Source organism: Delftia sp. Lp-1 (assembly GCF_020523835.1).
GTDB classification, from domain to species: Bacteria; Pseudomonadota; Gammaproteobacteria; order Burkholderiales; family Burkholderiaceae_C; genus Comamonas; species Comamonas acidovorans.
Genome location: NZ_JAJALJ010000001.1, coordinates 795,976 through 853,646, shown reverse-complemented (window position 1 = coordinate 853,646; position 57,671 = coordinate 795,976). Strand labels below are relative to the sequence as shown.

Genomic DNA, 57,671 nt, shown 5'->3' with positions numbered 1-57,671 from the left:
TTCCTGGCGGCTCAGGCTTTCGCTGAGCACGCGGCGCGAGACGATGTAGCTGAACACCACCTCGACCATGCCCAGCGTGCGCACGGGTGCCGCGCCCTGCATGGCGTAGGCGGTGAACCAGGCCAGCGAGGCGGCCGCGCCCATGCCGCCGGCCAGCAGCGAGACGCGCCAGGCACGGAAGATGGGGCGCAGGCCCTGCGCGTGGGTGCGCGCGATCCAGGCGCCCAGGCCCAGGGTCTGCATGAGCTGGGCGATCAGCACGCCCCAGGCGCCTGACAGCCAGGGAGATATCTCGCCCAGGCGCGCCAGTTCCACGGCGCCGCCCCGATAGCCCACGGTGGCGATGGCAAAGCAGGCACCGCAGGCCAGGCCGTAGAGTGCCGAGCGGCTGGCCCAAGCCGACAGCGACAGCATCTGGCCGCGCGGCGGCAGCGACAGGATGAGCACGCCAAAGGTGGCCAGCCCCATGGCCAACAGGGCCACGAACGTGGGCATCTCGTGCAGGAAGATGCCGGCGAACAGGGCCACCTGCAGCACCTCGGTCTTGGACAGGGTGACGGCCACGGCGAAGTTGCGCTCCTTCATGGCCAGCAGCAGCGCCGCCGTGGCCGCGACCTGGAAGAAGGCGCCCAGCGCGATCCAGCCCAGGTAGGCCCATGAGAACCGGGGCAGCGTCCAGGCGCCATCGCCTCCCAGGTACAGCGCCAGCAGGTAGATGCCGGCAAACGGCAGGCCGTACAGAAAGCGCACCAGGGTGGCCGGCAGGGTGCCGAGCTCGGCGGTCAGCGAGCGCTGCGCCGTGTTGCGCACGGTCTGGGCGGCTGCGGCGAACAGCACCACGGGCACCCACAGCCAGGTCAGGTCTTGGAGGGAAGAAAGCATGTCGGCAAAAAAGGGAAGGCACCGCCGGCAAGGCGCGGGCGACTGAGTGCCGGCCAGCATAGCCGCCGGTCGGGCACCAGGCGCACGCGCTTGGAGAAGGCTGCCGCGCCCGGCAGCGAAACAGAGGCCGGCCAGCCAGCGCTGCACGCGCGCCCTGCTCTGGCCAGAGCAAGCAGGCTGCGTTGTGCAGCAGCACGGCCGTCGCCAATGGCGAGCGGGCCTGCGCGGCGCGCTACAGGTCGCGCCGGATCAGCGCACCCTTGAACAGCACCGGCCCCGTGGGCCCGGTCTGGCTGGGCACGCCGCCCTTGGGCTCCAGGCTGATGGCCAGGGCAGGCACGCCCTGGACCTCGGCGGCCGCGGCGGTCAGCTTGACCAGCTTGTCGCGTCCCAGCACGCCCAGCGATTGCGGGCCGCCCTGGGGCGGCAGGGCCCACAGCTGCAATGATTTGTCGGAGGCCTCATGGAAGTCGCCCACGCGCTGCAGCACCAGGGTGTTCTTGCCGGGGTCGAAGGTCACGAGCATGGAGGCATCGGCCTTGTCGTCGGCCAGCACGGCCACGTACTGGATCTGGGGCGCGGCCTGCAGCGCGGCCTGGGTGGCCTGCAGCTGGTTGTTCAGCACGGCCAGCTGGCGCTCGCCGCTTTGGCGCAGGTCCTGGTGCGACCACAGCCCCACGGCCACGGCCGCCACGGTGGCGCAGGCGCCCAGCACGGCGGCGCCGCGCCACCAGGCCAGGGCGCGGCCCACGGCGGATTCCGTGCGCCGCGCCATGCCAGGCGCATCGTCGGCGCGCCGCCGATGCGCCTGGGCGGCGCGGGCCTTTTCGGCCTGCAGCAGGTTGTCGATACGGACCCAGACCGCATCGTCAGGGCGCACGGGCGCCTGCATTTCGGACAGGGCCGACCAGCGGCCCTGCCACAGCAGGGCGGCGGCGCGCACCGGGGCCTGGTCACGGGCCAGTTGCTCGAAGCGGCGGCGTGCCGCGCCCCGCAGCGTGCCCAGGGCGTAAGCGGCGGCCAGCCGGTCCAGCAGTTCGGGGTGTCGGGAAATATTCATGGCAAATCCTTTGGCCGCTCAGAGCATGTCATCTGCATCACGCATGGCGCGAGAGGCAGCGGCGCAACTGCTCCAGGCCGCGCCGGATCCAGGTCTTGACCGTGCCCAGCGGCAGTTGCAGCTGGCCGGCCAGTTCGCCGTGGCTGAGGTCACGCAGGTAGGCCAGGCTGACCACCTCGCGCTGGCGGCCTTCCAGCCGCTCCAGGCACTGGTACAGCGCCACGGCCTGTTCGCTGGCCTCGGCCAGTTGCAGCGGGCCCTGGCTTTCATCGTCCCCGCCGCCATGGGCCGCCAGTTGCGCCTCGTCGAACTCTTCGTTCAGGTGCAGGCGTTCGGCGCGGCGCCGGCGCAGAAAGTCCAGGGCCCGGCTGCGCACCACCAGGCCCATCCAGGCCAGCGGCGGGCTCAGCGTGCCCCGGTAGCCCGAGGCGCTGCGCCAGATGTGCAGGTAGCTGTCCTGCAGCACGTCTTCGGCCCAGTCCTTGTGCCGCAGGATGCGCAACGCCAGCCCGTACAGCCGGGACGAGGTGGCCTCGTACAGGCTGCGGAGCGCGGGCTCGTCCTGCGCTGCGATGCGGTCCAGAAGGTCCATCAGCTCTTGGTCGGTTGGTGTGGTGCCCATGCACGCATTGTGGGCGAGCGGGCGGCCCCATGGCCCGCACTGTTGCGTGGCCGCCCGGGGGCTTGTTCTGTCTTTCGATCGGATTCAAGGGGCATATCGGTGCTCAGCCGGGGGGTTGCAGAAGGTCTGGCAGGGGTCTCCCGGCTTGCACCGGCCCTCCGTGAGCAATACGCAGCGCATTGCGAACCGGATGCGGATAAATTTTTTTCCATTCAGGTGAATCCAGCCGCTGCCTTGCTGCGTATTCCCTGTGTCGCGCCCCGGACAGCGGTTCAAGGCGACACACCTCAACCCATCGATCTGGAGACCTTCATGAGCTACATCCTCCCCCTCGGCCTGGCCACCATGGCCGCACTGACCCTTGGCGCCTGCTCCTCCATGGACATGGGCAAGAGCTATTCCCAGTCCGACCTGCCGGCCGCCGTGCAGGTGCCCGCAGGCCACAAGGTTGCCATGGAGACGGTGGGCATAGGCCAGATCACCTATGAATGCCGCGCCAAGAAGGACCAGGCGATGGAGCAGGAATGGGCCTTTGTCGGCCCTGATGCGCGTTTGACGGACCGCCAGGGCCGCGTCATCGGTCGCTACTTCGGCCCGCCCGCCACCTGGGCGCACCAGGACGGCTCCAAGGTCACGGCCACCCAGGTCGCCGTGGCGCCGTCCAGCGCAGGCAACATCCCCATGCAGCTGGTCAAGGCCGAGCCCGCCACCGGCATGGGCGCCATGCAGGGCGTGACCTATATCCAGCGCGTGGCCACGCGCGGCGGCGTGGCCCCTGCCATGACCTGCAACAGCTCCACGCTGGGCCAGAAGCAGGTCGTCCAATACCAGGCCGACTACATCATCTGGAAGGCCGCCTGACGCGGCCCGGCCCTCCTACGGCCTGTCGCCCCTGGCCCCGAAGGCCGAGGGCGGCATGCCGAACTGGCGCCTGAAGGCCAGCGAATAGGCGCTGTGGCTTTCATAGCCGGCCTCCAGCGCCACCTGCACGATGGGCCTTCCGGCCAGCAGCGCCTGCATGGATGACAGCAGCCGTGCGCGCTGACGCCAGCGGCCAAAACTCATTCCCGTGGCCTGCAGAAAGTGGCGATGGAAGGTCTTCTCACCCATGGCCAGCCGTGCGGCCCAATCACCGGCTGTGGCAGCTGCGGCGCCTGTGGTGGCTGCGGCGGCAAAGCCATCCGTCCCGTCTCCTTCGGCCAGCGCATGGCAGACAGCGGCCATGCGCGCATCCTGCGGCCAGGGCAGGTGAAACGGCACCACGGGCGGCTGGCGCAGCTCCTGCAGCAATAGCTCGACCACCATGGATTCACGCCGCCCCGGCGGTGCCGATGCAGGCCAGCGCGCCACCTCGCTGATGAGCTCGCGCAGCAGGGGAGAGACCTCGATCACGCAGTCCGTACCCGGCAGGTCTGCAGCGGCCTGCGCATCGACGAACAGGCTGCGCACCTGTACCGCGCCGCGCATGCGCAGGCCGTGGGGCACGCCCGAGCGCAGCCAGACGCCGCGCGTGGGCGGCACCACCCAGCGCCCGCTGCCTGCGCGCACCTCCAGCACCCCCTGCACGGCGTAGAGCAACTGGCAGCATTCGTGGGAGTGTTCCTCCACCTCCAGCCCCGCCGGATAGTCGGCGGCCACGCCCGTGACCGGCAGCGGTGCGGCGGCCTGCAGCTCGGGCAGCCCGGTATGGCTGCAGGGAACGGCGGCTGCCGAAGCCGGGGCATGGGTCGTGCGCATATTGTCCAGATCCATATAGAAAATGAGAAATTCTATAAAGACAGACAAGCACCCTGCCCGCAAACTGGCATCCGTTCCCTGTGATTCACCGCCATCGCACCATGCACTGCCTGCCCTCGCCCTCCCTACTATCCCTGGCCCATGGCCGGGGTCCGGGCGCCTGCGCAGGCGCCGCATTTCGCACCGACTCTCCCTGATCCCGGCCTGGCGCAGCTTCCCCCCCACCGGGAAGCCAGGAGAGCGGGGCCGCCGGCCGATCCGGTGGCTGCAAACCCCAGCGTTTCCTGCGAGGCCCGCATGCTGAAGAATCCCGCGTCCAGATACCTTCCCTTCCCCGCCGTCGACCTGCCCGAGCGCCAATGGCCCTCACGCCAGCTGAGCCAGGCGCCCGTGTGGCTGTCCACCGACCTGCGTGATGGCAACCAGGCCCTGTTCGAGCCCATGAACCGCGAGCGCAAGCTGCGCCTGTTCCACGAACTGGTGCGCATAGGCTTCAAGGAGATCGAGGTGGGCTTTCCCTCGGCCTCGCAGACCGACTACGGCATCGTGCGCCACCTGATCGACAACGGGCTGATCCCCGACGACGTGACGCCCATGGTCATCACCCAGCTGCGCGAGGACCTGATCCGCGCCACGGTGGACAGCGTGGCCGGAGCGCGGCGCGCCATCGTGCACTTCTACAACGCCATTGCCCCGGCCTGGCGCGAGATCGTCTTCGGCATGCAGGTGCCCGAGATCATCGCCATGGTGGAGCACCACATCGCCCTGCTGCGCGAACTGACCGATGCCCACCCCGAGACCGAATGGGTGCTGCAGTACTCGCCCGAGACCTTCTGCATGGCCGAGCTCGACGTGTCGCTGGCCGTGTGCAACGCAGCCATCCGCGCCTGGGATGCAGGCCCCGCGCGGCCCATGATCATCAACCTGCCGACCACGGTGGAGGTGAGCACGGCCAATGTCTTCGCCGACCAGATCGAGTGGATGCACCGCCGCCTGGAACGGCGCGAGCACATCGTGCTGTCCGTGCACCCGCACAACGACCGGGGCACGGGCGTGGCCTGCGCCGAGCAGGCGCTGCTGGCGGGAGCCCAGCGCGTGGAAGGCTGCCTGTTCGGCAATGGCGAGCGCAGTGGCAACCTCGATGTGGTCACGCTGGCGCTCAACCTCTACACGCAGGGCATCGCGCCGGGCCTGGATTTCTCGGACATCGCCGCCGTGGCGCGCATTGCGGAGGAATGCACGGCCCTGCCCATCCACCCGCGCCACCCCTATGTGGGCGACCTGGTGTTCACGGCGTTCTCGGGCTCGCACCAGGACGCCATCGCCAAGGGCTTTGCGGCGCAGCGGCCCGATGCGCCCTGGCGCGTTCCCTACCTGCCCATCGACCCGCAGGACCTGGGCCGCACCTACGACAGCATCGTTCGCGTCAACAGCCAGTCGGGCAAGGGCGGCATTGCCTTCCTGCTGCAGCGCGACCATGGCGTGACCATGCCGCGCCGCATGCAGGTGGAGTTCAGCGCCGTGGTGCAAAAACAGGCGGACGCCTGCGAGGCCGAGCTGGCCAGCGACGACCTGTGGAAGCTGTTCGAGGCGACCTACCTCGCACCCCGGCAGCTTCCCTGGTGCTACCGCAGCCACCACCTGTTCGACAGCGCCCAGGGCCAGGGCATTGCGCTGGAAGTGGTCCGGCCAGACGGCCTTCGGCTGCAGCTGTATGGCGAAGGCAGCGGCCCCATCGATGCCGTGGCCGCCGCCATCGGCCAGCACCTGGGCGTGGCGCTGCGCATTGACCACTACGAGGAGCGCAGCCTGGGCCAGGGCGCCGGGGCCATGGCGCTGGCCATCGTCGAGGCCGCCCTGCCCGGCGTGGCGGGCACGCGCTTCGGTGCGGGGCGCCATGCCAACATCGTGACCGCGTCCATCCTGGCCGTGCTGCATGCGGCGGGCCGGCTGGTGGCGGCGCAGCCGGAAAGCCGGCGCGTACCTGCCCAAGCCTGAGGCGCAGCCTGAAAGGAAAAAAGGACCGCCGAGGCGGTCCTTTTCTCGTGCAGCTTTTGCCGGTTCAGCGCACGGTGCCCGGATAGGTTCCGGGCAGCAGGATGCTGCGGTCCACGGTATCGATCTGCGTATGGCCGCAGAAGGCCATCGTGGTCTCCAGCTCCTTCTGGATGATCTGCAGTGCACGCGTCACGCCGTCCTGGCCGTAGGCGCCCAGGCCATAGAGGAAGCTGCGGCCGATCATCGTGCCCTGGGCGCCCAGGGCACGCGCCTTGAGCACGTCCTGGCCGCTGCGGATGCCGCCGTCCATCCAGACCTCGATGTCCTTGCCCGCCGCCTCGGCAATGCCGGGCAGCGCCTCGATGGACGAGGGTGCGCCGTCGAGCTGGCGGCCGCCGTGGTTGCTGACGATGAGCGCATCGGCGCCGCTGTCGGCCGCCAGTCGCGCGTCCTCGGCGTCCATGACGCCCTTGAGGATGAGCTTGCCGCCCCAGAGCTTCTTGATGCGCTCCACATCGCCCCAGTTCAGGCTGGGGTCGAATTGGCTGGCGGTCCACGACGACAGCGAACTCATGTCGGCCACGCCATCCACATGGCCGACGATGTTGCCGAAGGTACGGCGCTTGGTGCCCAGCATGCCCAGGCACCAGTGCGGCTTGGTTGCCAGGTTGGCCAGGTTGCGCAGCGTGGGCTTCGGCGGCGTGGACAGGCCGTTCTTGATGTCCTTGTGGCGCTGTCCCAGGATCTGCAGGTCCAGCGTCAGCACCAGGGCCGAGCAGTTGGCGGCGCGGGCACGCTCGATCAGGCGCTCCATGAACCGGCGGTCGCGCATCACATAGAGCTGGAACCAGAACGGATGGCGGGCCGTGTGTTCGGCAATGTCCTCGATGGAGCAGATGCTCATGGTGGACAGCGTGAACGGAATGCCGAAGGCCTGGGCCGCGCGCGCGCCCAGGATCTCGCCATCGGCGTGCTGCATGCCGGTCAGGCCCGTGGGCGCAATGGCCACGGGCATGGCCACCTGCTGGCCGATCATGGTGCTGCGCGTGCTGCGCCCCTCCATGTTCACGGCCACGCGCTGGCGCAGCTTGATCTTCTGGAAGTCGTCCTCGTTGGCGCGGTAGGTGCCCTGGGTGTAGGAGCCCGAGTCGGCGTAGTCATAGAACATGCGCGGCACGCGGCGCTGGGCCACGACGCGCAGGTCTTCGATGCAGGTGATTTTGGAAAGGTCGGTGGACACGTTTTCTGGCTTTCTGGAACCCGCATGCCGCGGGACTGCCGAGCATGGTAGTGCGCAGTGCGCGTTCCAGTCACCCGTTCGGGTTTGAAGTGATTTGTGCGCCGATTGAAATTTTCTCTCTCGCAGCCCAACCGAGGGCTAACGCTAGTGTGCCAACCAGCCATGAGAGCGACGATCCGCCCCGCACAACATCCTAAAAACTCTTCAGGAGACGCTCCTATGGTTTGGCAGCAGGTCTACGACCCTCTTTCCAACATGTGGCTGTCCACACTGCTCGCGGCCATCCCGGTCGTGGTCATGCTGGTGGGATTGGGCTTTTTGCACATGAAGGCCCACCTGGCGGCCGGCGCCGGGCTGATTGCGGCGCTGGTGATCGCGGTCTTCGTCTACAACATGCCGGCAGGCATGGCCGGGCGCGCGGCGCTGTTCGGCGGCTTCACGGGGCTGCTGCCCATCGGCTGGATCGTCCTGAACATCATCTTCCTGCACCAGCTGACCGAGAAGAACGGCAGCTTCAAGATCCTGCAGGACTCCATTGCCGGCATCACCGAGGACAGGCGCATCCAGCTGCTGCTGATCGCCTTCGCCTTCGGCGCCTTCTTCGAGGGTGCGGCCGGCTTCGGCACGCCCGTGGCCGTGACGGCGGCCATCCTCATCGGCCTGGGCTTTTCGCCGCTGGCCGCCTCGGGCCTGTCGCTGATCGCCAATACCGCGCCCGTGGCCTTCGGCGCGCTGGGCACGCCGGTGATCACGCTGGCCAAGGTGCACGGCTACGACCTGATGGAGGTCACCGCCATGGTCGGCCGCCAGCTGCCGTTCTTCTCGGTGCTGGTGCCGTTCTGGCTGATCTGGGCCTTTGCCGGGCGCAAGGCCATGATGGAGATCTGGCCCATCATTTTGGTGACCGGCGTGTCCTTCGCCATTCCGCAGTACCTGGTGTCCAACTTCATCGGCCCCGAACTGGTGGACATCATCGCGGCCATCGTCTCCATGGTCTGCACGGTCGGCTTCCTGCGCATGTGGCAGCCCAGGACCATCTGGCGCTCGACCTCGCTCAAGGGCCATGAGAACAGCGGCGGCGAAGCCCAGGCGCCCCGCGCCGTGACCCAGCATCCGCGCGCCGACGTGATCCGCGCCTGGACGCCCTGGGCCATCCTCACGGTCTTCGTCTTCATCTGGGGCCTGCCTTCGGTCAAGGCCGCGCTCAACGGCCTGTTCGCCCCGGCCTTCCCCATGGAAGGCCTGCACAACCTGATCGAGAAGGTACCGCCCGTCGTGCGCCAGCCCACCAAGGAAGGCGCCATCTACACGCTGAACCTGCTGTCGGCCACGGGCACGGGCATCCTGCTGTCGGCCATCGTGGGCGGCCTGGTCATGAAGTACAACCCCGTGCAGCTGGTCAGCCAGTTCGTGCGCACCATCTGGCTGGTGCGCTATTCGCTCATCACCATCGTGCTGATGCTGGCCCTGGGCACGCTGACGCGCTACTCGGGCACGGACACCACGCTGGGCCTGGCCTTCGCCAACACGGGCGTGTTCTACCCCTTCTTCGGCACCCTGATGGGCTGGCTGGGCGTGGCGCTGACGGGTTCGGACACGGCATCGAACGTGCTGTTCGGCGGCATGCAGAAGGTGGCGGCCGAGCAGCTGGGCCTGTCGCCCAACCTCATGGGCGCGGCCAACAGCTCGGGGGGCGTGATGGGCAAGATGATCGATGCGCAGTCCATCGTCGTCGCCTCAACGGCCACGCGCTGGTTCAACCATGAGGGCGACATCCTGCGCTACGTGTTCTTCCACTCCGTCGCCCTGGCCTGCCTGATGGGCATCTTCGTGACGCTGCAGGCCTATGTCTGGCCGTTCCGCCTGATGGTCAATTGAGCCTTGCGCATCTGCGCCAGGCCCCAGCCGCCCGCATGCGCCGGGCGGCTTTTTTACGCCTGGGGAACGCATCGCTGCATCAACAGATGCGCAGTGGCATTTATGGTTGTACCATGCAACCATATTCAAACCCTGCACGACCCCAAGGAGCACCCATGCCGCAGCACGATCTTTCCCTGGTGGATGGCATCCGCGCCGCCTCGCGCCAGATGGTGCGCGAGCTGGGCTTCATGCAGGCCACGCTGGCGGCCACGGACTATCCGCCCTCGGCCGTGCATGCCATCCTGGAGATCGGCGCACAGGGGCGCATGGCAGCCTCGCAGCTGGCCCTGGTCCTGGGGCTGGAGAAATCCAGCGTCAGCCGCATGGTGCGCAAGCTGGTGGAGGCGGGCGAGCTGAAGGAAGCCGCCGATGGCGAGGATGGCCGCGTCAAGCAGCTGGCCCTGACCGCCAAGGGCCGGCGCACGCTGGCCGCCATTGAGGCCTTCGGGCGCCAGCAGGTGACGGCGGCGCTGGACCGCATGCAGGCGCCGCAGCAGCAGGCCGTCGCCCAAGGGCTGGCACTGTACGCCCGGGCGCTGCAGGCGCACCGGCAGGAGGAGCCCCAGCCCGAGCCCCAGCCCGTACCCGCGCAGATACAGGTCCTGCCCGGATACCGGCCCGGCTGCCTGGGCCGCATCGTGGACATGCATGCGCGCTTTTATGCGCGCCACGCAGGCTTTGGCGTCTTCTTCGAAAGCCGCGTGGCCAGCGGCCTGGCCGAGTTCGCAGGCCGGCTGGACAAGCCCTGCAACCAGCTGTGGACGGCGCTGGACGGCGACCGCATCGTGGGCTCCGTGGCCATCGATGGAGAGGACCTGGGCCAGCACCCCGAGGACCGCCAGGCGCATCTGCGCTGGTTCATCCTGGAAGACGGCCTGCGCGGCGCCGGCACGGGGCGCCAGCTGCTGCAGCAAGCCCTGGCGTTCTGCGACCAGCAGGCCTTCGAGGCCACCCAGCTGTGGACCTTCCGGGGCCTGGATGCAGCACGCCGGCTCTACGAATCGTCAGGCTTCACCCTGGCCGAGGAATGGCCGGGCCAGCAATGGGGCGAGCCAGTGATCGAGCAGCGCTTCGTGCGGCCACGCCCTGCCGTGGCGGCATGGGCAGGCCAGGCCCCCTGAGTCAGGAGCCCTGCTCGCCCGCCACCAGCACGAAGGCAATGCGCGCAGGCCGGCCCGAGCGGTTGGCCCAGGCATGGTTGGTGCCGCGCTGGATGAGCACGTCACCGGCGCGCAGCACGGTTTCCTTGCGGTCCAGGATGGCGACCAGCTCGCCCTCCAGCATCAGTGCGTAGTCCACGGTATCCGTGCGGTGCATGCCCGGATGCTCGCCGGGCTGCACGTCGCGGTGGGCGTCGCCGTACATGCGTGTAAAGGTGGCATGCAGGGCGCGCGCCAGCTCCTGCGGATCGGCAGGTTCGGGCGGAATGTCCAGGACGCGCAGCACCGTGCCATAGGGCGGCGGTGCCACGCCCTGGTGGATGGCAATGGTGTCGGGCGCATTGATCTGCGCGGGTGAGGCCTCGGTGCGCCACAGGTTGGTGATGCGGTAGCCGGGGCGTTCCTCGACCAGGCGCACGGCGGGCGAGGCGCCGTCCTCGGCAATGAAGGAGCGGCCCTGTGCGTCGTTGGCCGTGATCACGCGGCGGATGGGGGGCAGGCTGGAATCGGTCATGGATGAAGAGATGGCGGAAAGGAGGTCACTGCGCATGGCGTTCGGCCGCTGCGCCCTGTTTGCGGAATTCGTCGTGGATGCGCCGGTCCCACTGGCGGCGGTCCTGGTGGAAGACCACCTGGTCGCCGCGCTGGGCCACCTGCCTGACGGCATCGGACCGCGCGGCGGCGGCGCAGGCGGCGTCCAGCCGGCCCAGCACCGCCTCGGGCACGCCACGCGGCACGAACAGGCCCGCAAACGATTCCTCCTGCACCGCCATGCCCAGTTCCTTGAAGGTGGGCACCTCGGGGAAGGCCGGGTGGCGGCGCTCCGAGGCCACGGCCAGCAGGCGCAGCTTGCCCGCGCGTATCTGGGGCGCAGCCGAGGCCGCGATGCTGCTGACGAAGTCCAGCCGCCCGGCCAGCAATTCCTGTATCGAGCCGGCATCGCCCTTGTAGGGCACATGCACGAGCTTGAGGCCCTGGTCGCGCTCCAGCTGGTCCATGGCCAGGAAGGGCGCCGAGTTCGGTCCCGGCGATCCGTAGCTCAGCGAGCCCTTCTTCGCCGCCGCCACCAGCTCGCCTATCGTCTTGAAAGGGCTGTCTGCGCGCACGCTGACGCCCAGGATGTTCTCCGTCACGCCGCACAGCGGCTGCACGCTGTCGGGCCCCAGCTTCAGGCCCTTGACGTAGTGGGGCTGCACGGTGATGGGGGTCATGGGCGTGAAGGCCAGCGTCAGCCCGTCGGCCGGCGCCTGGGCCAGCACATTCATGCCGATCACGCCCGAGCCCCCGTCGCGCGAGACCACGACCACGCTCTGGCCCAGCTGCTTGCGGAATTCCTCGGCCAGCGTACGCGCCATCACATCGGTGGAGCTGCCCGCCGCCCAGGGGTTGATGAGGGTCAGCGGCCGCGACGGGAACGGCTCCTGCGCGGTGGCCAGGGTGCAGCCCAGCGCCATCAGGGCGCCGAGCCACTTGCGGGTGGTCATGCTGTGTCTCCTTGTCGTTGTGTGATGGCTGCGCATGTTAATTCAGTCAGTCGACTGAATCAATTCATGTCACCACCATGCCATGGTTTGGTGCGGCAAGGGCCTGGCGCTGTCTATGATCCGCAGCCATGACGTCCAGCACCGATGACACCGCGGCCGAGGAACCCCGCGCCCAGGCCCGCGAACGCCTTCTGCAAGCCGCCGAGCAGCTGTTTGCGCGGCATGGCTACGCGGGCACGTCGCTGCGCGCCGTCATGGCGCTGGCCGAGGTGGACACGGGCGCCATCCACTACCACTTCCGCAACAAGCTGGGCCTGCTCAAGGCCTTGTTCGAGCAGCGCGTGATGGCCGTCAACGGACAGCGCCATGCGCTGCTGCAAAGGCTGGAGCAGCAGTCGCCGCAGCCCGCCGTGGAGGACATTCTTCGGGCCTTCATCGCCCCTGCGCTGCGCGCCGCCCACAGCGAGGGCGAGGCCGACTTCAACCGCGTCACGGCCCTGTGCTCGGTCGATCCCGACCAGGCAGTCAGGGAGGTGGTGTTTGCCGCCTACGACGAGGCTGCCAAACGCTTTGCGGCCCTGCTGCGCCAGGCTCTGCCGCAGCTGTCGCAGCACGATTTCCAGTGGCGCCTGGAATGCATGTACGGCGCCATGATGTACATCCGTTCCGACAACGGCCGAGTCAGCCGCATGCTGGGCGGCGGCCACCGCGCCGACCCCGTGGAGCATGTGATCGACGAGCTGGTGGCCTTCACTGCGGCGGGCTTCCGTGCGGCGGGCCCCTGCGCTGCGCAGTGATCACGACCGGCGCCTGATCAGCGCCCGCCCGCGCGCGAAGCCACCACGCCGGCGCCGCGCACCTCCACCTGCACGCTGTCCAGCACCTGCCCCTTGGCATCGACCAGTTCCAGCCGGTGGCGGCCGGGCCAGGGCATCCAGGCGGCGGCAGCACCCCGGCCGATCTCCTTGGGCGGCGGCTCGGCCGCGCCGGGCGGGGCGGCGCTGACCATGCGCCAGCGCAGGCTGGCATCCTGCCATTCCTGCGTGGCGGCCGTGCCCGAGGGCCGGGCCGACAGCTGCACGCGCTGGCGGTCCGGCGGAATGTCGGGGTCCAGCGCGAGGATGGTGCCGTTGGCCGGGCGCGCAATGCGCACGGGCGAGGCCGCCGAAGTCCCGCGTGTCGATGCGGATGCGGCAGGCAGGCCGCTGCCCGCCATGGCGAACAGGCTCTGCTGCGTGCCCGCCACGAACCACTCGCTGCGTGCGCTCTCCAGCGGCAGGCCCGAGGCATCGGGGCCGAAGCGCACCGCCTGTTGCAGCACACCCTCCGGTGCCTTGGGCGCGCGGCTGGGTGTGCGGGCATGCAGGAAACCCATCACGGCGGCCCAGACAGGTGCCGCGCCGCTGGTGCCGCTGACCGAGTGCATGGCCTCGCCGCGCGCATTGCCCACCCACACGCCCACGGTGTAGCGCTGCGACCAGCCCACGGCCCAGTTGTCGCGCATGTCCTTGCTGGTGCCGGTCTTGACGGCCGACCAGAAGCGCGTGGCCAGCACGCTGTCCGTGCCGAAGGTGGGCGCGCGCGCCATGGGATCGGACAGGATGTCGCCCACGATGAAGGCCGCGCGTGCGTCGATGGCCTGCACGGGCGCAGCCGACTTTTTCGCTGCGGACCCCGCGCCCGTGGGCTGCGCCGCCCAGCGCACGGGCGTCAGTTGCCCGCCGTTGGCCAGGGCGCGGTAGGCATTGGTGAGCTGCAGCAGCGGCACCTCGGCGCTGCCCAGCGCCAGGCTGAAGCCGTGGTAGCCGCCGCTTTCGCGCAGCGGCAGGCCCAGGCGCTGCAGTTGCGAGAAGAAGGCATCGGGCGTGACCATGACCAGGGTGCGCACGGCAGGCACGTTGAGCGACGACGCCAGCGCCGTGCGCGCCGAGACCCAGCCCTTGAAGCGCCGGTCGTAGTTCTGCGGAATGTAGAGCCCGTTCTGCGTGGGAATGTGGGCCGATGAATCCTCGATCAGCGAGGCCGCCGTCAGCCGCCGCTCGGCAATGGCCTGGGCATAGAGAAAGGGCTTGAGCGTGGAGCCGGGCTGGCGCATGGCCGTGACGCCGTCCACCTCGGCCGCCTGGCTCAATTCGCCCGACGAGCCCACCCAGGCCAGCACCTCGCCCGTGGCGTTGTCCAGCACGACGATGGCGCCGTCCTCCACGTTGCGGCCCTGCAGCTCACGCAGTTGCTGCTGCAGGCTTTGCACGGCAAAGCGCTGCACGGGCGCGCTCAGCGTGGAACGCACGCGGGCCTGGCCTTTGGACTGCGGCTCGGCCAGCAGGCGGCGCGCCAGATGCGGGGCCTGGCCTTCGCTGGCCGCCCATTGCCGGCGCAGCAGCACGCTGGCGGTGAGCAGTTCCATGGCCGTGCAATCCCGCGCCGCCGCATCCTCGGGCGCCAGCGACTGCAGCACGCCGCAGGCGCGCCGGCCCACGCGATCGGGCGAGGCGTTGGGGGCACGCACCAGGGCGGCGGCAATGGCGGCCTCGCGCGCGTCCAGCCCGTGCGCGGCCTTGCCGAACAGGGTGCGCGACAGTGCATCGATGCCCACGATCTCGCCCCGGAAGGGCACCAGGTTCAGGTAGGCCTCCAGGATCTGGTCCTTGCGCCAGCGCCGGTCCAGCACCTGGGCCGACACGGTCTGGCCCAGTTTCTGCACCACGCTGCGCCCGCCCGGGCCCTGGCGCCAGTCGCCGTCCAGCAGGCCCGCCAACTGCATGGTGATGGTGCTGGCGCCGCGCGTGCGCTGGTTCCAGAGGTTGCCCCAGGCGGCGGAGGACACGGCCGCCCAGTCCACGCCGCTGTGCTCGTAGAAGCGCTTGTCCTCGCTGAGCACCAGGGCCGTGCGCAGCGCGGGCGAGATGTCGGCCAGGGCCACCCAGTCGCCACGGCGCACGCTGGCGTCGGTGCGCTGGCGCTGCAGCACCTCGCCCTCGCGCGAGAGCAGTTCGGTCTCGGAGGAACGATGGCCTTCGCGGACTTCGGAAAAGCTGGGCAGCGCCTGGGCGGCACCTGCCGCCGCGAACAGCAGCGCGGCCGCCAGGGCCGCGCGGGGAAGACGCATGAAGGGAGAAGGTCGCCGGGATTCGATCATGGAGCCGGCATTGTCCGCCTTTGCACCCGCGGCTCAGGAAGAATGGCGTATGCCCTTCTTGAGCTTGAAGGACAGCAGCACCATGAGCACGCCGAAGACCACCGCATACGTGGCCAGCACCCAGAGCATGGCCATCATGCCCGCGCCCGGCTGGGCCAGCACGAAGGCGCCGAACAGCACGGACAGCACGCCGCCCAGGATCAGCAGCCACTCGCCCGTGATCTCCTTGCGCAGCCGCACGGCCGCCACGATCTGCAGCAGGCCCGTGACCAGGGCCCAGGCGCCGATGTACAGCGTCATCACCAGCGCCGTGACGCCGGGCGCGACCACGGTGAGCACGCCCACCACCACGCCGGCCAGGCCCCACAGCAGCAGCACCCACCAATGGCGCATCTGGTCGCGCCCCTGGATGGCCGAATACACGCCCAGCAGGCCATCGACAAAGGTGAAGGCGCCGAAGGTCAGCACCAGCGCCGCCAGCGATACCGCCGGCTGCGCCCAGGTCAGTACGCCGAAGGCGATGGCGACCAGGCCGCGCAGCAGCAGCACCCACCAGGTGCGGTGAAGAATCGTGGACAGTGGATTGGGGCTCATGGATGCTCCTTCAAAACAGTCCCCATGACCTTGGAGCAGGCCCGCCACACTGTCTGTAGGCGAAGGCCGGCTTGGCGGCGGACCCTGACCTGGATCAATCCAGTTGCAGCAGCACGGGCTGGTGGTCCGAGAGCCTTGTGTCGCTGTCCACGGCCCAGCCACGCACTTGGCCGCGCAGGCTGTCGCTGACCCAGGCGAAATCGCAGGCGCCGGGCTCGGGGCCCCACTGGCGGTCGAACAACCGGAAGGTGGGCGGCTGGGGCTGGTCCGGGTGCAGCACGCTCCAGCTGTTGTGCCACTGGCCGGCGCTCAGGGCTCCCTGCTCGCCGGCCGCCCAGGGGGCGGACAGGCCGGCGTATTCGTCCTCATGCGGCTCGAAGTTGAAGTCGCCGCAGAGCACGGCATGCGGCGTATGCGGCTTGGTCTGCTGGGGCGAGCCGTCGCTGGCGGGCTGGGGCGGCGCCTCGGCCTGGCCCAGGGCCTCGATCTGCAGGGAACGCAGCGCCAGCGCCTGGGCCATGCGCTGGCGGCGCGAGAAATACTCGAGGTGGGTGCTCATCACCCGCACGGGGCCCAGCGCGGCATCCATCACCGTGGCCGCCGTGCAGCAGCGCGGCATGCTGCGCACGCCGCCATCGTGCGGATACGGCAGGCGGTGGTGGGCCAGTTGCAGCACCGGCAGGCGCGTGGCCACCAGGTTGCCAAAGCGCTGCCGGCCCACGGCCGTGAACTCGTCCACGGCGGCGCCGAAGAAGACCTTCCAGCCGTCGGGCAGGGCCTGGCGGATCTGCGCCACCTGGTCGCCGGGCGCGCCCTGCAGGCCGGGATAGTGGATGGCGATTTCCTGCAGGCACAGCACGTCGATATCGGCCATGGACAGCGCATGCGCCACGATGCGCTCCGGGTCCATGCGGCCGTCCAGGCCCAGGCACCATTGGGTGTTCCAGGTGAGGATCTGCATCATGCGGGCAGCGGCTCGCGCAGCTGGAACAGGTTGCCTTCGGGGTCCATGGCGTTGCAGACGCGAAAGCCCGGCCCCTGCCAGGACTGCTCCCACAGCTGGCCGCCATGGGCGATGACCAGGGGACGGACGGCCGCGAAGCTGGTCACGGTGGCAAAGAATTTGAGGGCCACGTTCTCGCGCGGCTGGGGTGGCTCGGTGATGGTGATGTGCCGCGCAATCGCCTCGGGAATGGCGTGCAGCACCAGTTGCAGGCCCGGCGACTGCAGCACCATGAGCTCGCTCGTGTGATGCAGCATGCGCATGGCCAGCACCTCCATGTAGAACAGCGCCAGCCGGTCAGGCTGCTTGGCGTAGATGAACAGACCTGCGGATGCGGGACCGGACATGGTGGACCTCGGGGTGAAAGGCTGGGACAAGGAACTTTAGCACCGCCCTCACTTGATCCCCGCACGCATGAAGCTCTGCACGAACTGGCGCTGGAACAGCACGAAGGCCACCAGCAGCGGGCCCGAGCTCATCAACGTGGCGGCCGTGATGGTGGCCCATTCCACGCCAGACTCCACGCTGGAGAACACCTGCAGCCCCACGGTGAGCGGCCGCGCCTGCACGCTGTTGGTGATGATCAGCGGCCACAGGAAGTTGTTCCAGTGAAAGCTCACCGACACCAGCGCAAACGCCAGGTACACGGGCCGCGCCAGCGGCACGTAGACGCGCCACAGGATCTGCAGGGTGCTGGCGCCCTCCACCCGCGCGGCCTCGTCCAGTTCCCGGGGAATGCCCAGGAAGGTCTGGCGCAGCAAAAAGATGGCAAAGGCCGAGGCGAAGTACGGCAGGCCGATGCCCAGCAGCGTATCGACGGCGCCCAGGCGCGACAGGGTCTGGTAGTTCGCCACCAGCAGGATGTCCGGCATGATCATCAGCTGAACCAGCACCAGGGCAAAGGCCAGGCCCTGGCCGCGAAAGCGGTAGCGTGCAAAGGCATAGGCCGCCAGCGTGCCCAGCACCAGCTGGGCCGCAAGGATCATGACCACCAGCACGGCCGTGTTCAGGAAATAGCGCGCAAACGGCGCGGCCTGCCAGGCACGGCGGAAGTTCTCCAGCGTCCAGGGCGCTGCCAGGTCGAAGCGTGCCGAGTATTCGGGCGGATGAAAGGCCGTCCAGAACGCATAGGCCAGCGGCAGTATCCACAGCAGGGCCAGCAGCCAGGCGGCCAGCGTGTCCAGCCAGGTGGCGCCATACAGCGCGGGCGGCGCATGGCGCGGGGCAATGGGTGCGGCGCTCATTGGTAGTGCACCTTCTTGTCGAGCACGAAGAACTGCAGCAGCGCCACGGCCGCCAGCACGGCGACCAGCACCACGGTGATGGCGGCCGCATAGCCCGTGTCCCAGAACTTGAAGCCCACTTCGTAGAGGTGATAGAGCAGCAGCGTGGAGGCGTTGTCCGGCCCGCCGCGCGTGAGGATGAAGAGATGGTCCACCAGGCGGAAGGCATTGATCACCGCATTGACCAGCACGAACAGCGTGGTCGGCATCAGCAGCGGCCACTGCACGCGGCGCAGGAAGTACCAGCGCGAGGCCCCCTCGATGGCCGCCGCCTCCTTGAGGCTGGGGTTGAGGGTCTGTAGCGCGGCCAGGTAGAAGATCATGAAAAAGCCCGCCTCCTTCCACACCGCCACCACGGTCACGCAGGCCAGCGCCGTGGAGGGATCGCCCAGCCAGTTGTGCGCGGGAAGGCCCAGTGCGCCGCGCAGCTGCTCCAGCAGCCCGTACTGCGGCGTGTAGAAGAACAGCCAGATATTGGCCACGGCAATCATGGGCAGCACCGTGGGCGTGAAATACGCCATACGCACGAAGGCGCGGCCGGCCAGCCTCTCGTTGACCCACAGCGCCATGGCCAGCGCCAGCGCCATGGACAGCGGAATCGTGGCCGCCGCAAACCACAGGTTGTTGCGCACGGCCTGCCAGAACACCGGGTCGTCCACCATGACGGCGTAGTTCTCCAGCCCCACCCACGGCCCCGGCTGGCCGCCGCGCGGCGTGGCATGCAGGCTGTCGATCAGCGTGGCCACGGCCGGCCAGTGCGTGAAGGCCACCAGCAGCACCAGCGCCGGCAGCAGCATCAGCCAGGCATGGACGGCCTGGCGGCCGCGGACAAGGGAGGCGGGAGCGGAGCTCATGCGGTCAGCGGCACTGCGCCATCACTTGTAGCGGCGCAGGATGCGGTCGGCCTCCCTTTGCGCATCCTGCAGGGCCTGGGCCGAGGTCTTGCTGCCGTTGAGGGCGGCCTGCACGGCGTCGTTGAGCACCTTGGTCACGCGCTGGTTCTCATGCGTGGAGAACTCGGCCACCGATACCGGCAGCTGGTCGCGCGCCACCAGGGCCTGCGGGAAGTCCTGGCCGTACTTCTTGAGCGCGGGCGTGTCATAGGCGGCGGGCGAGACGGCCACGTAGCCGCTGTCCATGCTCCACTGCGCGGCCAGCGGGGGCTGGGTGACCCACTTCATGAACTGGAAGGCCGCCTCCTGCTGCTCCCGGGGCGCCTTCTTGAACAGGTAGAAGTTGCCGCCGCCCGTGGGCGAGCCCTTACGCACGTTGCCTGCGATCTGGCCCACGCCGAAGTCGAATTTGGCATTGGCGCGGATATTGGTCAGGTTGCCCGTGGTGGTGACGATGATGGCGGCCTTCTTTTCCATGAAGTCCTTGGGCGTCGTGCCCCACTCCACCACGCCGGCCGGGTGCACGCCTTCCTTGACCAGGCCCACCCAGAAGTCCAGCGCCTCCACTACCCGGGGGCTGTCCAGCGTGACCTGGGTGCCGGCCTCGTTGGCCAGCAGCACGTCATTGGGCGTGGTCAGGGTCTGCAGCATCCAGTAGGCAAAGCCCGTGGACGGGATCTGTATGCCGTACTGCACGACCTTGCCGCTGGCGTCCTTCTTCGTCAGCCTGTGGGCGGCTTCCTTGAGTTCCTTCCAGTTCTGCGGCGCCTTGTTCGGGTCCAGGCCGGCTTCCTTGAAGGCTTCCTTGTTGTAGTACATGACCACGGTGGAACGCTGGAAGGGCACGCCCCAGGTCTTGCCGCCCGTCTGGCTGTTGGCCATGAAGGCCGGGTAGAAGCCCTTGAGCCAGGCCCGGTCGGCATCGGTCTTCACGAAGTCGTCGATGGGGGCGATGGCGTCCTCGTCGATCAGCGTGAACATGTCGGTGGACAGCAGCACCGAGCTGGCCGGCGGCTTGCCCGACTTGTGGGCCGTCAGCGCCTTGACGATGGTCTCCTGGTAGGTGCCCGCATAGACGGGCGTGATCCGGTACTGCGGATGGGCCTTGTTGAACTCGGCCGCATAGCCGTCGATCACCTTGGTGATGGGGCCGCCCACGGCCACGGGGTAGTAGAACGGCACCTCCAGCGGCGTCTGCGCGCTGGCGGTGTTCAGCAGGCCCGTGGCGGCCAGGGCGGCTGCGGCTGCGAGGGTTTTGAGGAAGGCATGGCGTTGCATGGCGGACTCTCCTGGAAGGTGCTTCGGGTGCGAAAGCCGGAACGGCTGAAACGGCTGAAACGGTGAATCGGCGAAGGGATTGGGGGCCGGTGCCTCGGCCTCAGGCCGTGCAGCGCCGCCCCTTTTCGTCAAAGAAATGCGTGGCCTCGCGCGCCCAGCGCAGGCCCACGAGCTGGCCCGGCTGCAGGCCGCCGAGCTGGCTGCCTGCGGTGCGCACCATCAGTTGTTCGCTGCCCACGCGGCAGCGCAGCACCAGGTCGGCGCCCAGGTATTCGAGGCTTTCGATGTCGGCAGCGACCACGGGGCCGCTGCCGACATCGCCATGGAGCGACAGGCGCATGTCCTCGGGCCTGACGCCCAGCCAGCGCGCCTGGGCCGGCTGCTGCAGGCCGGCGGGTGCGGCGCTGGCATGGCTGCCCGCGATGAGCAGGCCGTCGAGGCGCGCGATGTTCATGGCCGGCGTGCCGATGAAGCGCGCGGCAAAGGTGGTGGCGGGCTGGCTGTAGATCTCCTGGGGCGCGGCGCACTGCTCCACGCGCCCCTGGCTGAGCAGCACCACCTGGTCGGCCATGCCCATGGCCTCGGCCTGGTCGTGCGTGACATAGACCACGGTCAGGCCCAGGCGCCGCTGCAGCTCGCGCAGCTCGGTGCGCATTTCCTGGCGCAGCTGGGCGTCGAGGTTGGACAGGGGCTCATCCATCAGGCAGACCCGGGCGCGGGCCACCAGGGCACGGCCCAGCGCCACGCGCTGCTGCTGGCCGCCCGACAGCTGGCCGGGCCGGCGTGCCAGCAGCGCGTCCAGGCCCAGCAGCGCGGCGGCCTCGTCGATGCGCCGGCGCGCCTCGGCCGCCGGGACCTTGCGCACGGACAGGCCGAAGCCGATGTTCTGCGCCACCGTCAGGTGCGGGAACAGCGCGTAGTTCTGGAACACCATGGCAATGCCGCGCCGTGCAGGCGGCAGGTGGGTGACGTCCTGCCCATCGATGCGCACACGGCCCGCCGTGGCGCTTTCCAGGCCCGCGATGATGCGCAGCGTGGTGGACTTGCCGCAGCCCGAGGGACCGAGCAGCACGCAAAAGGATCCGGGTTCAATGCGCAGATCCAGCGCCTGCAGTGCCGTGGTGCCGCCCCAGGACTTGGCGACACCTTCCATCTCGATCAAGGACATCACGCCAGTCTAGGAAGGCTGTGTGACAGGCCCGTGTCGCGCCACCGGACTGGCGGCTCAGGCAGCTCGGGCGCTCAGGCAGCAGGGTGCTGTCTGTGCCAGTCCGTGGCCTGCTGGAACGCCCAGCCCGCGCGCACCAGCAGGTCTTCGCGGAAGTCGGGAGCCACGAACTGGAAGGCCACGGGCGCGCCCTCAGGAGTGCGTCCTCCGGGCAGCGTGATCGTGGGGCTGCCCGTCAGGTCGAAGGGGCAGGTGTAGCGCAGCATGCCCGAGAACAGCTCGGCATCGGAGCCGAAATGCGCCATGCGTTGCAGCGTGGGGGCCGCAAAGGCCGTGGCGGGGACCAGCAGCAGGTCCACCTGAGCGAAGAGTGCGCGCACCCGGCCCGTGAAGTCCGCGCGGCGCAGCAGCAGCCGCTGGTAGTCGGTGGCAGACAGGCCCAGCCCCAGGTCGATCAGCCCCGCGAGCCCGGGGCCATAGGCATCGCGCCGTGCAGGGAAAGTGGCGCCGTGCGCCACGGCGGTCTCCACCGCGCACAGCGCCGGCCAGTCCTCCACCGCCTGGGCGGCATCGGGAAACCGGACCTCCTGCACGCTGGCCCCCAGGCGCTGCGCCACCGCCAGGGCCTGCTCCACCGCCTGGCGGGAGGGGGCATCCACGCCGTCCAGTGCCCATTGCCGGTCCATGCCCAGGCGCAGGCCGGAGAATCCGCGCGTCATCATGGCCAGATAGTCGGGCACGCTGCACTGGCTGGCCGTAGGGTCCAGCGGGTCCGCCCCGGCGATGGCCGCGAGCATGGCTGCGGCATCGGCGGCACTGCGCGCCATCGGGCCTATGTGGTCCAGGGACGCGGCCAATTCGAAGGCGCCGTGGCGGCTCACCCTGCCCCAGGTGGGCTTGAGCCCCGTGATGCCGTTGGCGGCCGATGGAAAGCGGATGGAGCCCCCGGTGTCCGTGCCCAGCGATCCGAAGCACAGCCCCGCCGCCGTGGCCACGCCCGAGCCGCTGGACGAGGCCCCGGGCCATAGCTGGGCGCCCCAGGGGTTGACGGGGGCAGTGATCTCGGGATGGTGGTCGGCGAAGGCGCCTTCGGTCTGCTGCAGCTTGCCCAGGATGACGGCGCCGGCCTCGCGCAGCCTGCGCACCACGGTGGCATCTTCCGTGGGGCGATGGTCGCGGTGCAGCGTCATTCCATGCGTGGTGGGGACGCCCCGGGTCCACAGCAGGTCCTTGAGCGCCAGCGGCACGCCGTGCAGCGCACCGCGGCGGCGGCCCTGCGCGATCTCGGCGTCGGCACGGTGGGCGTCCTCCAGCGCCTGCTGCGCCATCACCGTCACGTAGCTGTGCAGCCGCGCGTCCACGGCCTCGATGCGCGCCAGCATGTGGCGGGTCACCTCTTCCGAGGAAATGCGGCGGGACTGGATCTCGCGCCCCACCTCCAGCAGTTCGAGATGGTGCAGTTCGCTGTCGTTCATGGCATGTCTCCCGGCGCCCGGCTCCGGGGCGCCACCGTTGTTGCACTGGAAAAGCCGCACGGGACGCACGGCAGGCCCATGCTAGGGAGCCGGCGGCACCCACGCTTGTTCGTGAGGGACAGCGACCTTGCTCAGGCGGCCAGCAGGCTGCGGGGCGTGCAGCCGAACGCCTTGCGAAAGGCTCGGCTGAAGTGCGCCGCATCGGAGAACCCATGCGCGAAGGCCGCCTCGGTCACGCTGGAGCAGCGCCCCTGCATCAGGGCCTGGCGGCTGGCCTGCAACCGCAGCTGCCATACCAGGCCCATGGGCGTCTGGTTGTGCCGCGCAAAGGCCCGCGTCACGGTACGCGGCGAGACGTTGTGCTGCTGCGCCAGCCATTGCAGCGACAGCTCGGGCGAGCCCAGGTTGTCCTGGATGAACGCCTGGATGCGGCCGTGCAGGTCCCTTTCCGAGCGGGGCTGCACGGCCATTTCCTGCATCTCCAGCGCCAGGGCCAGCACGTCGAGCAGCGCCATGCCGAAGCGCTGCGCCAAGGCATCACCGTGCGGTGCAGGCGGCATGGCGATGGCCTCGCCGAGCATGGCCCGCAGCGGCGCCACGGCCGGGGCATGGCCATGCAGCGCCCGGCCCGCGTGCGAGGGTGCACGGGCAAAGCGATTCAACAATTCGCTGCGCGGAATGCGCATCAGCAGGATATCGCGGGGCGCCACCGAGAATTCGAAAGGCTGCGCGGCGTCATAAAGCACCAGATTGCCCGCACTCAGCCGGGCCACTTGCCCGCCCTGGCGCACCTCAGCCTGGCCCTGGAGCAGATAGCCCAGCCACAGCTCGTCGCGGGCATGCAGGCGCAGGTGGGCTGCGTTGCGCACCCAGCGGTGGCTGGGCGCCGACATGGCACTGATCTCCAGCAGTCCCAGGGACCGCACGGACAGCGTGGCCCCGAAGCCGCCGGGACCGGCACCATCCCCCTGCGCGCGGTGGCTGTCGGCCGGGATGCAGTGGCGGCAGACCACCTCGTGCCAGTAGTCGAAACGATGGCGTGGCTCCTGCGAATGGGTAGAGTATTCGAGCTGCATGGCAGCGCCCAGTATCCGCAGGCGGCCGCCGGCTGGCACCCCGGTGTTTACCCAAAGGCCCGGGGTGCCGCGACGGCGGCACTGCGCAGCACGGCTCAGCTGTGGCCCGGAGCCCGGTTCAGCAGATGCGTGCGCTGGTCGGCGCTCAGCGACAGGTAGCGCTCGTAGTGGCGCAGGATGTCGGCAATGACTTCCTCGCTGCGCAGGTACTGGATGTCGTGGCCCAGGCGGCCGTCCTCGAAGAACGTGATGGGCTCGTAGACATGGCGGCGCTCCTGCTCGCTGGCCGCCTCGCTCACCAGGAAGGTAGGCACCGTGCGGCGCGTGGCGCGCACGCCGTAGACGAAGTCGCGCAGCGAGGGATCGGGCACGGTCAGGCGCACGGCGCCCTCGCCATCCAGGTCCTCGGTGACCACGGCCTGCACGCCGCGCCTTTGCATCTCGGCGGCCACCTCGTTCATGGCCGGCAGCACCACGCCGGCCAGGAACCTGCGCACATCGGCGCGCGAGGGCTGGTGCACGATCTGCTCCAGGCGCTTGCGCCAGTGCTGGCCGCTCCAGAAGCTGGTGGCCGGAGCCAGGTCAGGCGAGAAGTGCGCGCGGTCGGCCTGCAGCCCGCGCCACAGCCCGTAGCACAGGGCCAGCATGATGACCGCCACCGGCAGGGCCGCCACCAGGGTCATGGCCTGCAGCGCCTTGAGGCCGCCGGCCAGCATCAGCACCATGGCCGTCACGCCCAGCACGGCAGCCCAGAACAGCCGCTGCCAGACCGGCGAACGCGCATGGCCGCGCGAGGCGATGTTGTCCACCACGAAGGCCCCGGAGTCCGCCGAGGTGACGAAGAACACCGCGATCAGCACGATGGTGAGCCAGGCCACGGGCTTGAACCAGGGCAGGTACTCGAAGAAGCGGAACAGCAGCGCATCCACGTTCGAGGCCGTCTGCCCCAACGCGCCCATGGCCACGTGGGTGTCTATCCAGATGGCGCTGTTGCCGAAGGCCGTCATCCACAGCAGGTTGAAGGCCGTGGGCACCAGCAGCACGCCGGTCACGAACTGGCGGATGGTGCGCCCGCGCGAGATGCGCGCGATGAACATGCCCACGAAGGGCGACCAGGAGATCCACCAGGCCCAGTAGAGGATGGTCCAGCCGCCGAACCAGCCTTCCTGGCTGGGCGGCTCGTAGGCGAAGGTGCGGAACGACAGCTGGACCAGGCCAGACAGGTAGTTGCCGATGTTCTCGCTCAGCGCCTCGAAGAGGAAGACCGTGGGCCCGGCCACGATGACGAAGGCCAGCAGGATGAAGGCCAGCACGAGGTTGAACTCGCTCAGGCGGCGCACGCCCTTGTCCAGGCCCGAGACGGCCGACAGCCCGGCCAGGCCGACCACGATGACGATGACCGAGATGCGGAACAGCGCCGTGGAGGTGTCCCATCCCGTGAGGGTGTGCAGGCCGGCGGCCAGCTGCAGCGCGCCATAGCCCAGCGTGGTGGCGATACCTGCGATGGTGCCCACCAGCGCGAAGGCATCCACGCTGTGGCCGATGGGGCCGTTGATGCGCTTGCCCAGCAGCGGGTACAGGCCCGAGCGCATGGTCAGCGGCAGGTTGTAGCGAAAGCCGAAATAGGCCAGCACCAGGCCCATGGTCCCGTAGACGGCCCAGGCATGGAAGCCCCAGTGGAAGAAGGTGGACTGCAGCGCCTCGCGCGCGGCGGCCGGCGTGGAAGGCACGGCCGTGGGCGGCTTGAGGAAATGCTGCAGCGGCTCGCCCACGCCGAAGTACATCAGGCCGATGCCCATGCCGGCGGCGAACAGCATGGCGGTCCAGGAGATGAAGCTGAACTCGGGCTCCGCATCATCGGGACCCAGGCGGATATCACCGAAACGGCTGGACGCGACGAAGATCAGAAAGACCAGGAACAGCGTGACCGAGACGGCATAGAACCAGTCCATGTGCCCCACCACCCAGTCCTGGGCGCTGGAGAACAGCCGGTCGGCGCTGTCGGGCATGAGGCCGCAGTACAGCAGCAGCAGGCCCAGCACCAGCAGGGAAGGAATGACGACGGGGCCCGAGAACGTGATGCGCGGTGCAGGCTCTGCAGGCGATGGCGTGGCCGCTTGCGGCGTATCCGGTGGCGCAGCCACTGGTGGCGCGGGTGGCGCCGGTCGGGGATCGGTGGTCGTGTCTGGCATATACCCTCTCTCTTGTGATCAATGGTGTGCCCGGGAACCGATTCGCAATGGTGGCGGCCCTGCCCTTGTGGGGCGGGCCGCGTTCCCTGCTCGGGGGATGTCCGCCGGGCAAAGGCCGCAAGTATCGTGATTCGCCGCGTCTGCGCGCGTCGGACGCAGGCCCTGAAGGCTTCCGTTTTGCTGACGTGCTGCCTTCAGGCCAGGTCAGCCGGCCAGCTTGGCCACCACGGCCGGGGCGATGACGCGGTGGGCCGGTGCCACGCCCAGCATGTAGATACGGCCCAGCGCGTTGTGCACATGGACCACGGTGGACATGGCAACGGTGAAGGTGGCCGACGACAGGCCCTCGGGCCGGGGCAGCTTCATGAGGGAGACCTGCACGTCCAGGTGCCGGTCGCTGTCGCCCAGCACCACTTCGCTGTCGCTCAGGGCATGGACACGGAAGATGCCGGCGCGGTCGCCCACGCGGTAGCTCGATGGCTGGCGCTGCGCATCGACGCCGCTGAGCGTGCCCAGGTCCTTGATGCCGAAGGGCGCCACCACGCGGTTGCGCAGGCGCATGAGAAAGTCGATCCAGCCCGGCGTGCGGCCCATGCAGCGCAGGTACAGCGCCATGGGGCTGCTGCCGTCGTCCGGCAATTGCAACTGGTAGCTGTCGTGGAAGTAGGCGGTCTTGAGGCGGTCCTGCAGGGCGCTGCCTGCGGGAACCGGAGAGAGAATGACTTGTGCCATGGAGCGGAGGGTGATGAAAAAAAGGGGCGGTCCCGCGGCCATCATAGGTCGCAGGACCGCCCCCTTGTCAGGGCGCCATCAACGCTGCATCAGCGCTTGTCGCTCACCTTGATGCGGGCGTTGGGAACCTCGCCGAACATCTCGGGCGCATACAGCGCCTCCACCCGCGTGGGCGGCAGCGCGAAGTCGCCGGCATTGTTCAGCCGCACGGTGTACTCCACGCGCGTATTGCCCTTGGGCAGGTACTGGTAGTAGGCGCGGTAGGCCTCGAAGCTGCGCTCTTCATAAGCCAGCCAGCCCGCGCCTTCCGCGCGCTCGCCACCCGAGGCGATCTCCGAGTCGCGCCCCAGACCGCCGCCCAGGATGGTGGCGCCCGTGGGCACGGGGTCGGTGATGGCCACCCAGGTCATGTCGGTGCGGGCCTGCACCTCCAGCGTGACGCGCAGCACGTCGCCGCGCGAGTACTGGCCTGCGGGCAGGCTCTTGTCGGCCTGCTCCACGGGCTTGACCGTGCGCGTGACGTTGTAGCCGGCGCTGAACGGCGCCTTGAGCTGCACGGCCGCCACAGACTGCAGCGTGAGCCAGGGCTTGCCGGTACCCTGCTGGGTCACCGTCAGCTGGCCCTTGCGGGCATCGCCCACCGCGCTCCAGGGCAGGAACATGGTGTTGTTGCGCAGGCCGCCGACCACCGTGGTCGCGCCGAAGCTGGACGCCTGGTGGGCCGCGCCCTCGGTGTCGCTGGCGCGCATGCGCGTGACCTGACTCCACTCCACGCGGGCCTGGGACGCGCCCAAAGCCGCCTGGGTGGCGCCCGTCACGGGCGTGGCCTCGAACTGCTGCGAGAAGCGCTGCAGTGCCAGCGCGCCCCACAGGTTGGCCGTGGTCGTGCCCCAGGCACCGTTGCTCTGGCGCGAGATGAAGCCGTTGGCCAGGCGCGGCAGCTCTTCCTTCCACGTCGGGTCGTCCATGTTGACCAGCATCAGGCGGGCCAGGTTGACCTCGGGGCCCTGCATCAGCCACCACCACTGGTCGTCCTGCTCGTTGCTGAAGGCCACGCGCGTGCCCTGGTAGCTCAGGCGGGCGCGCAGGATCTGCTGGGCCTGGGCCAGCTGCTGTTCGCGCTGGGGCAGCTCGCGCATGTGCTTGAGCAGGGCCACCCAGTCGATGACGGCATGCGTGGGCCAGTCGTTGGGCGCGATGGTGATGCTGTCGAGCATGCGCGGATTGGCGCGGCCCGTCAGCGCCAGCGCCTGGATGGCGGCCAGCTTGCGCATGTCCAGATCCTTGCGCGGGCTCCAGAAGCTGCGCTGGATGCGGCCTTCGACGAAGGCGATCAGGCCGTTTTCCATGCGCTCGCGCTCGGCCGCCGGCAGCACGAAGCGCTTGTCCACGCCCTGTGCCAGTGCCGAGAGGTTGAGCAGGTGGGCCGTCAGCGTATCGCTGCCGCGGGCCGCACGGCCCGACCCGTCGCCAGCCAGCGGGAAGTAGCTGGCCAGGCCGTCGCCGTCCAGGTAGCTGGGCAGCTGGCCCATCGTGGACTGCCACAGCGTGGCGTCGCTCATGCCCACGGCCTTGCTGGTGACCTGCTCCAGGCAGCTGTAGGGATAGCGCGCCCACCAGTCGCGCACGCCCGGCAGGCCTTCGGCCAGCTTGGGCGCCAGCGACATGCGCAGGCCGCCCCGGCCGGACAGTGCATCGGCCGGCAGTTGCACGGGCAGGTTGATGCTGCCATCGACCTGCATCAGCGTGCCCTGCTGCACCGTCAGCGGCACGGCCGGGATGATGCGCTGGCTGACCTTCAGCCTGTCGCTGGCCGGCTTGTCACCGCCTGCGGTGTCGCGGGCCTCGATCTCCCAGATCAGCGCCTCGGCGCGGGTCTGGCCCAGCTGGGCCGGCGCCGTGACGTTCCAGGCCACCTCGCGCGCCTCGCCCGCGGGAATCTCCACGGTCTGCGCTGCCAGCTCCAGCAGCGTGGCACGCGGCGTGACCTGCACCTTCATGGCCTTGGCCGAGGTGTTGCGCAGCGTGACCATGGCACGGAACTGGTCCTCCTCGCGCACCAGCGGCGGCAGGCCGCTGATGATCTGCAGGTCCTGGGCCGTGCGGATGGGCGCCTGGCCCGTGCCGAACATCGACACGCCATGGTCGGCCACCGCCACCACCTGGAAGGTGGTCAGCGAGTCGTTGAGCGGCACGCTGACCTGGGCCTTGCCCTGGGCATCGAGCACCACGCTCGGATTCCACAGCAGCAGCGTCTCGAACAGCTCGCGCGTCTGGCTGCGGCCACCGCCGCCGCCAGCGGCCACGGCCTTGCGGCCGTAGTGGCGCCTGCCGATCACCTCCATCTGCGCGGTCGAGGTCTGCACGCCCCACTCGCGGCGGCGCAGCATGGCGTCGGCCAGCTGCCAGCTGGTATTGGGCATGAGCTCCAGCAGGGCCTGGTCCACGACCGCCAGCGCCACCTCGGCGCCAGCGGCGGGCTTGCCGTCGGGCAGCGTGGCGCTGATGGTGACCTTGGCGGTGCCGCGCACCTGGTAGCTGGCCTGGTCGGCCGTGACCTTGACGTCGATGCGGTGGGCCTTGGTGCCCACGCGGATCTCGGCCATGCCCAGGCGGTAGGCGGGCTTGGACAGGTCGACCAGGGCCGTGGGCGCGATGTATTCCTTGCCCTCGTGCCAGAAGGCGTTCCACCACTCGCGCGGCGCCTTGAAGCCCCAGGTGAAGAAGCTGTACCAGGGCACCTCGCGCAGTCGCCCGCGCAGGGCCAGCACGCTCACGTAGACGTTGGGGCCCCAGTCGGGCTGGACCTTCAGCTCCACGGTGGGGTTCTGGCCATTGAGCTGCATGACCTGGGTGCTGACGATGCCTTCGCGCTCCACGGCGACCAGGGCCGTCGCATAGCGGAAGGGCATGCGCACCTGGAAGCGCGCTGTCTCGCCGGGCTCGTAGCTGCGCTTTTCGGGCAGCACGTCCATGCGGTCATGGTCCTCGCCGCCGAACCACAGTTCGCCCTGGCGCGTGACCCAGACGCTGGAGGCGGCCTGGGCGGGCCGGCCATCCTTGTCGGAGGCGGTGACGATCAGCTCGACCTCGCCGGGCTGCGACAGCTGGGCCTCGCACTGCACCATGCCCTGGGCATCGCTGTTGCCCGTGCACACCGTGCCCATGGACTTGAGCGTGGTCTGGTTGTCGTAGCTGTAAAAGCCCCCCACCAGGCGCTTGCGGCTGCTGGTGGTGACGCGGGAGATGGCCTCCACCTTGACCGGCACGCCGGCCTGGGGCTTGCCGTCCACGCCCAGGGCCAGCGCCTGGAACTGGAGCTTGCGGCCCGTGGTGATCCAGCTTTCGGCGCGCACGCCGGCCACGATGGCCGCGGGCCACAGCATCTGCGTGCTGCGCAGGGTCTGCACCTCGCCATTGGGGTCGGCATAGGTGGCCTCGATCAGCAGCTCGCGCGGCTCGCGCAGCTTGGGCAGGTTCTCGATCTTGAGCTTGCCCAGTCCTTCACGGTCCAGCGTCACGGGCAGCTTGTCGGCCACCACCTTGCTGTCCTGGGAGGCCGTGGCCTCCTCGTCATCGCTCTGGCCCGTGTCCTGGGCGCTGCGCGGTGCCGAGAAGCTGAAGCCCTGCCAGTCGCTGCGGTCCATCCAGGTGGAGCGCACCAGGGCGGACACGCGCACCGGCAGGTTGGCGGCCGGGCCGCCGGAGACGTAGTTCACCTGCACCTGCACCGGCAGGCTGGAGACGCCGACCAGGGCCTGCTTGCCTTCGGGGCCCACACGGCCTTCGAGCACGGGCAGGCGGAATTCCTCGACACGGAAGCTGCCCGTGCCGAAGCGGTTGTTGCGCCCGCGCGAGCCGTTGCCATCGCCGCGCAGCTCCACGGAATACGAGCCGAGCTTGGCGCCCTTGGGCACGGAGAAGCTGTTTTCCGCACTCAGGCCGCCGGTGCCCGTGGAACGCCACTGCAGCGGCTGCGTGTACTGCTGGCCGCTGCCTTCATGGGTGATGACCAGTTGCGTGGGCCGCTGCTCGGGCAGCGCAAAGCCGCCCTGCCCCTGGCCGATGCCGGTCTGGGTGCGCATCAGGTGCTTCATGGACACGGTCTCGCCGGCGCGCAGCAGCGTGCGGTCGAAGATGGTGTGGGCCACCTCGTCGCGCTGGGCGCTGCGGCTGGTGGGCACGTTGAAGCGCCAGGACTCGATGCCGCGCTGCCAGTCGCTCCAGGTGAAGGCCAGCTCCTGCTGGCCGTCCTTGCCCTGGGCGCGTGCGCTGACGAAGTAGGCAGGCGAGCGGTAGCCGACACCGCCCGTGCACTGGGGCGGCTCAGGCGACAGGCCTTCCAGGCGGGCCACGCCGCTGGCGTCGGTGGTGGCCGAGGTCAGCACCTTGCCATTGCAGTCGGAGACCTGGATCTTGGCATTGGCCACGGCCTGGCCCTTGTCCAGCGTGGTCACCCAGGCGGCCGCGTTCTCGCGGCCGAGCTTGAAGTGCACGGACAGATTGGTCACCAGGGCGGAGGTGCGCACATACATGCTGCGCGCCGAGCCGTAGCGCTCATCGAGCAGCGACTGGCCCAGCAGCGGCGAGGCGATCTCGACCACGTGAAAGCCCGGCGTGAGCGGAATGCCCACCACCTCGAAGGGGCGCGGATCGCCCTTGACGGGCTTGGGCAGCTCCAGCGTCTTGACGTCGCCCTGGCCGGCCAGCAGCGACAGCATGCGCGTCTGCACATAGTCGCGGTTTTCGTTGTCGATCACGGGCGGCAGCGGGCCCTTGATGTCGCGCGAGGCGCGCTTGCGGTCCATGTCGGAAGACTCGTAGTCCGCCACGCGGCGCATCCAGGCAATGATCTCGGCATCGCTGCCGGGCTGCTTGGTGCTCACGCGGCTGGCATCCAGGGACTTGGTGGCCAGCTCGGACTCCACATTGCGCAGCGTCACGGGCAGCAGGGCCGGGCCGTCCGGTCCCTCTGCATAGCGCTCGACGATGCCGAAGGGCGAGGCCGCGAACTTGGCCAGCGGCGGTAGCGCGCCCGTGGCCACCTGCAGCGGGAACATGTCGGCATTGCTCAGGCTGCGGCCTGCCGCGTCCTTGAACTGCGGAGGCAGCTCCACCGTGTAGCGCGCCTGGGCCTGCATGGTGGCCGGGAAGCTCAGGTTCTGCACCAGCGAATCCTCGCTGAGCTTTTCGCCGTATTCGCCGTCGATCACGGGCGCCACCTTGGAGGCGCCGCTGCTCAGGCGAATGCCCTCGGCCAGCTTGCGCGGCACGGGGGCATTGAAGTTCAGGCGCATGGGGCGGATCGGCAGGCAGGCGGCCTGGGCGTTCTCGCGCTCGCAACTGAACTCGGCCGCGAAGGGCTCGCGCACGCGGTACTCGAAGCGCTTGTCCTGGCGGCTGGCCACGCCATTGGGCGTGGCGATGCCGGCGCCAAAAACCAGCTTCATGGTCGTGCCCGCCGTCAGGCGGCGGTTGCAGGCCAGCGTGGCGTACTGCAGCGGGTTCTTGGCAGCGGCCTTGTCCCAGCCGCGGTGCTTGAGCAGCTCGTCGCGCTCCTTGCCGTCGATCAGGCGCACGGGAATGCGCTCGCCCACGCCTTCGGCCGTGCACCACATGTGCTGCTGCAGGCTTTGCACGGTGGCCGGGCCCGACAGGCGCAGCGCGAAGTACTGCTCCTCGTCGATCTGTTCATAGGTGTCGGGCGCCATGTCCAGCACGGCCGGGCCGCCGGTCTGGAACTGGTAGCTGGCAGCGCCCGTCACGGCCGTGCCCGCAGGCGACTTGTAGCCGGCCACCAGCTGGGCCGTGCAGCGCACGCCGGGCGGCAGGGCTTGCTTGAAGTCGAACACCCATTCCCGGTCGCTGTTCCAGCGGCCCGTGCCCTGGGTGGCCGCCGCATCGCTGCAGCTGAGCGTGACCGGCGCGGCCGCCTTGGGGTCGCCAAAGCGCACGGCCGTGCCATCGAACTGCACCACCACCTGCTCGACCTTGGCCACCTCTCCCTGCGGGCTGAACTGGCGCACGCCCACGGCCTGCGCCGTCAGCGCCACCGATCCCAGCAGCAGGCCCAAACCCCACCGGCCCCAGGGCCGGCTGTGCGCCGGAGCCCCCTGCAACCCACTGATCGCTTTCGTGCGAAGCACCCCCATGGCAATCCCTTCTGTCGGGCTCAGATGGCCCGCTGTTTTCTTGGAATGAGCAGGCTTTCAGCACTGCGATGCGAGCTGTCCGCATGACACGCTGCAAATGAAAAACCCTGCGCTGCAGGCAGGGCTCGGCGGCAAAGGCTGGAACAAGGCGCAGGCCTGTCGCCCACATGCACCGAATGCAGGGCCGCATCCGCTACGGCTGAAAACCACTGCGCGGGATGATACCGGCCCGCATCCGCTGCAGGCCCTGCTGCGGGTGCCCGGAACCGGGTCTGCGGTGTATCCATCTGTAAGACATCGGCGTATGAAGGCGTCATATATGTCCGATCACAAGGATTCGCGCCACCCACTGCGCTGGCAGCTCCGGCGATGGCCGTACCAAAACACAGCGCTTGGCGGCCGCGGAGGCTGTCGCCCCGCAGTCCGCATGTCTTACTGCGGCTGGAAGCCGTTGGTCTGGATGATGCGTTTCCAGACCTGGGTATAGGCCTGCTCGCGCTCGGCCAACTGGGCGGGCGGCATGTGGCCCACGGTCAGGCCCAGGGCGGTGAGCTGCTCGTGCACATCGGGCTGTTTGAGCACGGTGGCCACGGCGGCGGAGAAGCGGTCGATGAAGGCCTGGGGCGTACCGCGCGGCGCGTAGATGCCGTAGTAGGGCGTGTCCTCGAAGCCCTTGACGCCCTGCTCGGCCAGCGTGGGCACTTCGGGCATGGTGGCCTGGCGGCGCGTGCCCAGCACGCCGATCACGCGCAGCTTGCCGGCCTTGTGGTTTTCCATGAAATCCTGCACCGAGGCGATGCCGGCCGGAATCTGGTTGCCCAGCATGTCGGCCAGCATGGGCGCGCTGCCCCGGTAGGGCGCGGCCACCAGGTCCAGCTTGTAGTGCTCGCCCAGCAGCCTGACCAGGAATTCCGGCGTGGACGCGGGCGCGGGAATGCCGATGCTGCCGCGCTTTGCGCCCTGGCGCACCCACTCCACATACTCGGCAAGGTTGCGCGCCGGCGTGTTGGCGGAGACCGCCAGCGCGTTCACGAAGGTGGCAAAGCCGGCCACGGGAACGAAGTCATGGCCAGGGTCGAAACCCGGCTTCTTCACCACCTGGGGCAGGATGGAGATGGTGTGGTCGTGCGTGAGGAACAGCGTGTGACCATCGGCCGCAGCCGCCTTGAGCTGCTGCGCCGCGATCTGCCCGCCCGCGCCGGGGCGGTTGTCCACCAGCACCGTGGTGCCCAGCACGTCCTTGAGCCGGTCGGCCAGCAGGCGTGCGATGGCATCCGTGCCGCCGCCCGGCGGAAAGCCCACCAGGATGCGGATGGCCTGCCCGGGCTGTGCCCAGGCCAGCGGAGCCAGGGCTGACGAGGCGGCAACGGCAGTCACTGCGCCAGCGGCGCGCAGCGCCCCGGTCAGCAGTTGGCGACGGGAGGATGTCATGGCGTGGCTCCGGCGAACGGGGGGATCAGCCCAGGCGTGCGTTCAGGCGTGCATTCAAGCGCGCCTGGTGGCCTGCCAGCTGCTTGCGCACCTGGGCCGGCGCCGTGCCGCCCAGGGTGTTGCGCGCATTGAGCGAGCCTTCCAGGCTGAGCGCCTCGAAGACATCGGCCTCGATGCCGGGGTTGAAGGCCTGCAGTTCGGCCAGCGGCAGCTCGGTCAGGTCCACGCCCTTTTGCGAGGCCAGCTTGACGGCATGGGCCACGGTCTCGTGCGCGTCGCGGAAGGGCAGGCCCTTCTTGACCAGGTAGTCGGCCAGGTCGGTGGCGGTGGCGTAGCCCTTGAGCGCGGCGGCGCGCATGGCTTCGGCGTTGACGGTGATGCCGCCCTTCTTGCCGCCCGTGGCCGGGTCGGCTTGGCCGCCGATCATCTCGGCGAAGATGCGCAGCGTGTCCTTCAGGGTGTCCACCGTGTCGAACAGCGGCTCCTTGTCTTCCTGGTTGTCCTTGTTGTAAGCCAGGGGCTGGCCCTTCATCAGGGTGATCAGGCCCATCAGGTGGCCGACCACGCGGCCGGTCTTGCCGCGTGCCAGCTCGGGCACGTCGGGGTTCTTCTTCTGCGGCATGATCGACGAGCCCGTGGTGAAGCGGTCGGCGATGCGGATGAAGCCGAAGTTCTGGCTCATCCAGATGATCAGCTCTTCGGACAGGCGGCTCACGTGCACCATGCACAGGCTGGCGGCCGAGGTGAATTCGATGGCGAAGTCGCGGTCGCTGACGCCGTCCAGCGAGTTCTGGCAGACGCCTTCCATGCCCAGGGTGCGGGCCACGCGCTCGCGGTCCAGCGGGTAGGTGGTGCCGGCCAGGGCGGCGCTGCCCAGCGGCAGCACGTTGACGCGGCGGCGCAGGTCCAGCATGCGCTCGGCGTCGCGCTTGAACATTTCCACATAGGCCAGCAGGTGGTGGGCAAAGCTCACGGGCTGGGCCACCTGCAGGTGGGTGAAGCCGGGCAGGATCACGTCGACGTTCTTCTCGGCCACTTCGACCAGGGACAGCTGCAGCTCGCCCAGCAGGCCTTCGATCAGGTCGATCTCGCCGCGCAGCCACAGGCGCACGTCGGTGGCCACCTGGTCATTGCGGCTGCGGCCCGTGTGCAGGCGCTTGCCGGCGTCGCCGACCAGCTGGGTCAGGCGGGCCTCGATGTTCAGGTGCACGTCTTCCAGGTCGAGCTTCCACTCGAACTGGCCGGACTCGATTTCCTGCGTGATCTGCGCCATGCCCTTGCGGATGGACTCGTGGTCGGCGGCGGCGATGATGCCCTGGGCCGCCAGCATCTCGGCATGCGCCAGGCTGCCCGTGATGTCGGCCTGCCACAGGCGCTTGTCGAAGAACACGCTGGAGGTATAGCGCTTGACCAGATCGCTCATCGGCTCTTCAAAGAGAGCGGACCAGGCCTGGGCCTTGGTGTCGAGCTGGTTGTGCGAGGCGGACGTTGGTTGATTGGCAGACATGTGAGGACGCGATCTTCGATTAGGCGGTGCAGGCGGCGGGCGGCACGCCCCCGCGCGGGCAGGAAGCGAAGATTCTATCGACCTGGGCGGCGCCACGCCCGTGCAGGGGCCTGCATGGGCGGTGTGACCGCTGTGCAGGCCCGCCCGGCATGACCATAATCCGGGCATGCGGCGCGAACCCCACCCGCCGAAACACTACCTGCCGCCCCTTGCCGACCCAGCCGACCCCCACCACCGCCCCGCCGCCACTGCCTGCGGCGCTGGTCTTCGACGCCTGCAACGTCGGCGTGGTACTGCGCGCCGTGCTCTTCGTGCAGGCCGTGGCGGCCACGGCTGCGATGTTCGGTGCCGACTCGCTGCTGCAGTGGCTGGAGAACATGGCCCTGCTGACCGGCGCCAGCCTGCCCGGCACCCTGGTCTGGCTGGTGGCGGCCTGCCTGCTCAAGCATCCGCTGCAGCGCCTGCCGTCCACCGGGCAGTACGCAGCCGGCGTGCTGCTGGGCATGGCGGCCGGGCTGTATGCCTGCGCCATGCTGCAACTGGCCGGCAGCACCAGCGCCCCCTGGCTGGCCAGCGCCATGTCCGGCGGACTGCTGGCGGCCCTGCTGGTGGCCGCCCTGGTGCTGCGCGCACGCGGCCACACCCCCGCCGACACGCAGGCGCGGCTGGCCGAGCTGCAGTCGCGCATACGACCGCATTTCCTGTTCAACACGCTCAACAGCGCCATCGCCCTGGTGCGTGCCGAGCCCGCCAAGGCCGAGGCCCTGCTGGAAGACCTCAGCGACCTGTTCCGCTACGCACTGGCCGAGCCGCACAGCACGACCACGCTGGCCGAGGAGATCGAGCTGGCCCAGCGCTACCTGGCCATCGAGCAGGTGCGCTTCGGCGAACGGCTGCAGGTGCGCTGGCAACTGGACCCTGCCGCCCACGGCGCCCTGCTGCCGCCGCTGCTGCTGCAGCCGCTGGTGGAAAACGCCATACGCCATGGCGTGGAGCCCAGCGCACGCGGCGGCAAGCTGCAGGTGCGCACCGAGCGCCGTGGCGATCTGGTGGAGGTGCGCATCACCAACACCCTGCCCACCGAGATCGATTCCGCCAGCGCAGCTGGCACGCGCGGCAACGGCATTGCGCTGGCCAATGTGCGCGCCCGGCTGTCGCTGCTGCACGACCTGCAGGCCCACCTCACGGCGCGCACGCTCAAGGGCCATTTCGTGGTGCGCATCAGCCTGCCGCTGGCAACGCCTGCCAGCCACCCCACGAAGGCCGTATCGAAGAAGAAGCACCATGCACATCCTGATCGTTGACGACGAAGCCCTGGCCCGCGCGCGACTGCGCACCCTGCTGGCCGATGTGGAAGCCTGCACGGGCACCGGCCCGCACCAGGTCAGTGAAGCGGCAGACGCGCGCCAGGCCATGGCCGTGCTGCAGGCGCCGGGCCCGCGCGCCGTGGAACTGGCGCTGCTGGACATCCACATGCCGGGCCAGGACGGCCTGGCCCTGGCGCACGCACTGCGCCGCCTCCCGCTGCCGCCTGCCGTGGTCTTCGTCACCGCCCATGCCGGCCATGCGGTCGAGGCCTTCGACCTGGACGCCGCCGACTACCTGACCAAGCCCGTGCGCCGCGAGCGCCTGCAGCAGGCCCTGGCCAAGGCCGCACGCACGGCGGTGCACCAGACGGCCGAGCGCGACAGCGGCCCCGTGCTGCTGATACAGGACCGTGGCACCACCGTGCGTCTGCCCCTGTCCGAAGTGCTCTACCTCAAGGCCGAACAGAAATACGTGACCGTGCGCACCGTGGGCCGCAGCTACATCCTCGACGGCGCCCTGGCCGACCTGGAAACCCGCCACGCCGACCACCTGCTGCGCGTGCACCGCAACGCGCTGGTGGCCCGCAGCGCCCTGCGCGCCCTGGAACGCCACGACGACCCCACCGAAGGCGAAGGCTGGGCCCTGCGCCTGCACGGCATCCCCGAACTGCTCATGGTCTCCCGCCGCCAGCTCCCCCAGGTCCGCGCCGCCATCCGCGACGAAGGACAGCCCGGCTGACGATCAAAGGCTGAGGACAGCGCTCTGCGCCAGAAAGCGCGCCCTCAAAACAAGCACGGCCCACCTCAGAGACACCGAGGAAGGGCTTATGCCGGCCGCGCCGCCCCGCACCGAGGGTGTCGTCCCCCTCCCCCGCGAAGCGGGTAGAGAGGCGCCGTGCAACGGGGGGAAGGCGCGTAAGCGCCTCAGGGGGTCAAGCCATCTTTCTAGACAGATCCCACATCGCATCCACCAGCAGATCGACGTCCCGCGCGTCATGCCACAGGTGCGTGGAGACGCGCACGCCGTAGTGGTCTGCCGCCGCTCCGATCACGGGGAAGTTGGAGTTGCGGATCACGAAGCCCTGCGGATAGTCGCTGAGCATGCGCGCCACGAAGGTCGATGACTTGGTCCCGTTCATCACGTCGTCCTTGTTCTGGAACGGGTTGAAGCAGGTCAGCGCCGACAGCAGCTTGGGATCGTCCTTGGGCGAGTACAGCGAGTCCACGCCCCAGCGCTCGACGATCTTTTCCTTGAGGTAGGACGACAGCGTCAGGTCATAGGTCTCGATCTTCTTGCGGCCGATGCTGTCCCACTGCGCGCAGGCCTGGGCCAGCGCCATGAACATGGGCGTGTGCACGCTGCCGCAGGAGGTGACCGAGGCGGCGATGTCGTAGGTCTCCTTGGCCGTGGTCGTGCGCTCCAGCGCCGGGTAGGCGCTGGTGTGCACCGGGTACCACTTGGGCAGGGGCAGCGGGTTGGAGGCGCGCATCTTGTTGCGGATGATGAGGATGCCCGTCGAGCCCGGGCCGCACTGCCACTTGTGGCCCGCGCCCGACATGAAGTCCATACCCAGCTCCGCATAGTTGTAGGCCATCATGCCCGGCAGGTGGGCGCCGTCCACGATGCTGATCAGGCCATGCGCCTTGACCACGCCCATCAGGTCGGCAATGGGCAGCATGGTGCCGGTCTTGTAGGTGGGCGAGGACCACATCATGGCGCGCACGCGCTTGCCCTGGGCCTTGAGCGCGCGGATGCGCTCGTCGAACAGGTTCACGTAGGTGGCCGCCGTCTGGTTGTTGCCCACGGGCAGCGCAATGCGCGAGACCTCGATGCCGTAGCGGTCCTGGGCGATCTTCAGCGGCGTGTCGCCGCCGCCGTGCTCGTGGTTGGTGGTGACCACCACGTCGCCGCGCTGCCAGTCGATGCCCAGGATGGCATGGCACATGCCCGAGGATGTGTTGGCCGAGAAGGCCAGTTCGTCGGCATCCACGCCAAAGCCCGGCGCCACCTGCTTGCGCAGTTCCAGCAGGTTGCTGTAGCCGTTGCCAGAGTCGGCGGCCTTCTTGCGGTTTTCGGTATCGAACACATCGAGCACCAGCTTGGGCATGGAGCCGGCCGTGCCGATGTTCATGTAGGTCTTCTCGGGCTTGAGGATGAACATGCTCTGCACGTCGGTCCAGAAGGCCTCGTCGCGCATGAGCTGCTCGCGCAGCGCGGCGGCCGAGGTCTGGGCGTTGCCGCTGCCGCAGGCGGCAAGCAGCGGGCCCAGCGTGGCGGCGCCGGTGCCGTAGCCCAGCATGCGCAGGAAGTCGCGGCGCTTGGAAGTCCAGCGCGCGGGATAGCCGGATTCGCCGGCGGCCGCAGTGGCGGTCAGGGATGTGGCCTGCTCGGCCGCGATCTGGGGGTGTCGTGCGTTCATGCGGTCCTCCTGTCGTTGCGCAAGCGGTCAGCGGCGGCCGACGATGGCCGAGATTTCGATCTTCACATCGCGCGGCAGGCGCGCCACCTCCACCGTGGCCCGAGCGGGGGCGCCGGTCTTGAAGTACTCGCCATAGACCTTGTTCATGGCGGCGAACTCGTTGAGGTCCTTCATGAAGACCGAGGTGGACAGCACATCCTCATAGCCCAGTCCCTGGGACTTGAGCTTGGCGCCGATGTGGTCGAGCACGGCGCGCGTCTGCTCTTCGATGGTGGCGCCCTGGATGGCCGTGCCCTGTGCGTTCAGCGGCAGCACGCCCGAGAAGTAGATGGTGTTGCCATGCGCCACCATCTGCGAGTACGGGCCGATGGCCGGGTAGATCTGCGTGGTGGACAGCACCTCGCGCTTGTTGGGCGCAGCGCAACCCACCAGCGCCGCCGCCGTCACCGCCACCCCGCATGCCAGCGCCATGCGCCCCAGGTTCGTTCGAATATCCATGGTATTGCCCTTCTCAAACAAAAATACAAGCTGCCACTGCCGTGCCACGCATTACTGCATTGGCGTTATGGAAACACTTTGTCACCATTAACCCAGTCCTCAGAGGTGACCTGAATCATCGATACAAAATGATTCGAATTCGTGATTTCACGGAGAAATTCTAGGCAGGGATCTGGGGCATTCGATAATGAATTTTCCCCTACGCACCACTACGCACACGGACCCACGCAGTGCTACGCAGCCCTTCAACATTCTTTCAAAACAATGGTTTGGCACGGAATCTGCTCAACAACAAGCAGCACATCAGGCATCAGAGGGACGGCGCACCACAATACGGCAAAACGATTATCCAAAACCCCAAAAAGGGGAGTACGCACCAAGAAAATGCATCTCGGATTTCCAGTATTCATGGGATATTGTTTCGCGCCCAAAAACTATTTTCCATGGTGTTTCCCTTGGGATATTCAAACGCCTTTTCACGCGCGCGTGAATCTGCGTGGATATACGGGGCGCGCAGGCCATTGGAAAATACAGCGCCTGCCATTCAAAGGCCGCCGCCCTGGCGCTGGCGGCATGCGCGCAAGCCCTGTTGACAAGGCCCGGCCACTGGGCGGAAAAGATCGTCGGTGCACCCCACACAGGCTTCCATGCAACTTCCGCTGAAACTTGCACTTCTGTCGATTGCCGCCATCGCGCTCGCCCTGGGCCTGGTCGCGGCGACCGTGCAGCACCAGACCCTGGAGCTGGCCCACCAGGAACGGGAACTGGTCGAGACCGCCTACCTGCACAGCAAGGAGACGGAGCTGCGCCACTACGTCCAGCTGGCGACCACGGCGCTGACGCGCATCAAGTCCAGCGGCGAGGAGCAATCCGTGCAGCGGCGCCAGGCGCTGGAGATGCTGTCGCGCATGCAGTTCGGCGAGGACGGCTACTTCTTTGTCTACGACGAACACGGCAACGTGCTGCTGGATGCGCGCCAGATGGGCCTGTCGGGCGTGGACCTGTGCGATCCCAACAGCCCCGGCGGCGCAGGGCCCGCCAGGATCATCCTGGACGCCGCGCGCAGCGGCGGCGGCCTGGTGCGCTACCAGTGGCAAAAACCGTCATCGCTGCGTACCGAGGCCAAGCTCGCCTACGTGGCCACGGTGCCCGAATGGGGCTGGTCGCTGGGCACGGGCCTGTACCTGGACGATGTGGAGCAGGCGCTGCGCCAGATCGACGAAAGCGCCCAGGCCAACATCGCGGCCACGCGCTGGCGCATCTTCGGCATTGCGGCGCTGTGCATCGTGCTCATCGGCGTGGCGGGGCTGGTGTTCAATCTCAGCGATCACCGCGTGTCCAGCAACAAGCTGCAGCGGCTGGCCCAGCGCGTGGTGCATTCGCAGGAAGAGGAACGCACGCGCGTGGCGCGCGACCTGCATGACGGCGTGGTGCAGGTGCTGGTCTCCTCCAAGTTCCTGCTGGAGACGGCCCAGGCACAGCTCAGGCGGCTGGCCGCGCAGGACCCGGCCACGGCCCAGCGCATGGTGGACCAGGGCCTGGAGCAGCTCAACCACGCGCTGGTGGAGATACGGCGTGTCTCCCACGGCCTGCGCCCCGCCTTGCTGGACGACCTGGGCCTGGCCCCGGCCCTGGCGCTGATGAGCCAGCAAATGCAGGCCGAGGACGGCCTGCGCATGCAGTTCGGCTGCCGCGGCGAGACCCGCTTTCTGCCGCCCAGCCACGCCACGGCCCTGTTCCGCGTGGCCCAGGAGGCCGTGACGAATGCGCAAAACCATGCCCAGGCCACGCGCATCGATGTCAGCCTGCACTTTCAGCGCCGCCGCGTGGTGCTGCAGGTCAGCGACGACGGCCAGGGCTTCGACATGCGCCGCGTGCAGCGCGACCGCCAGGGCGGCATCGGCCTGCGCAACATGCGCGAGCGCATCGAAGGCCTGGGCGGCCACCTGTCCATCAGTTCGGGGCGCCGCGGCACCCGGCTGGTCGCCGTGCTCTACCGCGATGGCGGCATGCCGCTGTCTCCCTCACCGGAATTCGAACTCCCACGGGCCGCTGCATGAACCCCATGATCCGCATCCTCCTGGTGGACGACCACCCTCTCGTGCGCGACGGCGTGTCCATGCGCCTGCAGGCCACGGACCATATCCGTGTGGTGGGCGAGGCCGCCAGCGTGGACCAGGCCCTGCCGCTGGCCCGCGAGCTGTCGCCCGACCTGGTGGTCACCGACATCCGCATGCCGGGCGCCAGCGGCATCGACCTGGCCGCGCTGTTCCGCGATCAGTTCCCGCTGGTGCGCGTGCTGGTGCTGTCCATGCATGAGGATCCCGAATACGTGCGCCGCGCCGTGGCGCTGGGCGCACGCGGCTATGTGCTCAAGGACGCGCCTGCGCAGCAGCTCATCGAGGCCATAGACCGGGTCTACGCCGGCGGCCTGTATTTCAGCCCCGGCCTGCAGCCCGTGGCCGAGGAAGACGGCAGCGCCTCCGGGCCCCGGCGCGCCCTCACGCCGCGCGAGGCCAGCGTGCTGCAGTGGATCTCGGAGGGCCGCTCCAACAAGGAAATCGCCGCGCTGATGGGCACCTCGGTGCGCACCGTGGAAACCCACCGCCTGCACCTGCGCCGCAAACTGCGCATCGACGGCCATGCGGCCTTCATCAAGTACGCGGTGGATTACGCCGACCTGCTGGGGCCGGCACCCCAGGAGGCCCGCGCAGGCTAGGACCCGCGCCTCAGCCTCAACATCAGCCTCAGTGCGCGTGCGCCGCGCGGCTGACCACGGTGACCAGCACGATGCCCAGCATCAGCCAGCCCACCTGGGCCACGGTCTCGCGGGCGCTCAGGCGCTTTTGCAGCTGGGGAATCAGGTCGGCCAGCGCCACGTAGATGAAGCTGCTGGAGGCCACGGCCAGGAAGTACGGCAGCAGTTCCTGCAGCTGTCCCACCAGGAAATAGCCGCCAATGCCACCCAGCGTGGTCACGGCCCCGGCCATGGACACCTTGATCAGCGCCACGCGCCGGTTGGAGCTGGACTGGCGCAGCACCACGATGTCGCCCATGTGGTGCGGCACCTCGTGGGCCAGCACCGACACCGCCGCGATCAGCCCCAGGCGCATGTCGGCCATGAAGGCGGAGGCGATCAGCACGCCATCGCCAAAGCAGTGCACGCTGTCGCCGGTCAGCACGGCCCAGCCGCCGTGGCGGTGGCCATGATGGTGGTCATGGGAATGGTCATGGGCGTGGCCCTGGTGATCGTGGTGATCGTGCTCATGGGCCGGCGGCGCGCCGTGCTCATGCCCGTGGTGCCACAGCTCGGCCTTGGACAGCAGGAAAAAGAACACCAGGCCCACCAGCAGCGTCACGAACAGGTCATGCGCCCCGGCCTCGCTCTCGAAGGCTTCGGGCAAGAGGTGCATGAAGGCCGTGGCCAGCAGCGCGCCCGCCGCCAGGCTCAACAGCCGCTGCGGCATCATGCCCGGCGAGCGATTACCTCCCAGCCCCATCAACAACGCGGCCACCCAGACGCTGCCAATACCGGCGGCCAGGGTGGCCAGAATGATTGCTACCAATGTCATAGCGATTTGTGCTTCAACCGTATGCCCTTGCAGGCGAAACCCGCGAATTCTCGCAGAAAGACGGACCCCATCGCAGCCGTGGCCTGCGATCCCATGAAGGAAGCAGGCCACGGTGTCGGGTGCCCTCGGTTTCAGCCTACAGAAGCTGTCAAGCCCCCCTGCGCAAAAAAGCTCAGGGCGCGACGCCGTTCTTGTTGAACCAGGCCAGCATTTTTTGCCAACCGTCGCGCGCAGCCTGCTCGCGGTAGCTGGGCCGGTAGTCGGCATGGAAGGCGTGTGGCGCCTCCGGGTAGATCACGAACTCCGAGGCCTTGGCCGCTGCCGAGCCCTGCTTGAGCGCCTCGCGCATGCGCTCCACGGATTCCAGCGGAATGCCCGTGTCCTGCCCGCCATATAGGCCCAGCACCGGCGCCTTGAGGCTGGAGACCAGCTCCAGCGGATGGCGTGGCTGCAGCGCGGTCTTGGCGCCTTCCAGCCTGCCGTACCAGGCCACGCCGGCCTTGACCGGGCCATGGGCCGCATACAGCCAGGTGATGCGCCCGCCCCAGCAAAAGCCCGTGATGGCCACGCGCGCCGTGTCGCCGCCCTGGGTGCCGGCCCATTGCACGGCGCCGTCCAGGTCGGCCATGACCTGCTCGTCGGGCACCTTGGAGACCAGCTCGCTCATGAGCTTGGCGATGTCGGTATAGGTCTTGGGGTCGCCCTGGCGTGCATACAGATCGGGGGCAATGGCCAAGTAGCCGGCACGCGCCAGGCGGCGGCAGGTGTCGGCAATGTATTCATGCACGCCGAAGATCTCGGAGATCACCAGCACCACGGGCACATTCTTCTTGCCGGCGGGCGCGGCGCGGTAGGCCGGCACCTTGAAGCCGTTCACGGTGAAATGCACCTCGCCGGCCGTCAGGCCGTCGGCCGGCGTGGAGATGGCGGTCTGCGCCATGAGCGGCGTGGCCGCTGCGGCATAGCCCAGGCCCAGGGCGGTCTGCAATGCCAGGCGCCGCGTGGGCCCCTCTTCGCTGCTGCGCCCCGGAACCAGGGCCTTCAGGTCTTGCTGCTGATCATCACGCATGCATCTCTCCTTGGTGGTGGTTGAGAACCGGCCAAGTCTACGATGCCTGCGTGAAGCTCAATGTGCCTTGTCCCAGTTGGGTCCCAGGCCCACCTCGGCGAGCAGCGGCACCTTCAGGTCGGCCACGCCGGCCATCAGGCGCGGGATCTCGGTGCGTACCCAGTCCGACTCGCCTTCCGGCAGCTCGAACACCAGTTCGTCGTGCACCTGCATGATGACGCGGACCTCGGACTGTCTGGCATCGAGCTCGGCCTGCACCGCCACCATGGCCTTCTTGATCAGGTCGGCCGCCGTGCCCTGCATGGGCGCGTTGATGGCCTGCCGTTCGGCCGCCTTCTTGCGCGGGCCGCTGCCGCCGTTGATGTCCACCAGGTACAGGCGGCGGCCGAAGACGGTTTCCACGTAGCCATGGTCGCGCGCGAATTCCACCGTCTCGTCCATGTAGCGCTTGACGCCCGGATAGCGCTGGAAATAGCGGTCGATGTAGGCGGCGGCGGCCTTGGTCTCTATGCCCAGGTTCTTGGCCAGGCCAAAGCTGCTCATCCCGTAGATCAGCCCGAAGTTGATGACCTTGGCATAGCGGCGCTGCTCGCTGCTGACCTGCTCCAGCTCCACGTTGAAGACTTCCGATGCCGTGGCACGGTGCACGTCGCGGCCTTCGTGGAAGGCGCGCAGCAGGGACTCGTCGCCCGACAGGTGGGCCATGATGCGCAGCTCGATCTGCGAGTAGTCGGCGCTGGCGATCACATGGCCGGGCGCGGCAATGAAGGCCTCGCGCACGCGCCGGCCTTCGGGCGTGCGGATGGGGATGTTCTGCAGGTTGGGGTCGTTGCTGGACAGGCGCCCCGTCACGGCCACGGCCTGGGCGTAGTGCGTGTGCACGCGACCCGTGCGCGGCAGCGCCAGCTGGGCCAGCTTGTCGGTATAGGTGCCCTTGAGCTTGGACAGGCTGCGGTGCTCCAGCAGCTTGGCGGGCAGCGGATAGTCCTCGGCCAGCTTCTCCAGCACCTCTTCGTCGGTGCTGCGTGCGCCGGTGGCCGTCTTCTTGACCACGGGCATGCCCAGCTTGTCGAAGAAGATTTCGCCCAGCTGCTTGGGGCTGGCCAGGTTGAAGGGCTGGCCCGCGATGTCGTAGGCCTCCTGCTCCAGCTGCACGATGCGCTGGCCCAGGTCGTTGCTCTGCCTGGCCAGCGTGGCGGCATCGATGAGCACGCCGTTGCGCTCTATGCGGAACAGGGCCTCGCTGGTGGCGATCTCCAGCTCGTAGACGCCGCGCAGGCCGTCGTTGGCCTGCAGCTGCGGCCACAGCACGCGGTGCACGTCCAGGGTCTGGTCGGCATCCTCGCAGGCATAGGCGGCAGCCTTGTCCACGGGCACCTGGGCGAACGGGATCTGGTGGGCGCCCTTGCCGCACAGGTCTTCATAGCTGATGCCCGTGCGGTTGGTGTGGCGCAGCGCCAGGCTGGCCAGGCCGTGCGGGCGGTGCACTTCCAGCACATAGCTTTGCAGCATGGTGTCGTGCACATAGCCGTGCACCTCGATGCCGGCATTGGCGAAGACATGGCGGTCGTACTTGACGTGCTGGCCCAACTTGGGCCGGGCCGCATCCTCCAGCCAGGGCTTGAGGCGCTGCAGCACTTCGTCGGCCGGCAGTTGCTCGGGCGCGTCGGGGCCGGCATGGCGCAGGGGGATGTAGGCAGCGGCGCCGGGCTCCACGCTCAGCGAGATGCCCACGATCTCGGCACGCATCTCGTCCAGCGAGGTGGTTTCGGTATCCAGGGCCGTGAGTTCGGCGGCGTTGATCTTGGCCAGCCACTGGTCGAACGCTTCCCAGGTCAGCACCACGTCATAGTCCAGCGGGCGCTGCTGGACGGCCTCGGCCTCGGTGGTGGCTTCGTCGGATTCGGCCTGCTCCTGGGCAAACATGTCGCCCGTGGACTGGTCGGCACGCGGCTTGGCCGCTGGCTTGCGGCCGGCCTTGACGGCTTCCAGCGCATCGGGCTCGGGCGCGGCACCGCCGAGCATGCGCGCCAGGCCCTTGAAGCCGTAGCGCTCATAGAAGTCGCGCAGCGGCGCGGTATCGGGCTCGCGCGGCGCCAGCGCGTCGAGCACCGGCAGGGTGGGCACTTCGGCGCTCAGGTCGCAGTCGGTCTTCATGGTGACCAACTGGCGGCTCAGCGCCAGCTGGCCCGAGGCGATGGCATCGCGCAGGTTCTGGCCGGCCACGCCCTTGATGCCGTCGGCCGCAGCAATCAGGCCGTCGAGCGAGCCGTGCTCGGCCAGCCACTTGACGGCCGTCTTGGGGCCCACCTTGGACACGCCGGGCACGTTGTCCACGGCATCGCCGACCAGGGCCTGGTAGTCGATCATCTGCGTGGGCGGCACGCCGAACTCGGCCGTCACGCCGGCCACGTCGCGGCGCTTGCCGCTCATGGTGTCCATCACCATGATGTGGGAGTCCACCAGCTGGGACAGGTCCTTGTCGCCACTGGAGATCACCACGTTCACGCCCTGGGCGGCGGCCGTCTTGGCCAGGGTGCCGATCACGTCGTCGGCCTCCACGCCCTGGATGGCCAGCACCGGCCAGCCCAGCAGGCGCACCACTTCATGGATGGGCTCGATCTGCGAGCGCAGATCGTCGGGCATGGGCGAGCGGTGCGCCTTGTATTCGGGGTAGAGCGTGTCGCGGAAGGTGGGTCCGCTGGTATCGAACACGCAGACGGCGTAGTCGGCCGCCACTTCCTTCCTGATCGCCTGGAGCATGTTGATCATGCCGCGGATGGCGCCCGTGGCAGGGCTTTCCGGGTTGCCGGGCTCGGCGCGCAGGTCCGGCATGGCGTGGTAGGCGCGGTAGAGGTAGCTGGAGCCGTCGATCAGCACCAGGGTCTTGGAATTGCTCATGCGCCGATTGTGCACGCGCCGGCAGGGTGACAGGGCGGGACAGCGCCCGCTGCAAGTTCTACAATGGAGCCTATGCGCGCCGCTCCACTTTTCATCTTCCTGACCCTGGCCGCCAGCTCCGTGCTGGCCCAGAACCCCACGCCTGCCCCGGCTGCCTCCACCGCTCCTGCGGCGGCGACCGAGCAGAACGCGCCGGACACGGCCAAGCCCGAGGGGCGCGATCGAACCAACCAGCGCGTGGAACACATCCATGTGGAAGATGGCGGCAGCCGCGTTGACGAGCTGCGCGTGGGCGGCCAGACCCGCAGCATCACCGTGCAGCCCAAGGTCGGCGACATGCCCTCCTATGAGGTGCAGTCCAACGACGGCGCCCGTTCCTCGCGCAACCGCGGCGATGGCGACGGCACCAACGGCACGCGCGTCTGGAACCTCAAGAAGTTCTGATCCTCACCGGACTGTCCGGGCCCCCGGCCCGGCGGCATCCCAGGGGGCAGCACCTGACGGCGCTGCCCTCTTTCCATATCTGACGACAACGATTTCCGCCGAGCCGCGCTGGCCGGCAATGCAAACATGGCCGTTTTCACCGAAGTCTCCGACAAAGATGCGCGCGAGCTCCTGCGCCGCATGTCCCTGGGTTCCTTCAAGGAGCTGCGCGGCATCCAGGGCGGCATAGAGAACACCAACTACTTTCTCACCACTGAACAGGGCGAGTGGGTGCTGACGCTGTTCGAGCGCCTGACGGCCGAGCAACTGCCCTTCTACCTGTACCTGATGAAGCACCTGGCGCAGGCCGGCATTCCCGTGCCCGACCCGCAGGCCGAGACGCGCAGCGGCGACATCCTGCTGAGCGTGTGCGGCAAGCCGGCCTCCATCGTCAACCGCCTGCCCGGCAAGAGCGAGCTGGCGCCCCAGCCCGCGCACTGCGCCGCCGTGGGCGAGATGCTGGCGCGCATGCACCTGGCCGGACGCGACTACGATCGCCAGCAGCCCAATCTGCGCAGCCTGCCCTGGTGGAACGAGACCGTGCCCACGGTCATCCCGCACATCGACGCACCCACCGCCGACCTGCTGCGCTCCGAACTGGCCTTCCAGAACCATGTGGCCGCCTCGCCCGCCTATGCGGCGCTGCCGCGCGGCCCCGTGCATGCCGACCTGTTCCGCGACAACGTGATGTTCGATGGCGAGCGCCTGACCGGCTTCTTCGACTTCTACTTCGCAGGCGTGGACAGCTGGCTGTTCGACCTGGCCGTGTGCCTCAACGACTGGTGCATCGAACACGCCACCGGCGCACATGACGCCACCAAGGCCAGGGCCATGATTGATGCCTACCAGTCGGTGCGCCCCCTGACCGCCGCCGAGCGCGAGCTGTTCAACCCCATGCTGCGCGCGGGTGCGCTGCGCTTTTGGATTTCCCGCCTGTGGGATTTCCACCTGCCGCGCGAGGCCTCCATGCTCGTTCCCCACGACCCCACCCATTTCGAGCGCGTGCTGCGCCAGCGCCTGGCCCACCCGGTGGCGCTGGACTGACGTCCGAAGGCCGCCACAGCGCGGCCGACAGAGGGCTTTGCGGTCCACGGGCCGCGCGTCCTCGGGTACAGTCCCCGTTCGGGCGCCAGCGGCGCGGCCCATGCCAGAGGCCATGCACCATCCAGGCGCCCCGACTTCCTCACCCCATGAAACTTCTCATCGTTCCCGCCCGTACCGGCCTGCAATGGGTGCAGCAGGGCATCCGCACCTTCCGCCAGCAGCCGCTGGCACTGGCGGCGCTGTTCTTTCTGTCGATGGCGGCCATGTCGCTGGTCACGGTGCTGCCGCTGATCGGCCCCGTGATCGCGCTGGGCCTGCTGCCGGCCACCTCGCTGGCCATGATGGTGGCGGCGGCCGAGGCATCGCACGGGCGTGCGCCCACGCCGGCCCTGCTGCTGGTGGCCTTTCGCACCGGGCGCCAGCGCCTGAACTCCATGCTCACGCTGGGCGCCATGTATGCGGCAGGCTTCCTGCTGATCATGGGCCTGTCCATGCTGGTGGACGACGGCCAGTTTGCCAACGTCTACCTGGGCGGCGAGCCGCTGACGCGCGAGATCGCCGAGTCGCCCGACTTCCAGGCCGCCATGTGGCTGAGCATGGGCCTGTACCTGCCGCTGTCACTGCTGTTCTGGCACGCGCCGGGGCTGGTGCACTGGCACAACGTGCCCCCGGTCAAGGCCGTGTTCTTCAGCCTGGTGGCCTGTGTGCGCAACATCGGCGCGCTGGTGGTCTTCGGCCTGAGCTGGATGGGCGTGTTCATCGTGGCCGGCATCGTGATGGCCCTGATCTCGGCCGTGCTGGCCCAGGTGCTGGGCAGCATTGCCAACGGCCTGATGATCGGCACGGCCATGCTGCTGGCCGCCATGTTCTTCACCTCCATCGTCTTCACCTTCCGCGACTGCTTTGCAGCGCCCGATGAAAGCGATGGCAGCGACGCCATCGGCACCGAGCCGCCTGCGCCGCCCGGACTGTCCGGCTGAGCGCTTCGCCACTGCACCCCACAAAGCCCCTTTCAAGGGGCTTTTTCTTTGGACCTTTCTTCAGCCCTTCTTCGCGCCTCTTCTTTGGTTTTTTGACTGGCCGTATCGCCTGGCACCCCTCGCCTGGCGGCTGTCATATGACGCTGTCACGGTTCCGTCATGCGGATGCCATCGCTCTGTCACACCGGCTGCCTAGCATGCCGTGCGGATGTCAAGCCAGCGAGTGCGCGGCGGCATCCCGGCCCATCCCGCCCCCGATGGGTTGACGCTGACAAACCCATAACGGAAGCCCCATGTCCCAATCCACGATGCTCTCCCGCCGCAAGGCGCTGCAATTCCTGACCGGCGCCCCCCTGCTGCCGCTCGGCTCCGCCGTGTCCGCCACCGGCCTGCTGACCGCCTGCGGTGGCGGTGACGACGGCCCCGCGAAGAACTATGTGGCGGCCAGCTTCACCTCCATGGCAGCGCCCACGCTGGCCAACCCCCAGGCCATGGCCAAGATGACCGTGGCCTCGCAGCTCAAGGTGCAGTTCAGCGACAACAGCGAGCAGAGCTTCGACCTGGGCTACCAGCCCTTCTTCGTGACCGGCGATGAAGTGCCGGACGGCAAGGGCGGCAAGATCCTGGCCGGCGGCTACTACGACATCAACAACAACAAGATCATCGACCGCACCGTGGCCGGCAGCGAGCGCCACTTCTTCTCCGATTCGCCCGACGGCACCTCGCTGCTGACCGTGCCCAATGCCAAGGTGGACGGCGTCAAGGGCAAGCCCGTGTTCGCCGTGGTGCAGTTCGAATACACCACCTGGGCGCAGGATGGCAAGACCGACATGTACGGCAAGCTGCCCTCGCCCATCGCCGTGCTGACGCTGGACCAGGACCAGACCACCGGCAAGCTCAGCCTGGTCAAGTACCACAACGTGGACACCTCCAAGGTGCACGGCCTGTGGATCACCTGCGGCGCCAGCCTGTCGCCCTGGGGCACCCACCTGTCCAGCGAAGAGTACGAGCCCGACGCCTTCGCCACCGGCAATGCCCAGCTGCTGGCCTTCAGCCAGAACCTGTATGGCGACCAGACCAAGGCCAACCCCTACCACTACGGCCACATGCCCGAAGTGACGGTCAACGCGGACGGCACGGCCAGCATCAAGAAGCATTTCTGCATGGGCCGCATCTCGCACGAGCTGGTCCAGGTCATGCCCGACCAGCGCACGGCGCTGATGGGCGACGACGCCACCAACAGCGGCTACTTCGTCTTCGTGGCCGACAAGGAAAAGGACCTGTCCTCGGGTTCGCTGTACGTGGCCAAGGTGGGCGCGGGCTTCTCCATCGACCCCGCATCGGGCAGCGCCGCCGCGCTGACCTGGATCAAGCTGGGCTCGGCCACCAGCGCCGAGATCGAGCAACTGGCCAACACGCTCAAGCCCACGGACATCATGACCGTGGCCAAGACCGATCCGGGCGACGCCAGCTACACCAAGATCACGGCCAACGGCAAGGTCGAGTGGATCAAGATCAACCCCGGCATGGACAAGGCTGCCGCCTTCCTGGAAACCCACCGCTACGCCGCCTTCAAGGGCGCAAGCATGGGCTTCACCAAGATGGAAGGCACGACCGTCAACGCCAAGGACAAGGTGGCCTACTCGGCCCTGCAGAACTGCGAAAAGTCCATGGTGGCCGGTGATGCGCTGAATGTGGCCGGCAACGGCGTGTCCATCCCCAAGCAGCTCAAGGCCGGCGCCGTGATGGCACTGAACCTGCGCGGCGGCCAGAAGGACACGGCAGGCGCCGCCATCAACAGCGAGTGGATGCCCGTGGACACCAAGGCCCTGCTGGCCGGCGAGGACATCAGCGCCGACGCGCTGGGCAACACCGGCAACCCGAACAAGATCTGCAACCCCGACAACCTCAAGTTCTCGGAGAAGATGCGCACCCTGTTCATCGGCGAGGACAGCGGCCAGCACGTGAACAACTTCCTGTGGGCCTACAACATCGACACCAAGCAGCTGTCGCGCCTGATGTCGATTCCCGCAGGCGGCGAATCCACGGGCCTGCATGCCGTGGACGAGATCAACGGCTGGACCTACATCATGAGCAACTTCCAGCACGCCGGTGACTGGGGCGCCATCCACAACGTGGTCAAGCCCACGCTGGAACCGCTGATCAGCGCCAACTATCGCGGCAAGTTCGGTGCCGCCGTCGGCTACCTGACCGGCACCGCTGCCCAGCCCAAGCTGTCGGCCTGACCGCCGCCACAGCGCCCCGCCGCCCTGCGGCGCGTGGCGCCACAACAAGAAGGCCATGGATTTCCATGGCCTTTTTGCATGTCTGCGCCGCAATTGCATGGATGTCATGAACCCGACTCTTAGCGTGCAAAACAAGAGTCATTCTCACCTGATCGCTATAATTTCTGATGCATTGCGGCGTCGCTCGTCCGCCATCGCACCATCTTCAGCCCCGCCGGATCACGCCCCTCAAGGCCCGGCAGGCGCACGCAGAGCCACACCACAGGAGAGACTCCATGACCGAACCTTCCCGCATCCTTCGCAGCACCGCCGCCGCATGGCTGGCCGCCGCCGCCGCACTGGCGGTGCCGGCCGCGCATGCCGACTATCTCTGGCTGCAGCAGGACGCAGGACAGGCCCGGGCCTATGCCGGAGAGCTGCGCAAGCCGCTGGAACAGCTGCCGGCCCTGGAAGATGCCAAGCAGGTCCTGCCCGACCGCAAGAGCCTTCCCCTGAAGGCCGACGCCAATCATTTCACCGCGGACGCAGGCCAGGGCGATGTGCGCATCGCCGCCACGCGCCCCGGCGCCAATGGCGTGCTGACCTATTACCAGGCCCGTTTCGGCCGCAACGACACCAAGGCCGTGAACGACCTGGAGCTGGTGCCGACCACAGCGGGCGGCGATACGTTCCAGCTGGTGTTCAAGGGCCGCAAGGTCGCGGCCAGCCAGGTCAACGTGCAGACCAGCGAGGGCTGGTACCGCACGCTCACGCCATCGCAGGACGGCACGGTGAGCTTCAAGCCCTATTTCCCGGGCCTGTACGTGCTGGAGGTGACGGCGCGCGTGGACAACGGCTCGGTCACGCTGGACGGCAAGAAATACACCGACGTGCGCCACACCACGACGCTGAGCTTCGAAGTCAAGCCCTGAGCGCCGGGCGCGGCAGCCCGCGCCTCACTCCACGACCGTGAGCTTGGCAATGGACAGCGCCAGCCACTTCGTGCCGTGGCGGCCAAAGCTGACCTGGGCGCGCGCGTCGTCGCCCGTGCCTTCCAGGGCCAGCACCTTGCCTTCGCCGAACTTGTTGTGGAACACGTTCAGGCCCACGCGCAGGCCGTGGCCCGGAGCGGCCTTTTGCGGCGGCACGGGCGGGCTGGCGAAGACCTCGCTGCGCCAGCCTTCGGCCTTGTTGCCGAAGCCGCCGCGATCGCGTGAACCATAGCCGCCACCACCGCCGCCACCGGGGCGGGGCGCGTAGCTGCCAAAGCCGCCCTGCTTGGGGGTGATCCACTTGAGCGCCTCATCGGGCAGCTCGTCGAAGAAGCGGCTCTTGACGTTGTAGCGCGTCTGCCCGTGCAGCATGCGCGTCTGCGAATGGCTCAGGTAAAGGCGCTTGCGCGCGCGGGTGATGGCCACATAGGCCAGGCGGCGTTCTTCCTCCAGGCCGCCCCGGTCCATCATGGCGTTCTCATGCGGGAACAGGCCCTCTTCCACGCCGCCGATGAAGACGGCGTCGAACTCCAGCCCCTTGGAGGCATGCACGGTCATCAGTTGCACGGCGTCCTGGCCGGCCTGGGCCTGGTTGTCGCCAGCCTCCAGCGCCGCGTGCGTCAGGAAGGCGGCCAGCGGCGACAGTGTCTCGCCGGTATCGGCATCGACCATGCCGGCCACGGTGCCGGCCGGCGGCGTGAGCGGCGTGTCCAGCAGCGGCAGCGCAGGGTCCAGGCCCTGGCTGGCCGGGCTTTGCGTCAGCGCCCTGGCGCCGTCGTGCTCGTCCAGCGGCAAGGCCACGGCATCGCGGCCAAAGCCTTCCTGGGTGACAAAGCTCTCGGCCGCGTTCACGAGTTCCTGCAGGTTCTCGATGCGGTCGGCGCCTTCCTTTTCGTTGCGGTAGTGCTCGAGCAGGCCGCTTTCTTCCTCGATGGCCTCGATGATCTCGCGCAGCGTGCGGCCCTGGGTCTGCTCGCGCAGCACGTCGATCTTGGCGACAAAGCCTGCGAGCTTGGTGCCCGGCGCGCCCGGCACTGCCGAGACGGCATCGTACAGCGAGCAGCCCGCGCTGCGCGCCGCGTCCTGCAGCGTCTCCACGCTGCGCGCGCCAATGCCGCGCAGCGGGAAGTTCACCACGCGCAGAAAGCTGGTGTCGTCGTGCGGGTTCTCCAGCAGGCGCAGGTAGGCCAGCGCATGCTTGATTTCAGCGCGCTCGAAAAAGCGCAGGCCGCCGTACACGCGGTAGGGAATGGCGGCATTGAACAGCTGCGATTCGATCACCCGGCTTTGCGCATTGCTGCGGTAGAGCACGGCGATTTCCTGGCGCTGCCAGCCGTCCTTTTTCACGAGCTGCTGGATTTCCTCGACCATCCACTGCGCCTCGGCCATGTCCGTGGGCGCTTCGTAGATGCGCACGGGCTCGCCCGGGCCCTGGGTGGTGCGCAGGTTCTTGCCCAGGCGCTGGCTGTTGTGGCTGATGAGCGCGTTGGCGCAGTCGAGGATGTTGCTGTAGGAGCGGTAGTTCTGCTCCAGCTTGATCTGCTGGCGCACGTCGAACTCGCGCACGAAGTCCTGCATATTGCCCACGCGCGCACCGCGAAAGGCGTAGATGCTCTGGTCGTCGTCGCCCACGGCGATCACGCTGCCCGTGGCCTGCAGGCGGCCATCCACCATGTCGCCCGCCAGCTGCTTGAGCCACTGGTACTGCAGCTTGTTGGTGTCCTGGAACTCGTCGACCATGATGTGGCGAAAGCGCCGCTGGTAGTGGGCGCGCAGCGCGGCGTCGTCGCGCAGCAGCTCGTAGGAGCGCAGCATCAGCTCGCCGAAATCGACCACGCCCTCGCGCTGGCACTGCTCCTCGTAGAGCTGGTAGATCTCGACCTTCTTGCGCGTATCGGGATCATTCGCCACAACGTCGCCGGGGCGCATGCCTTCTTCCTTGCAGCCGGCAATGAAGTACTGCAGCTGCTTGGGCGGGAAGCGCTCGTCGTCCACGTTGAACTGCTTGCACAGGCGCTTGACGGCCGACAGCTGGTCCTGCGTGTCCAGGATCTGGAAGGTGGACGACAGCTTTGCCGCCTGGTGGTGGGCGCGCAGCAGCCGGTTGCACAGGCCGTGGAAGGTGCCGATCCACATGCCGCGCACGTTGTAGGGCAGCATGGCCGACAGGCGGGCCAGCATTTCCTTGGCCGCCTTGTTGGTGAAGGTCACGGCCAGGATGGAGCCCGGCGTGGCCTGGCCCGTCTGCAGCAGCCAGGCGATGCGCGTGGTCAGCACCCGCGTCTTGCCCGAGCCCGCACCGGCCAGAATCAGCGCGTGGCCGGCCGGAAGCGTGACGGCAGCAAGCTGCTCCTCATTGAGGTGGGTCAGCAAAGGGGAGTTGGGGGCGGGCGCGGCACCGGAGGTGCCGTCGAGCAGATCGATCGGGAACATCCTGGCATTGTAGAAAGCACCTCGCTCCCCAGGGAAACCGATGCCGCATTTCCCGCAATCGGCCCGAAATCTGCCCGCGATCTGCCCGCAATAGGCCCGCGCAGCGCGCCCTTGCAGGCTCATAACGCCATCCCTATAACCGCTATATCGACAGGGTGCCCAGGCCCGTCGCCGGCAACGTATAGAATCAATCACCGGGCCCAAGTTTCTTGCGGTCCGGTTTTTTGTGCCTGGGCCATAGCCGCCCTGGCGACGCGGCCCGCCCGCGCCGCCCGCAAGACCGGCCTCCAAGCCAAGCGCCCCATCGCGGAGGGATGTTCCTGCCGCGACCTTTCATGGAGCTTGGAATCAAATGGAAATCTTCGACTACGACAACATCCTGCTGCTGCCGCGCAAGTGCCGCGTGGAAAGCCGCTCGGAGTGTGATGCCAGCGTGGAGCTGGGCGGTCGGTCCTTCCGCATCCCGGCTGTGCCGGCCAACATGAAGACGGTGGTGGATGAGAGCATCTGCACCTGGCTGGCCCAGAACGGCTACTTCTATGTGATGCACCGCTTTGACCTGGACAACGTGCAGTTCGTGCGCGAGATGCAGGGCAAGGGCTGCTTCGCCTCCATTTCGCTGGGCGTCAAGAAGCCCGACTACGACACCGTGGACCGCTTCGTCGCCGAAGGCCTGTGCCCCGAATACATCACCATCGACATCGCCCACGGCCATGCCGACAGCGTGAAGAACATGATCGGCTACCTCAAGGAAAAGCTGCCCAAGTCCTTCGTGATCGCCGGCAACGTGGGCACGCCCGAAGCCGTGATCGATTTGGAGAACTGGGGCGCTGACGCCACCAAGGTCGGCATCGGCCCCGGCAAGGTCTGCATCACCAAGCTCAAGACGGGCTTTGGCACGGGTGGCTGGCAGCTGTCGGCGCTCAAGTGGTGCGCGCGCGTGGCGACCAAGCCCATCATTGCCGATGGCGGCATCCGCAGCCACGGCGACATCGCCAAGAGCGTGCGCTTTGGCGCCACCATGGTGATGATCGGCTCGCTGTTCGCGGGCCACGAGGAATCGCCGGGCCAGACCGTCGAGGAAAACGGCCAACGCTTCAAGGAGTACTACGGCTCGGCCTCGGACTTCAACAAGGGCGAGTACAAGCACGTGGAGGGCAAGCGCATCCTCGAACCCGTCAAGGGTCTTCTGGCCAACACCCTGATCGAGATGGAGCAGGACGTGCAAAGCTCGATCAGCTACTCCGGCGGCAAGAAGCTGATGGATATCCGCAAGGTCAACTACGTGATCCTGGGCGGTGACAACGCAGGCGAACATCTGCTGATGTAAGCGCGCTGCGCGCCAGCACCCCAAAGGCGGCCTCGGCCGCCTTTTTTGCGGCTGCGCACCGGGTGGCACGCGGGCCCGGCTCAGCGCCACCATGCCATGAACTAAAAATTTGGCGCGTCTTCCTGCAAGCGCACAAAAAATGCCGCATAATTGCGGTCTCGTTTGCAGCGCAGACTTGTTTTTGGGGCTCTTAGCTCAGCTGGTAGAGCAGCGGACTCTTAATCCGTTGGTCGAGTGTTCGAATCACTCAGGGCCCACCAAAAATTCCTTTTCAGCCTGGATTCATCCAGGCTGATTCCTTCGGAATACCCGAGGGGGCTCTTAGCTCAGCTGGTAGAGCAGCGGACTCTTAATCCGTTGGTCGAGTGTTCGAATCACTCAGGGCCCACCA

43 protein-coding genes and 2 tRNA genes (1 of these 45 running past the window's edge) are annotated in these 57,671 nt (G+C 68.3%); 17 read left to right on the top strand and 28 right to left on the bottom strand.

What is annotated here, in order from left to right:
- The 3 genes from LGR64_RS03705 to LGR64_RS03695 form a co-directional block, all read right to left on the bottom strand.
- Window positions 1-882, bottom strand: partial view of a DMT family transporter gene (locus tag LGR64_RS03705; RefSeq protein ID WP_034396703.1) — the 5' portion only. It extends 57 nt beyond the left edge of the window; 882 of the gene's 939 nt are visible here — the first part of the coding sequence; its start codon is at window positions 880-882; its stop codon lies off the left edge, out of view.
- 232 nt (window positions 883-1,114) lie between these two features.
- Window positions 1,115-1,942, bottom strand: coding sequence for an anti-sigma factor (locus LGR64_RS03700; protein WP_043821459.1), 828 nt, complete (start codon window positions 1,940-1,942; stop codon window positions 1,115-1,117).
- A 37-nt stretch (window positions 1,943-1,979) separates the two neighbouring features.
- Window positions 1,980-2,564 (bottom strand): RNA polymerase sigma factor, encoded by a 585-nt coding sequence (locus LGR64_RS03695; protein WP_012207088.1) that lies wholly within the window; start codon window positions 2,562-2,564, stop codon window positions 1,980-1,982.
- 312 nt (window positions 2,565-2,876) lie between these two features.
- Here LGR64_RS03695 and LGR64_RS03690 point away from each other — a divergent pair, with 312 nt between their 5' ends.
- Window positions 2,877-3,425 (top strand): DUF3455 domain-containing protein, encoded by a 549-nt coding sequence (locus LGR64_RS03690; RefSeq protein ID WP_230354996.1) that lies wholly within the window; start codon window positions 2,877-2,879, stop codon window positions 3,423-3,425.
- Window positions 3,426-3,440: 15 nt separating this feature from the next.
- Here the strand turns inward: LGR64_RS03690 and LGR64_RS03685 are convergent, their stop codons facing one another.
- Window positions 3,441-4,301: an AraC family transcriptional regulator gene (locus LGR64_RS03685; protein WP_230354995.1), complete on the bottom strand. Its 861-nt coding sequence runs from the start codon at window positions 4,299-4,301 to the stop codon at window positions 3,441-3,443.
- A 297-nt stretch (window positions 4,302-4,598) separates the two neighbouring features.
- Between LGR64_RS03685 and LGR64_RS03680 the strand changes: the two genes are divergently transcribed.
- A complete protein-coding gene (locus LGR64_RS03680) occupies window positions 4,599-6,299 on the top strand; it encodes a 2-isopropylmalate synthase (RefSeq protein ID WP_230354994.1) in 1,701 nt (566 codons plus the stop codon).
- 64 nt (window positions 6,300-6,363) lie between these two features.
- Here the strand turns inward: LGR64_RS03680 and LGR64_RS03675 are convergent, their stop codons facing one another.
- Complete coding sequence (locus tag LGR64_RS03675) at window positions 6,364-7,539, bottom strand: alpha-hydroxy acid oxidase (protein WP_328511958.1); 1,176 nt, start codon at window positions 7,537-7,539, stop codon at window positions 6,364-6,366.
- Window positions 7,540-7,758: 219 nt separating this feature from the next.
- On the opposite strand from LGR64_RS03675, the gene LGR64_RS03670 reads away from it, so the two are divergent.
- On the top strand, window positions 7,759-9,417 hold the full coding sequence (locus LGR64_RS03670; protein ID WP_013800968.1) for an L-lactate permease: 1,659 nt from the start codon (window positions 7,759-7,761) through the stop codon (window positions 9,415-9,417).
- Between the two features lie 155 nt (window positions 9,418-9,572).
- Window positions 9,573-10,580 carry a bifunctional helix-turn-helix transcriptional regulator/GNAT family N-acetyltransferase gene (locus LGR64_RS03665; RefSeq protein WP_230354993.1) on the top strand — a complete coding sequence of 336 codons (1,008 nt, stop codon included), beginning with the start codon at window positions 9,573-9,575 and terminating at the stop codon, window positions 10,578-10,580.
- Window position 10,581: 1 nt separating this feature from the next.
- Here LGR64_RS03665 and LGR64_RS03660 read toward each other — a convergent pair whose 3' ends face one another.
- The gene (locus LGR64_RS03660; RefSeq protein ID WP_230354992.1) at window positions 10,582-11,133 is read right to left on the bottom strand and encodes a cupin domain-containing protein; all 552 of its coding nucleotides are present in this window, start codon (window positions 11,131-11,133) and stop codon (window positions 10,582-10,584) included.
- A gap of 25 nt (window positions 11,134-11,158) precedes the next feature.
- Complete coding sequence (locus LGR64_RS03655) at window positions 11,159-12,103, bottom strand: tripartite tricarboxylate transporter substrate binding protein (RefSeq protein ID WP_012207096.1); 945 nt, start codon at window positions 12,101-12,103, stop codon at window positions 11,159-11,161.
- A 128-nt stretch (window positions 12,104-12,231) separates the two neighbouring features.
- On the opposite strand from LGR64_RS03655, the gene LGR64_RS03650 reads away from it, so the two are divergent.
- On the top strand, window positions 12,232-12,900 hold the full coding sequence (locus LGR64_RS03650; protein ID WP_043821450.1) for a TetR/AcrR family transcriptional regulator: 669 nt from the start codon (window positions 12,232-12,234) through the stop codon (window positions 12,898-12,900).
- A 17-nt stretch (window positions 12,901-12,917) separates the two neighbouring features.
- Here LGR64_RS03650 and pbpC read toward each other — a convergent pair whose 3' ends face one another.
- The 15 genes from pbpC to argH form a co-directional block, all read right to left on the bottom strand.
- A complete protein-coding gene (gene pbpC, locus LGR64_RS03645) occupies window positions 12,918-15,242 on the bottom strand; it encodes a penicillin-binding protein 1C (protein WP_442873796.1) in 2,325 nt (774 codons plus the stop codon).
- Window positions 15,243-15,275: 33 nt separating this feature from the next.
- Window positions 15,276-15,836, bottom strand: coding sequence for an HdeD family acid-resistance protein (locus LGR64_RS03640; RefSeq protein WP_012207099.1), 561 nt, complete (start codon window positions 15,834-15,836; stop codon window positions 15,276-15,278).
- Between the two features lie 94 nt (window positions 15,837-15,930).
- Entirely contained in the window at window positions 15,931-16,800 is an 870-nt protein-coding gene (locus LGR64_RS03635) for an endonuclease/exonuclease/phosphatase family protein (protein ID WP_230354990.1), read from the bottom strand.
- A complete protein-coding gene (locus tag LGR64_RS03630; protein ID WP_230354989.1) occupies window positions 16,797-17,186 on the bottom strand; it encodes a VOC family protein in 390 nt (129 codons plus the stop codon). Before LGR64_RS03630 ends, LGR64_RS03635 begins: the two co-directional genes overlap by 4 nt.
- Window positions 17,187-17,234: 48 nt before the next feature.
- Window positions 17,235-18,083, bottom strand: a complete 849-nt coding sequence (locus tag LGR64_RS03625; protein ID WP_012207102.1) for a carbohydrate ABC transporter permease — start codon at window positions 18,081-18,083, stop codon at window positions 17,235-17,237.
- A complete protein-coding gene (locus LGR64_RS03620) occupies window positions 18,080-18,976 on the bottom strand; it encodes a carbohydrate ABC transporter permease (protein WP_043821441.1) in 897 nt (298 codons plus the stop codon). Before LGR64_RS03620 ends, LGR64_RS03625 begins: the two co-directional genes overlap by 4 nt.
- A 21-nt stretch (window positions 18,977-18,997) precedes the next feature.
- Window positions 18,998-20,293, bottom strand: a complete 1,296-nt coding sequence (locus tag LGR64_RS03615) for an ABC transporter substrate-binding protein (RefSeq protein ID WP_230354988.1) — start codon at window positions 20,291-20,293, stop codon at window positions 18,998-19,000.
- Between the two features lie 100 nt (window positions 20,294-20,393).
- On the bottom strand, window positions 20,394-21,461 hold the full coding sequence (locus tag LGR64_RS03610; RefSeq protein ID WP_230354987.1) for an ABC transporter ATP-binding protein: 1,068 nt from the start codon (window positions 21,459-21,461) through the stop codon (window positions 20,394-20,396).
- Window positions 21,462-21,535: 74 nt separating this feature from the next.
- On the bottom strand, window positions 21,536-22,936 hold the full coding sequence (locus LGR64_RS03605) for an amidase (protein WP_230354986.1): 1,401 nt from the start codon (window positions 22,934-22,936) through the stop codon (window positions 21,536-21,538).
- 131 nt (window positions 22,937-23,067) lie between these two features.
- Window positions 23,068-24,012: a helix-turn-helix domain-containing protein gene (locus tag LGR64_RS03600; RefSeq protein WP_065345626.1), complete on the bottom strand. Its 945-nt coding sequence runs from the start codon at window positions 24,010-24,012 to the stop codon at window positions 23,068-23,070.
- A 95-nt stretch (window positions 24,013-24,107) separates the two neighbouring features.
- Window positions 24,108-26,204: a BCCT family transporter gene (locus LGR64_RS03595; protein ID WP_230354985.1), complete on the bottom strand. Its 2,097-nt coding sequence runs from the start codon at window positions 26,202-26,204 to the stop codon at window positions 24,108-24,110.
- Between the two features lie 204 nt (window positions 26,205-26,408).
- The gene (locus tag LGR64_RS03590) at window positions 26,409-26,936 is read right to left on the bottom strand and encodes a DUF2867 domain-containing protein (protein ID WP_096913835.1); all 528 of its coding nucleotides are present in this window, start codon (window positions 26,934-26,936) and stop codon (window positions 26,409-26,411) included.
- Between the two features lie 89 nt (window positions 26,937-27,025).
- Window positions 27,026-33,088 carry an alpha-2-macroglobulin family protein gene (locus LGR64_RS03585; RefSeq protein ID WP_230354984.1) on the bottom strand — a complete coding sequence of 2,021 codons (6,063 nt, stop codon included), beginning with the start codon at window positions 33,086-33,088 and terminating at the stop codon, window positions 27,026-27,028.
- A gap of 432 nt (window positions 33,089-33,520) precedes the next feature.
- Window positions 33,521-34,519, bottom strand: a complete 999-nt coding sequence (locus LGR64_RS03580; RefSeq protein WP_141834869.1) for a Bug family tripartite tricarboxylate transporter substrate binding protein — start codon at window positions 34,517-34,519, stop codon at window positions 33,521-33,523.
- A 25-nt stretch (window positions 34,520-34,544) separates the two neighbouring features.
- Window positions 34,545-36,026, bottom strand: a complete 1,482-nt coding sequence (gene argH, locus LGR64_RS03575; RefSeq protein WP_012207114.1) for an argininosuccinate lyase — start codon at window positions 36,024-36,026, stop codon at window positions 34,545-34,547.
- A 149-nt stretch (window positions 36,027-36,175) separates the two neighbouring features.
- Here argH and LGR64_RS03570 point away from each other — a divergent pair, with 149 nt between their 5' ends.
- A complete protein-coding gene (locus LGR64_RS03570) occupies window positions 36,176-37,330 on the top strand; it encodes a sensor histidine kinase (protein ID WP_141834872.1) in 1,155 nt (384 codons plus the stop codon).
- Window positions 37,311-38,072, top strand: a complete 762-nt coding sequence (locus LGR64_RS03565; RefSeq protein WP_012207116.1) for a LytR/AlgR family response regulator transcription factor — start codon at window positions 37,311-37,313, stop codon at window positions 38,070-38,072. The genes LGR64_RS03570 and LGR64_RS03565 overlap by 20 nt, the downstream gene beginning before the upstream one ends.
- A 193-nt stretch (window positions 38,073-38,265) precedes the next feature.
- Here the strand turns inward: LGR64_RS03565 and LGR64_RS03560 are convergent, their stop codons facing one another.
- Window positions 38,266-39,753 carry an aminotransferase class V-fold PLP-dependent enzyme gene (locus tag LGR64_RS03560; RefSeq protein ID WP_230354983.1) on the bottom strand — a complete coding sequence of 496 codons (1,488 nt, stop codon included), beginning with the start codon at window positions 39,751-39,753 and terminating at the stop codon, window positions 38,266-38,268.
- A 27-nt stretch (window positions 39,754-39,780) separates the two neighbouring features.
- Window positions 39,781-40,251: a Rid family detoxifying hydrolase gene (locus LGR64_RS03555; protein WP_012207118.1), complete on the bottom strand. Its 471-nt coding sequence runs from the start codon at window positions 40,249-40,251 to the stop codon at window positions 39,781-39,783.
- Window positions 40,252-40,898: 647 nt separating this feature from the next.
- Here LGR64_RS03555 and LGR64_RS03550 point away from each other — a divergent pair.
- Window positions 40,899-42,311 (top strand): cache domain-containing protein, encoded by a 1,413-nt coding sequence (locus tag LGR64_RS03550; RefSeq protein WP_012207119.1) that lies wholly within the window; start codon window positions 40,899-40,901, stop codon window positions 42,309-42,311.
- Window positions 42,308-42,970 carry a response regulator gene (locus tag LGR64_RS03545; RefSeq protein WP_013800948.1) on the top strand — a complete coding sequence of 221 codons (663 nt, stop codon included), beginning with the start codon at window positions 42,308-42,310 and terminating at the stop codon, window positions 42,968-42,970. Before LGR64_RS03550 ends, LGR64_RS03545 begins: the two co-directional genes overlap by 4 nt.
- Before the next feature lie 28 nt (window positions 42,971-42,998).
- Here the strand turns inward: LGR64_RS03545 and LGR64_RS03540 are convergent, their stop codons facing one another.
- From LGR64_RS03540 to polA, 3 genes are all read right to left on the bottom strand, one after another.
- A complete protein-coding gene (locus tag LGR64_RS03540) occupies window positions 42,999-43,823 on the bottom strand; it encodes a ZIP family metal transporter (protein WP_230354982.1) in 825 nt (274 codons plus the stop codon).
- Window positions 43,824-43,995: 172 nt separating this feature from the next.
- Window positions 43,996-44,892: a dienelactone hydrolase family protein gene (locus LGR64_RS03535; protein ID WP_012207122.1), complete on the bottom strand. Its 897-nt coding sequence runs from the start codon at window positions 44,890-44,892 to the stop codon at window positions 43,996-43,998.
- A gap of 57 nt (window positions 44,893-44,949) precedes the next feature.
- Window positions 44,950-47,793, bottom strand: coding sequence for a DNA polymerase I (gene polA / locus LGR64_RS03530; protein WP_230354981.1), 2,844 nt, complete (start codon window positions 47,791-47,793; stop codon window positions 44,950-44,952).
- Between the two features lie 72 nt (window positions 47,794-47,865).
- Between polA and LGR64_RS03525 the strand changes: the two genes are divergently transcribed.
- The 5 genes from LGR64_RS03525 (at window position 47,866) to LGR64_RS03505 (ending at window position 53,457) form a co-directional block, all read left to right on the top strand.
- Window positions 47,866-48,237, top strand: coding sequence for a hypothetical protein (locus LGR64_RS03525; RefSeq protein ID WP_141834878.1), 372 nt, complete (start codon window positions 47,866-47,868; stop codon window positions 48,235-48,237).
- 126 nt (window positions 48,238-48,363) lie between these two features.
- Window positions 48,364-49,320 carry a homoserine kinase gene (locus LGR64_RS03520; RefSeq protein ID WP_013800944.1) on the top strand — a complete coding sequence of 319 codons (957 nt, stop codon included), beginning with the start codon at window positions 48,364-48,366 and terminating at the stop codon, window positions 49,318-49,320.
- Window positions 49,321-49,466: 146 nt separating this feature from the next.
- Complete coding sequence (locus LGR64_RS03515; protein WP_012207126.1) at window positions 49,467-50,300, top strand: BPSS1780 family membrane protein; 834 nt, start codon at window positions 49,467-49,469, stop codon at window positions 50,298-50,300.
- A gap of 293 nt (window positions 50,301-50,593) precedes the next feature.
- Complete coding sequence (locus LGR64_RS03510; protein WP_141834881.1) at window positions 50,594-52,546, top strand: PhoX family protein; 1,953 nt, start codon at window positions 50,594-50,596, stop codon at window positions 52,544-52,546.
- 275 nt (window positions 52,547-52,821) lie between these two features.
- On the top strand, window positions 52,822-53,457 hold the full coding sequence (locus LGR64_RS03505; RefSeq protein WP_141834884.1) for a DUF4198 domain-containing protein: 636 nt from the start codon (window positions 52,822-52,824) through the stop codon (window positions 53,455-53,457).
- A gap of 24 nt (window positions 53,458-53,481) precedes the next feature.
- On the opposite strand, the gene LGR64_RS03500 is transcribed toward LGR64_RS03505, so the two are convergent.
- On the bottom strand, window positions 53,482-55,950 hold the full coding sequence (locus LGR64_RS03500; RefSeq protein ID WP_141834887.1) for a UvrD-helicase domain-containing protein: 2,469 nt from the start codon (window positions 55,948-55,950) through the stop codon (window positions 53,482-53,484).
- 352 nt (window positions 55,951-56,302) lie between these two features.
- Here LGR64_RS03500 and LGR64_RS03495 point away from each other — a divergent pair, with 352 nt between their 5' ends.
- The 3 genes from LGR64_RS03495 (at window position 56,303) to LGR64_RS03485 (ending at window position 57,671) form a co-directional block, all read left to right on the top strand.
- Window positions 56,303-57,280 carry a GMP reductase gene (locus LGR64_RS03495; protein WP_013800939.1) on the top strand — a complete coding sequence of 326 codons (978 nt, stop codon included), beginning with the start codon at window positions 56,303-56,305 and terminating at the stop codon, window positions 57,278-57,280.
- Between the two features lie 184 nt (window positions 57,281-57,464).
- A tRNA-Lys gene (locus tag LGR64_RS03490) sits at window positions 57,465-57,540 on the top strand.
- Between the two features lie 55 nt (window positions 57,541-57,595).
- A tRNA-Lys gene (locus LGR64_RS03485) sits at window positions 57,596-57,671 on the top strand.

Bases quoted from the DNA above. Each gene is read 5' to 3' on its own strand.
- LGR64_RS03570 (WP_141834872.1), top strand. From the start codon at position 36,176: ATGACCATAATCCGGGCATGCGGCGCGAACCCCACCCGCCGAAACACT.
- LGR64_RS03665 (WP_230354993.1), top strand. From the start codon at position 9,573: ATGCCGCAGCACGATCTTTCCCTGGTGGATGGCATCCGCGCCGCCTCG.
- LGR64_RS03690 (WP_230354996.1), top strand. From the start codon at position 2,877: ATGAGCTACATCCTCCCCCTCGGCCTGGCCACCATGGCCGCACTGACC.
- LGR64_RS03565 (WP_012207116.1), top strand. From the start codon at position 37,311: ATGCACATCCTGATCGTTGACGACGAAGCCCTGGCCCGCGCGCGACTG.
- LGR64_RS03685 (WP_230354995.1), bottom strand. From the start codon at position 4,301: ATGCGCACGACCCATGCCCCGGCTTCGGCAGCCGCCGTTCCCTGCAGC.
- LGR64_RS03680 (WP_230354994.1), top strand. From the start codon at position 4,599: ATGCTGAAGAATCCCGCGTCCAGATACCTTCCCTTCCCCGCCGTCGAC.
- LGR64_RS03630 (WP_230354989.1), bottom strand. From the start codon at position 17,186: ATGTCCGGTCCCGCATCCGCAGGTCTGTTCATCTACGCCAAGCAGCCT.
- LGR64_RS03535 (WP_012207122.1), bottom strand. From the start codon at position 44,892: ATGCGTGATGATCAGCAGCAAGACCTGAAGGCCCTGGTTCCGGGGCGC.
- LGR64_RS03545 (WP_013800948.1), top strand. From the start codon at position 42,308: ATGAACCCCATGATCCGCATCCTCCTGGTGGACGACCACCCTCTCGTG.
- LGR64_RS03620 (WP_043821441.1), bottom strand. From the start codon at position 18,976: ATGAGCTCCGCTCCCGCCTCCCTTGTCCGCGGCCGCCAGGCCGTCCAT.
- LGR64_RS03600 (WP_065345626.1), bottom strand. From the start codon at position 24,012: ATGCAGCTCGAATACTCTACCCATTCGCAGGAGCCACGCCATCGTTTC.
- LGR64_RS03510 (WP_141834881.1), top strand. From the start codon at position 50,594: ATGTCCCAATCCACGATGCTCTCCCGCCGCAAGGCGCTGCAATTCCTG.
- LGR64_RS03650 (WP_043821450.1), top strand. From the start codon at position 12,232: ATGACGTCCAGCACCGATGACACCGCGGCCGAGGAACCCCGCGCCCAG.
- LGR64_RS03610 (WP_230354987.1), bottom strand. From the start codon at position 21,461: ATGTCCTTGATCGAGATGGAAGGTGTCGCCAAGTCCTGGGGCGGCACC.
- LGR64_RS03700 (WP_043821459.1), bottom strand. From the start codon at position 1,942: ATGAATATTTCCCGACACCCCGAACTGCTGGACCGGCTGGCCGCCGCT.
- LGR64_RS03580 (WP_141834869.1), bottom strand. From the start codon at position 34,519: ATGACATCCTCCCGTCGCCAACTGCTGACCGGGGCGCTGCGCGCCGCT.
- argH (WP_012207114.1), bottom strand. From the start codon at position 36,026: ATGTCTGCCAATCAACCAACGTCCGCCTCGCACAACCAGCTCGACACC.
- LGR64_RS03495 (WP_013800939.1), top strand. From the start codon at position 56,303: ATGGAAATCTTCGACTACGACAACATCCTGCTGCTGCCGCGCAAGTGC.
- LGR64_RS03540 (WP_230354982.1), bottom strand. From the start codon at position 43,823: ATGACATTGGTAGCAATCATTCTGGCCACCCTGGCCGCCGGTATTGGC.
- LGR64_RS03505 (WP_141834884.1), top strand. From the start codon at position 52,822: ATGACCGAACCTTCCCGCATCCTTCGCAGCACCGCCGCCGCATGGCTG.
- LGR64_RS03635 (WP_230354990.1), bottom strand. From the start codon at position 16,800: ATGATGCAGATCCTCACCTGGAACACCCAATGGTGCCTGGGCCTGGAC.
- LGR64_RS03515 (WP_012207126.1), top strand. From the start codon at position 49,467: ATGAAACTTCTCATCGTTCCCGCCCGTACCGGCCTGCAATGGGTGCAG.
- LGR64_RS03670 (WP_013800968.1), top strand. From the start codon at position 7,759: ATGGTTTGGCAGCAGGTCTACGACCCTCTTTCCAACATGTGGCTGTCC.
- LGR64_RS03605 (WP_230354986.1), bottom strand. From the start codon at position 22,936: ATGAACGACAGCGAACTGCACCATCTCGAACTGCTGGAGGTGGGGCGC.
- LGR64_RS03615 (WP_230354988.1), bottom strand. From the start codon at position 20,293: ATGCAACGCCATGCCTTCCTCAAAACCCTCGCAGCCGCAGCCGCCCTG.
- LGR64_RS03660 (WP_230354992.1), bottom strand. From the start codon at position 11,133: ATGACCGATTCCAGCCTGCCCCCCATCCGCCGCGTGATCACGGCCAAC.
- pbpC (WP_442873796.1), bottom strand. From the start codon at position 15,242: ATGATCGAATCCCGGCGACCTTCTCCCTTCATGCGTCTTCCCCGCGCG.
- polA (WP_230354981.1), bottom strand. From the start codon at position 47,793: ATGAGCAATTCCAAGACCCTGGTGCTGATCGACGGCTCCAGCTACCTC.
- LGR64_RS03695 (WP_012207088.1), bottom strand. From the start codon at position 2,564: ATGGGCACCACACCAACCGACCAAGAGCTGATGGACCTTCTGGACCGC.
- LGR64_RS03655 (WP_012207096.1), bottom strand. From the start codon at position 12,103: ATGACCACCCGCAAGTGGCTCGGCGCCCTGATGGCGCTGGGCTGCACC.
- LGR64_RS03520 (WP_013800944.1), top strand. From the start codon at position 48,364: ATGGCCGTTTTCACCGAAGTCTCCGACAAAGATGCGCGCGAGCTCCTG.
- LGR64_RS03595 (WP_230354985.1), bottom strand. From the start codon at position 26,204: ATGCCAGACACGACCACCGATCCCCGACCGGCGCCACCCGCGCCACCA.
- LGR64_RS03560 (WP_230354983.1), bottom strand. From the start codon at position 39,753: ATGAACGCACGACACCCCCAGATCGCGGCCGAGCAGGCCACATCCCTG.
- LGR64_RS03585 (WP_230354984.1), bottom strand. From the start codon at position 33,088: ATGGGGGTGCTTCGCACGAAAGCGATCAGTGGGTTGCAGGGGGCTCCG.
- LGR64_RS03500 (WP_141834887.1), bottom strand. From the start codon at position 55,950: ATGTTCCCGATCGATCTGCTCGACGGCACCTCCGGTGCCGCGCCCGCC.
- LGR64_RS03590 (WP_096913835.1), bottom strand. From the start codon at position 26,936: ATGGCACAAGTCATTCTCTCTCCGGTTCCCGCAGGCAGCGCCCTGCAG.
- LGR64_RS03640 (WP_012207099.1), bottom strand. From the start codon at position 15,836: ATGAGCCCCAATCCACTGTCCACGATTCTTCACCGCACCTGGTGGGTG.
- LGR64_RS03550 (WP_012207119.1), top strand. From the start codon at position 40,899: ATGCAACTTCCGCTGAAACTTGCACTTCTGTCGATTGCCGCCATCGCG.
- LGR64_RS03625 (WP_012207102.1), bottom strand. From the start codon at position 18,083: ATGAGCGCCGCACCCATTGCCCCGCGCCATGCGCCGCCCGCGCTGTAT.
- LGR64_RS03555 (WP_012207118.1), bottom strand. From the start codon at position 40,251: ATGGATATTCGAACGAACCTGGGGCGCATGGCGCTGGCATGCGGGGTG.
- LGR64_RS03525 (WP_141834878.1), top strand. From the start codon at position 47,866: ATGCGCGCCGCTCCACTTTTCATCTTCCTGACCCTGGCCGCCAGCTCC.